The sequence below is a fragment of the Leptospira ilyithenensis genome (genome assembly GCF_004771005.1).
Taxonomy (GTDB): domain Bacteria; phylum Spirochaetota; class Leptospiria; order Leptospirales; family Leptospiraceae; genus Leptospira_A; species Leptospira_A ilyithenensis.
In genome coordinates, this window is sequence record NZ_RQHV01000029.1 from 1 (window position 1) to 57,671 (window position 57,671).

General features: G+C 40.0%; 52 protein-coding genes and 3 pseudogenes (1 of these 55 running past the window's edge). 28 read left to right on the forward strand and 27 right to left on the reverse strand.

Features of this window, described 5'->3' with window-relative positions:
* Positions 1–190: 190 nt before the first annotated feature.
* Genes EHS11_RS03680 through EHS11_RS03690 form a run of 3 tightly spaced genes read right to left on the reverse strand, consistent with a single transcriptional unit; the run spans position 191 to position 5,013 of the window.
* Positions 191–3,298 carry an efflux RND transporter permease subunit gene (locus tag EHS11_RS03680; protein WP_135763067.1) on the reverse strand — a complete coding sequence of 1,036 codons (3,108 nt, stop codon included), beginning with the start codon at positions 3,296–3,298 and terminating at the stop codon, positions 191–193.
* Entirely contained in the window at positions 3,264–4,580 is a 1,317-nt protein-coding gene (locus EHS11_RS03685) for a TolC family protein (protein ID WP_135763068.1), read from the reverse strand. The genes EHS11_RS03680 and EHS11_RS03685 overlap by 35 nt, the downstream gene beginning before the upstream one ends.
* Before the next feature lie 46 nt (positions 4,581–4,626).
* Positions 4,627–5,013 (reverse strand): hypothetical protein, encoded by a 387-nt coding sequence (locus tag EHS11_RS03690; protein WP_135763069.1) that lies wholly within the window; start codon positions 5,011–5,013, stop codon positions 4,627–4,629.
* Between the two features lie 121 nt (positions 5,014–5,134).
* Between EHS11_RS03690 and EHS11_RS03695 the strand changes: the two genes are divergently transcribed.
* The 3 genes from EHS11_RS03695 (at position 5,135) to EHS11_RS20075 (ending at position 7,809) form a co-directional block, all read left to right on the forward strand.
* Complete coding sequence (locus tag EHS11_RS03695) at positions 5,135–5,494, forward strand: DUF3703 domain-containing protein (RefSeq protein ID WP_135763070.1); 360 nt, start codon at positions 5,135–5,137, stop codon at positions 5,492–5,494.
* 8 nt (positions 5,495–5,502) lie between these two features.
* The gene (locus EHS11_RS03700; protein WP_135763071.1) at positions 5,503–5,862 is read left to right on the forward strand and encodes a DUF3147 family protein; all 360 of its coding nucleotides are present in this window, start codon (positions 5,503–5,505) and stop codon (positions 5,860–5,862) included.
* 111 nt (positions 5,863–5,973) lie between these two features.
* Complete coding sequence (locus EHS11_RS20075; RefSeq protein ID WP_135763072.1) at positions 5,974–7,809, forward strand: MFS transporter; 1,836 nt, start codon at positions 5,974–5,976, stop codon at positions 7,807–7,809.
* 55 nt (positions 7,810–7,864) lie between these two features.
* Here the strand turns inward: EHS11_RS20075 and EHS11_RS03710 are convergent, their stop codons facing one another.
* The 7 genes from EHS11_RS03710 to EHS11_RS03740 form a co-directional block, all read right to left on the reverse strand.
* Complete coding sequence (locus EHS11_RS03710; protein WP_167884339.1) at positions 7,865–9,325, reverse strand: glycosyltransferase family 39 protein; 1,461 nt, start codon at positions 9,323–9,325, stop codon at positions 7,865–7,867.
* A 35-nt stretch (positions 9,326–9,360) separates the two neighbouring features.
* A complete protein-coding gene (locus tag EHS11_RS03715; RefSeq protein ID WP_135763074.1) occupies positions 9,361–12,609 on the reverse strand; it encodes an efflux RND transporter permease subunit in 3,249 nt (1,082 codons plus the stop codon).
* A gap of 12 nt (positions 12,610–12,621) precedes the next feature.
* Entirely contained in the window at positions 12,622–13,671 is a 1,050-nt protein-coding gene (locus EHS11_RS03720; protein ID WP_246047577.1) for a heavy metal-binding domain-containing protein, read from the reverse strand.
* 70 nt (positions 13,672–13,741) lie between these two features.
* Positions 13,742–14,185, reverse strand: a complete 444-nt coding sequence (locus EHS11_RS03725; RefSeq protein WP_135763076.1) for an LIC13259/LIC11441 family protein — start codon at positions 14,183–14,185, stop codon at positions 13,742–13,744.
* A gap of 13 nt (positions 14,186–14,198) precedes the next feature.
* On the reverse strand, positions 14,199–15,566 hold the full coding sequence (locus tag EHS11_RS03730) for a TolC family protein (protein ID WP_135763077.1): 1,368 nt from the start codon (positions 15,564–15,566) through the stop codon (positions 14,199–14,201).
* Between the two features lie 39 nt (positions 15,567–15,605).
* Positions 15,606–16,037, reverse strand: a complete 432-nt coding sequence (locus EHS11_RS03735) for a hypothetical protein (protein WP_135763078.1) — start codon at positions 16,035–16,037, stop codon at positions 15,606–15,608.
* 66 nt (positions 16,038–16,103) lie between these two features.
* On the reverse strand, positions 16,104–16,415 hold the full coding sequence (locus EHS11_RS03740) for a hypothetical protein (RefSeq protein WP_135763079.1): 312 nt from the start codon (positions 16,413–16,415) through the stop codon (positions 16,104–16,106).
* A 468-nt stretch (positions 16,416–16,883) separates the two neighbouring features.
* Between EHS11_RS03740 and EHS11_RS03745 the strand changes: the two genes are divergently transcribed.
* The 5 genes and pseudogenes from EHS11_RS03745 to EHS11_RS03765 all read left to right on the forward strand — a co-directional run bounded on the left by EHS11_RS03745 (position 16,884) and on the right by EHS11_RS03765 (position 19,554).
* The gene (locus tag EHS11_RS03745; protein ID WP_135763080.1) at positions 16,884–17,243 is read left to right on the forward strand and encodes an ArsR/SmtB family transcription factor; all 360 of its coding nucleotides are present in this window, start codon (positions 16,884–16,886) and stop codon (positions 17,241–17,243) included.
* A gap of 30 nt (positions 17,244–17,273) precedes the next feature.
* Positions 17,274–17,765, forward strand: coding sequence for an SRPBCC family protein (locus EHS11_RS03750; RefSeq protein ID WP_167884340.1), 492 nt, complete (start codon positions 17,274–17,276; stop codon positions 17,763–17,765).
* Between the two features lie 35 nt (positions 17,766–17,800).
* Positions 17,801–18,250 (forward strand): annotated as a pseudogene (locus tag EHS11_RS03755) (VOC family protein); the annotation flags it as partial.
* 17 nt (positions 18,251–18,267) lie between these two features.
* Positions 18,268–18,998: pseudogene (locus EHS11_RS03760) on the forward strand (DNA alkylation repair protein).
* A 178-nt stretch (positions 18,999–19,176) separates the two neighbouring features.
* The gene (locus EHS11_RS03765; RefSeq protein ID WP_135763082.1) at positions 19,177–19,554 is read left to right on the forward strand and encodes a helix-turn-helix domain-containing protein; all 378 of its coding nucleotides are present in this window, start codon (positions 19,177–19,179) and stop codon (positions 19,552–19,554) included.
* A 103-nt stretch (positions 19,555–19,657) separates the two neighbouring features.
* Here the strand turns inward: EHS11_RS03765 and creD are convergent, their stop codons facing one another.
* The 3 genes from creD to EHS11_RS03780 form a co-directional block, all read right to left on the reverse strand.
* Positions 19,658–20,989: a cell envelope integrity protein CreD gene (gene creD / locus EHS11_RS03770; protein ID WP_135763083.1), complete on the reverse strand. Its 1,332-nt coding sequence runs from the start codon at positions 20,987–20,989 to the stop codon at positions 19,658–19,660.
* A gap of 97 nt (positions 20,990–21,086) precedes the next feature.
* Entirely contained in the window at positions 21,087–22,526 is a 1,440-nt protein-coding gene (gene creC / locus EHS11_RS03775; protein WP_135763084.1) for a two-component system sensor histidine kinase CreC, read from the reverse strand.
* Between the two features lie 4 nt (positions 22,527–22,530).
* Entirely contained in the window at positions 22,531–23,205 is a 675-nt protein-coding gene (locus EHS11_RS03780) for a response regulator (protein WP_135763085.1), read from the reverse strand.
* A gap of 106 nt (positions 23,206–23,311) precedes the next feature.
* Here EHS11_RS03780 and EHS11_RS03785 point away from each other — a divergent pair, with 106 nt between their 5' ends.
* From EHS11_RS03785 to EHS11_RS03805, 6 genes and pseudogenes are all read left to right on the forward strand, one after another.
* Complete coding sequence (locus EHS11_RS03785) at positions 23,312–27,382, forward strand: LamG domain-containing protein (RefSeq protein WP_135763086.1); 4,071 nt, start codon at positions 23,312–23,314, stop codon at positions 27,380–27,382.
* An 857-nt stretch (positions 27,383–28,239) separates the two neighbouring features.
* Positions 28,240–29,388 (forward strand): annotated as a pseudogene (locus tag EHS11_RS20460) (adenylate/guanylate cyclase domain-containing protein); the annotation flags it as partial.
* Positions 29,389–29,392: 4 nt separating this feature from the next.
* Positions 29,393–31,528, forward strand: a complete 2,136-nt coding sequence (locus EHS11_RS03795) for a FecR family protein (protein WP_167884341.1) — start codon at positions 29,393–29,395, stop codon at positions 31,526–31,528.
* Positions 31,518–32,675 carry a hypothetical protein gene (locus EHS11_RS03800; RefSeq protein WP_135763089.1) on the forward strand — a complete coding sequence of 386 codons (1,158 nt, stop codon included), beginning with the start codon at positions 31,518–31,520 and terminating at the stop codon, positions 32,673–32,675. Before EHS11_RS03795 ends, EHS11_RS03800 begins: the two co-directional genes overlap by 11 nt.
* A 55-nt stretch (positions 32,676–32,730) precedes the next feature.
* Complete coding sequence (locus tag EHS11_RS20285; protein WP_281282553.1) at positions 32,731–32,859, forward strand: hypothetical protein; 129 nt, start codon at positions 32,731–32,733, stop codon at positions 32,857–32,859.
* A 17-nt stretch (positions 32,860–32,876) separates the two neighbouring features.
* A complete protein-coding gene (locus EHS11_RS03805; RefSeq protein WP_135763090.1) occupies positions 32,877–33,626 on the forward strand; it encodes a Dph6-related ATP pyrophosphatase in 750 nt (249 codons plus the stop codon).
* On the opposite strand, the gene EHS11_RS03810 is transcribed toward EHS11_RS03805, so the two are convergent.
* Together EHS11_RS03810 and EHS11_RS19760 are read right to left on the reverse strand one after the other, a co-directional pair.
* Positions 33,586–35,610, reverse strand: a complete 2,025-nt coding sequence (locus EHS11_RS03810; protein WP_135763091.1) for a PP2C family protein-serine/threonine phosphatase — start codon at positions 35,608–35,610, stop codon at positions 33,586–33,588. The two genes, EHS11_RS03805 and EHS11_RS03810, sit on opposite strands and share 41 nt — an antisense overlap.
* Before the next feature lie 74 nt (positions 35,611–35,684).
* Entirely contained in the window at positions 35,685–35,861 is a 177-nt protein-coding gene (locus EHS11_RS19760; RefSeq protein WP_167884342.1) for a hypothetical protein, read from the reverse strand.
* A 59-nt stretch (positions 35,862–35,920) separates the two neighbouring features.
* Here EHS11_RS19760 and EHS11_RS03815 point away from each other — a divergent pair, with 59 nt between their 5' ends.
* The 3 genes from EHS11_RS03815 to ruvA all read left to right on the forward strand — a co-directional run bounded on the left by EHS11_RS03815 (position 35,921) and on the right by ruvA (position 37,919).
* A complete protein-coding gene (locus EHS11_RS03815; protein WP_135763092.1) occupies positions 35,921–36,406 on the forward strand; it encodes a MarR family winged helix-turn-helix transcriptional regulator in 486 nt (161 codons plus the stop codon).
* A gap of 2 nt (positions 36,407–36,408) precedes the next feature.
* On the forward strand, positions 36,409–37,242 hold the full coding sequence (locus EHS11_RS03820; RefSeq protein ID WP_167884343.1) for a DUF2225 domain-containing protein: 834 nt from the start codon (positions 36,409–36,411) through the stop codon (positions 37,240–37,242).
* A gap of 80 nt (positions 37,243–37,322) precedes the next feature.
* Complete coding sequence (gene ruvA, locus EHS11_RS03825) at positions 37,323–37,919, forward strand: Holliday junction branch migration protein RuvA (RefSeq protein ID WP_135763094.1); 597 nt, start codon at positions 37,323–37,325, stop codon at positions 37,917–37,919.
* Positions 37,920–37,968: 49 nt separating this feature from the next.
* On the opposite strand, the gene EHS11_RS03830 is transcribed toward ruvA, so the two are convergent.
* The 4 genes from EHS11_RS03830 to EHS11_RS03845 all read right to left on the reverse strand — a co-directional run bounded on the left by EHS11_RS03830 (position 37,969) and on the right by EHS11_RS03845 (position 41,575).
* Complete coding sequence (locus EHS11_RS03830; RefSeq protein ID WP_135763095.1) at positions 37,969–38,553, reverse strand: NAD(P)H-dependent oxidoreductase; 585 nt, start codon at positions 38,551–38,553, stop codon at positions 37,969–37,971.
* Between the two features lie 35 nt (positions 38,554–38,588).
* Entirely contained in the window at positions 38,589–39,311 is a 723-nt protein-coding gene (locus EHS11_RS03835) for a siderophore-interacting protein (protein ID WP_135763096.1), read from the reverse strand.
* A gap of 134 nt (positions 39,312–39,445) precedes the next feature.
* Positions 39,446–40,030 (reverse strand): hypothetical protein, encoded by a 585-nt coding sequence (locus EHS11_RS03840; RefSeq protein ID WP_135763097.1) that lies wholly within the window; start codon positions 40,028–40,030, stop codon positions 39,446–39,448.
* A complete protein-coding gene (locus EHS11_RS03845; RefSeq protein WP_135763098.1) occupies positions 40,031–41,575 on the reverse strand; it encodes a restriction endonuclease in 1,545 nt (514 codons plus the stop codon).
* A gap of 336 nt (positions 41,576–41,911) precedes the next feature.
* On the opposite strand from EHS11_RS03845, the gene EHS11_RS20080 reads away from it, so the two are divergent.
* Genes EHS11_RS20080 through EHS11_RS03870 form a run of 5 tightly spaced genes read left to right on the forward strand, consistent with a single transcriptional unit; the run spans position 41,912 to position 45,112 of the window.
* Positions 41,912–42,175 carry a hypothetical protein gene (locus tag EHS11_RS20080; protein WP_246047578.1) on the forward strand — a complete coding sequence of 88 codons (264 nt, stop codon included), beginning with the start codon at positions 41,912–41,914 and terminating at the stop codon, positions 42,173–42,175.
* On the forward strand, positions 42,175–42,846 hold the full coding sequence (locus EHS11_RS03855) for an ABC transporter ATP-binding protein (protein ID WP_135763100.1): 672 nt from the start codon (positions 42,175–42,177) through the stop codon (positions 42,844–42,846). The genes EHS11_RS20080 and EHS11_RS03855 overlap by 1 nt, the downstream gene beginning before the upstream one ends.
* Complete coding sequence (locus tag EHS11_RS03860) at positions 42,843–43,760, forward strand: ROK family protein (RefSeq protein ID WP_135763101.1); 918 nt, start codon at positions 42,843–42,845, stop codon at positions 43,758–43,760. Before EHS11_RS03855 ends, EHS11_RS03860 begins: the two co-directional genes overlap by 4 nt.
* Complete coding sequence (locus EHS11_RS03865) at positions 43,757–44,104, forward strand: histidine triad nucleotide-binding protein (RefSeq protein ID WP_135763102.1); 348 nt, start codon at positions 43,757–43,759, stop codon at positions 44,102–44,104. Before EHS11_RS03860 ends, EHS11_RS03865 begins: the two co-directional genes overlap by 4 nt.
* 42 nt (positions 44,105–44,146) lie before the next feature.
* Positions 44,147–45,112, forward strand: a complete 966-nt coding sequence (locus EHS11_RS03870; protein WP_135763103.1) for a lysylphosphatidylglycerol synthase transmembrane domain-containing protein — start codon at positions 44,147–44,149, stop codon at positions 45,110–45,112.
* Here the strand turns inward: EHS11_RS03870 and EHS11_RS03875 are convergent.
* The 3 genes from EHS11_RS03875 to EHS11_RS03885 all read right to left on the reverse strand — a co-directional run bounded on the left by EHS11_RS03875 (position 45,097) and on the right by EHS11_RS03885 (position 46,929).
* On the reverse strand, positions 45,097–45,558 hold the full coding sequence (locus EHS11_RS03875; RefSeq protein WP_135763104.1) for a VOC family protein: 462 nt from the start codon (positions 45,556–45,558) through the stop codon (positions 45,097–45,099). The genes EHS11_RS03870 and EHS11_RS03875 overlap by 16 nt on opposite strands.
* A 200-nt stretch (positions 45,559–45,758) precedes the next feature.
* Positions 45,759–46,130: a hypothetical protein gene (locus tag EHS11_RS03880; RefSeq protein WP_135763105.1), complete on the reverse strand. Its 372-nt coding sequence runs from the start codon at positions 46,128–46,130 to the stop codon at positions 45,759–45,761.
* Positions 46,131–46,134: 4 nt separating this feature from the next.
* Positions 46,135–46,929: a crotonase/enoyl-CoA hydratase family protein gene (locus EHS11_RS03885; protein ID WP_135763106.1), complete on the reverse strand. Its 795-nt coding sequence runs from the start codon at positions 46,927–46,929 to the stop codon at positions 46,135–46,137.
* A 636-nt stretch (positions 46,930–47,565) separates the two neighbouring features.
* Between EHS11_RS03885 and EHS11_RS03890 the strand changes: the two genes are divergently transcribed.
* The 4 genes from EHS11_RS03890 to EHS11_RS03905 all read left to right on the forward strand — a co-directional run bounded on the left by EHS11_RS03890 (position 47,566) and on the right by EHS11_RS03905 (position 49,791).
* Positions 47,566–48,027 carry a VOC family protein gene (locus EHS11_RS03890; RefSeq protein WP_135763107.1) on the forward strand — a complete coding sequence of 154 codons (462 nt, stop codon included), beginning with the start codon at positions 47,566–47,568 and terminating at the stop codon, positions 48,025–48,027.
* A 330-nt stretch (positions 48,028–48,357) separates the two neighbouring features.
* The gene (locus tag EHS11_RS03895; protein WP_135763108.1) at positions 48,358–48,927 is read left to right on the forward strand and encodes a hypothetical protein; all 570 of its coding nucleotides are present in this window, start codon (positions 48,358–48,360) and stop codon (positions 48,925–48,927) included.
* Between the two features lie 142 nt (positions 48,928–49,069).
* Positions 49,070–49,378, forward strand: coding sequence for a DUF1697 domain-containing protein (locus EHS11_RS03900; RefSeq protein ID WP_135763109.1), 309 nt, complete (start codon positions 49,070–49,072; stop codon positions 49,376–49,378).
* 11 nt (positions 49,379–49,389) lie between these two features.
* A complete protein-coding gene (locus EHS11_RS03905) occupies positions 49,390–49,791 on the forward strand; it encodes a RidA family protein (RefSeq protein ID WP_135763110.1) in 402 nt (133 codons plus the stop codon).
* A gap of 356 nt (positions 49,792–50,147) precedes the next feature.
* Here EHS11_RS03905 and EHS11_RS03910 read toward each other — a convergent pair whose 3' ends face one another.
* From EHS11_RS03910 to EHS11_RS03920, 3 genes are all read right to left on the reverse strand, one after another.
* Entirely contained in the window at positions 50,148–51,326 is a 1,179-nt protein-coding gene (locus tag EHS11_RS03910; protein ID WP_135763111.1) for an NAD(P)-dependent alcohol dehydrogenase, read from the reverse strand.
* A 226-nt stretch (positions 51,327–51,552) separates the two neighbouring features.
* A complete protein-coding gene (locus EHS11_RS03915; protein WP_135763112.1) occupies positions 51,553–52,491 on the reverse strand; it encodes an AraC family transcriptional regulator in 939 nt (312 codons plus the stop codon).
* A gap of 179 nt (positions 52,492–52,670) precedes the next feature.
* Positions 52,671–53,948: an NHL repeat-containing protein gene (locus tag EHS11_RS03920; RefSeq protein WP_246047579.1), complete on the reverse strand. Its 1,278-nt coding sequence runs from the start codon at positions 53,946–53,948 to the stop codon at positions 52,671–52,673.
* Between the two features lie 208 nt (positions 53,949–54,156).
* On the opposite strand from EHS11_RS03920, the gene EHS11_RS03925 reads away from it, so the two are divergent.
* Positions 54,157–54,969 (forward strand): class D beta-lactamase, encoded by an 813-nt coding sequence (locus EHS11_RS03925; RefSeq protein WP_135763113.1) that lies wholly within the window; start codon positions 54,157–54,159, stop codon positions 54,967–54,969.
* A 130-nt stretch (positions 54,970–55,099) separates the two neighbouring features.
* Here the strand turns inward: EHS11_RS03925 and EHS11_RS03930 are convergent, their stop codons facing one another.
* A complete protein-coding gene (locus tag EHS11_RS03930; protein WP_135763114.1) occupies positions 55,100–55,726 on the reverse strand; it encodes a response regulator in 627 nt (208 codons plus the stop codon).
* Between EHS11_RS03930 and EHS11_RS03935 the strand changes: the two genes are divergently transcribed.
* Positions 55,725–57,635, forward strand: a complete 1,911-nt coding sequence (locus EHS11_RS03935) for a sensor histidine kinase (RefSeq protein ID WP_135763115.1) — start codon at positions 55,725–55,727, stop codon at positions 57,633–57,635. The genes EHS11_RS03930 and EHS11_RS03935 overlap by 2 nt on opposite strands.
* On the opposite strand, the gene EHS11_RS03940 is transcribed toward EHS11_RS03935, so the two are convergent.
* A protein-coding gene (locus EHS11_RS03940) for a hypothetical protein (RefSeq protein ID WP_135763116.1) crosses the window boundary here: on the reverse strand, positions 57,632–57,671 show its 3' end. It continues 626 nt past the right edge of the window; 40 of the gene's 666 nt are visible here — the last part of the coding sequence; its start codon lies beyond the right edge, outside the window; the stop codon is at positions 57,632–57,634. The two genes, EHS11_RS03935 and EHS11_RS03940, sit on opposite strands and share 4 nt — an antisense overlap.

A 57,671-nucleotide genomic window follows, 5' to 3' on the forward strand; every position in this document is an offset into this window, starting at 1 on the left:
AAATCATTTTTCCGTTTACAGGATGTGTGACCACTGCTTCTTCGAAGCTGTCAGGTGAATACTATATCAATACAGAATGGGAATATTGAGTCCGGAGAAAGCATTTTGAAATATTTAAACAATATCAAATGCCATTTCGCTAGTAACTTCCCCGTCCAAGATATCTTAGCGATGATTGAAGTGAAGAGCCCTATCGTTCTTTCTCCAGCCAATAATAAAACGCAGGTAGAATAACAAGCGTTAAAATCGTAGACGAAATGATTCCTCCTATGACTACTGTAGCCAAAGGCTTTTGCACTTCGGAACCAAGTCCTGATCCGAACGCCATAGGTAAAAAACCGAATGAGGCAACAAGGGCTGTCATAATAACCGGCCTGATTCTGCTCGTGGCACCTTCCAAGGTCGCTTCCTTAACGGATATTTTTTTCTCATCACGGATTCTCTGAATGGTATCCAACTTAACGAGTCCGTTTAACACGGCAATGCCCGATAAAGCGATAAATCCTACAAATGCAGATACGCTTAAATCCATTCCTCTTAAGAAAAGGAACCAAATACCACCTGTTAAAGCAAATGGGACGCAGAAAAAAACAAGCAATGCCTGACGGAAGGACTGAAGTCCGATGTGCAATACTACAAAAATCATAAAAAGTGTGGAAGGAACGATGACTGATAATTTTTCTTTAGCTTTTGTTAGGTTCTCTATCTGTCCCCCCCAAAAAACGGAATAACCTTCAGGAATTTTCAGAGAGTTCACTTTTTCCTTCGCCTCTTCGTAAAATCCTTCCAAATCTCTTCCCCGAAGATTGACGGAGACTGCAACAAAACGCCTGGAACGATTTCTTGAAATCGTCATCACCTTTTCATTTCTCTCTATAGAGGACATGAGTCGTATAGGAATCATTCCTCCGTCATCGGTTCCTATATTGATATTGGCAATTTCCGATTCCTGATTGCGGAACTCTTCGGAAAGCCACATCTTTATAGGAAATCGGATTTCCTCTTCATAAAAACTTCCTACTTCAAAACCGCTCATTGCCGCTTCAACGGTAGTATTAAAGGAAGTTAGTGGGATATTATAATAGTTAAGCTTTGCTAAATCAGGTACCAAATCTATCACTTGGGCTTTTCTAAGAGCCATGATCGGATCAAGTTCAACTTCTTCCGCTCCTTCTATTTTCTCTAAAGTATTTTTTAAGGATTCTTGCAATTGGAATAAAGTGTTCAAGTCCTTGCCTAAAATTCTTACACTAATGTCCGCTCTGCTCCCTTCCAACAACTCGTTGAAACGTGCTTCCAAAGGTTGGCTGAGTGTAAGTTCCGAGTTAGGATATTTTTCCCGAACTGTGGAATGAATCTTATCCAAAAAAATTTCCCAGTTGTCCGTTTTCAATAATTCCGGGAGCGAATCTTTCTTCAGTATGATAAAAGTATCGGCATTGAACGGACCCATAGGATCGTTTGCAACAGAGCTAGTCCCGGTCCTTGAAAAAACACTTTCAATTTCCGGAAGTTTGGCTAGCATCCTTTCCACATCTCTTTGTTCAAGAATACTTTCCTCCAAGCCGATATCACCTTCCCGAACAATAACAAGCATTAAATCTCCTTCGGTAAGTTTAGGTAAAAATACGGTCCCAAGCCGGAAATAAACAATAGCTGTGAGAATAAAAAAGGCAATGGAACTGATAATTAGCGTTTTAGGTCTTTCTAATATCTTTGGTAAAAAAATTCGATACAATTCAATGAGTTTGCTCTCCTTTATCGAATGATTGGCTTTGTGATTCGGAGTGATAAAAAAATACAATAGAGGAGGAAGGAAAAATATTGCGAGAAAAAGACTGAATGTTAAAGCCAAAATAACAGTCTCCGCCATCGGTCGGAACATTTTACCTGGTATACCGTCCATACTCAAAATGGGAAGATATACCAATATAATTACGATTACTCCGAAAAATACCGGCTTTAAAACTTCTATAGAGGATTTTAAAATGATCTTCCTTTTTTCCTCTTTATTTGTATAAGTCTCTTTTTCAAATCGCGTCAAAACACTTTCGGTGATGACGATGGATGCATCGACCAAGAGGCCGAAGTCGATTGCTCCCAAACTCATTAGGTTTGCGGAAATTCCAAAGTAATTCATGCAAAGAGAAGCAAGTAACATGGAACCTGGAATGATGGATGCAACTATAAATGATGCCCTCCAATTCCAAAGAATAAAGAAGAGTGTGATAATGACTAGGATCGCTCCTTCCATTAAGTTTTTTAAAACAGTACGGATGGTAGAGTTAATCAAAAAAGACCGCTCTAAAAGTACTTTGACAGTTACATCTTTCGGAAGATTGAGCTTTGTGATCGCAGAGTTTAGTTCTTCATTTACCCTATAACTGTTTTCTCCTCTTAACATCAGTGCGGTTCCGAGGACGATTTCCTTTCCTCCTGATGATGCACCGCCTAACCTGAATCGACCATGCTCGTTTACATTTGCAATATCTGATATAGAAATGGATTTGCCGTAAGCAGTCCTTCGAACAGGAATCTTGGATATATCAGCTAAGTTCTTTTTTATACCATAAGTTCTTACAATGGCAGTCTTTCCATTTTCTTCAATGATTCCTCCTCCGAAATTTTCACCTAACGTAGCTATTGATCCAATCAGTTGATCAATAGTAATCCCTCTCTGATTCATTTTCGAAGGAATCAGATCAATATGTATTTCCTTCTCATAACCTCCGTTAGAATCAACTTCCACAATACCGGGAACCAATGCCTTCAATTGAGGACGAACGGTATAGTCCTGGATCGTCCGAAGATATAACAATCTATCTTTATCCTCAAGCTTGTCCAATGGGGAACCATGCTTTGCTTCGACCGAATAAAAGAAAATTTCACCAAGACCTGTGGTATTAGGAGTAATTTCAGGATAGATTCCCTTCGGCAATCTATCTTTTGCACTCGATAGTCTTTCCGATACCATAGCTCTGGCCTGATAGATATCAGTGCTCTCTTTAAAAATCAAAGATATATTGGAAAGACCGAATTTTGAAACGGAACGCACATCAATCAGATTAGGGAGTCCCAATAATTCGGTTTCAAGCGGAAATGTAACGATCTTTTCAACCTGCTCCGGGTCCAATGATCCGGTATTCGTAGTGACGATCACTTGAACGTTCGTTATATCAGGAACCGCATCAATGGAAATTTCCTTTAAATTAAAAAACGCATAAATAAAAAGAAATAAGATGATTCCTATATATAAAATGGAATTATTTAAAATTGTATTCAAAAGTCTGGCTAGCATTCTTTAATACTCCTAGGATTTCCTTTTCGTTGGTTATATACAGAAGGTTCAAGAAAGCTTCTATATGAGTCAATTGAGCATCTAAAATAGCGTGATGTGTTTCATGGAGCTGATTTTCAAGTTCCAAGTAGCTAATAAGTTGAATTCGTGCTTTAGTAAACTCCACGTCTGCAAAGTTAAGATCTCTTTCTATCTCATCTAACTTTAATAAGTTGAATAATTTGATATTCACTTTTGATTGTTCGTAATCCAAAAATGCCTGATTGAAAGTCATAACAATCAGATTTTCCTGATAGGTGAGTTTGTTTGCCTTGGCTTCCAAATTTGTCTCTGCTGAACTGACTTTGTTTTGATACTGATCCCAAACGGGGACTCTAAATTTCAATCCGAGGTCAAAGAACCGATTGGATACACCCGAGCGGTCTTCTCCTATCTGGCTCACTACCGAATAATCAGGATACTTTTCCAAGTTTGCTATTCGTAGTTCCGTTTTCGCTTTTTCCATTTCCCCTTTAGCCGCAAGAATCATAGGATTCTGATCCATTGATCTCTTTTGCAGTTCCGCATTATCGAACTTGATCCCGTCATTGAAAAACGGAAGGGAAAGAATCGGAGCAGATTCAATCCGTAAAAAGAAATTCATTGACTCATAATTTTTGGAAGCATCTAATTCCAGATCGTTAAAATGTTTTTTCAAACCCAACAATCTTCTTTCTATGATAAATAAATCCGTTTTGGCTTGAGGAGTGATGAAAGGTCTTGCCTTTATATATGTTTCCATTTTGGAAAGTCTTCGGATTCTTTCCTTTACATGGTTTCTTTTTTTATCTGCAATGAAATAACGATACGCAAACTTAACCGAATTCAAACGGATTGAATTGTTTGCTTCCAAATACTGCACTTCCTTTATCTTTGCATCGTTATCAACAAGCAGCTGTTTGAGTTCTTTCCGTCCAGGGTAATAGACCGGTTGCTCGAATTGAAGGGAATATTCGGCACCCGACTCGTTTGCAGCCTTCCTTTGTCCGTAGTCGATAGTAACGGAAGGATTTTGAGTCATTCCTTCCTGCTTCTTTTTATAATACAATGATTCCAAATCGGAATTCATGGACATAAGCAAAGGTGAATTTTTCTCTGCAATATTTATAATTTCATTGAGTCCCAGCTCTTTGCTTTTCGATTCGCTATAAACCGAAACATGAACTAACAAAAATATTGCGATAGTCGGGATAGAAGTTGTTTTTGGGAAAAGACGGTTTGGGCGTAAAAAAGATGAGTACATATAACTAACCTCCTCATTATTAAAGTATACACTCTAAAAACGAAGGTTAAATGATGATCCGTACGGAATTGATGTTTTGAATTGCATAGGAAGGTATGAAAAGAAACACTTTAAAGTAAATTGAATCGGACAAATCTGCCGAGAGGTCCGTCTTCCGGTCCGAAAATGGAATATAGTATTGAACCAAAGAAAAGAAAACACTAAAGTTTGTGAGTTTATCCTTGTCTGATACATCCAGTCTGCCGGAATCCCATTCACAACCGGCAGACTCATCCGTTTCTTGAGAATTATGACATGGCTCAACATCCAGTTGCAATGAAATGGCAACCTTATCCAGTTCATTCAGCTCACAGAATAAATTGCAATTAAAAGCCAATACAGTCGCAGATATTAATGAAAAAAACACCAGTATCTTTGCGCTTGCCGAACCCATACTTACATCTTCTATCAGACTATAATATGTAAAGTAAAAATTCGATTGAACAAGTTGACAATATAACAACTGCATGAAAGAGCTAATTAAACAGCATCAATGTTAAGGATGTAAATCTAAAATGAATCTAATTATCAAAGAAGCTTTCGAAAAAGAAATGAAAACCGCAAAGGAATTCTATTTTGCAAAAAAATGGAACGAAGCCTTCTTGCATTTGGAGAAAGCTCATGTGCTGGGACAAAGAGATGCTATTCCACATACTATCAATCATTGGTGGATGTTGAAAGTAGGAATCGGAAAAAAAGACGGAAAAGAAATTCTGGGCCAAGTAGCCCGACTCTTGGCTGCAGGAATCGGCTCCCTTCTGGGAAGAGCACCAATCGGAAATACAGGCGGTGCCAATATAGGAATTATGACTCCCTTGCCTATTTCCGATGATGTTGCTCAAATTTTTATAAAAGCAAATCTACCGATCCGGTAAATCCATAAATGAATTCTTATTTTTATCTTATCGTCAAGTATTTGATCACGGCGGTACTTGTTGTAATCATATCGGAAGTGGCGAAAAGAAGCGACCGTTTCGGTGCTTTGGTCGGTTCATTGCCGTTAATTACGTTATTAACACTCGTTTGGTTGTATATGGAAAAACAATCTCCTGAAAAAATATCAAATCACGCATTTTATACTTTCTGGTATGTGTTGCCTACTCTACCCATGTTCTTAGCTTTTCCAAAAATCTATCATAAATTTGGATTTATTATTGCGATGGTCTCTTCGATCTTGATAACGATACTTTGTTTTATAGTAACATCCCAATTATTGAAAAAATTCAATATCCATATGTATTGATTTTAATGAACATTTCAATCGGGAATTTTCACATTTTCTAGACCCTTCTAAGTAGATGAGCTGATAAGATTTGGTTGCATATATTTCTTGGTTATTTAAGCTAAAATTGAAATGAAAGATAAAATTTCCAAACTAGGCATTTTTTCCGTTACCCAGACTTTCTATCAGATCGGAACAGTTATGCTAATGGCCGTTAGCGTCCTTGCAGGTCAGACAATTTCTCCTAGCCCTGCCTCCGCGGCACTCCCACTCTCTTTTTCAGTCCTTGGCACATTCGCAGGACTTTTTCCTGCATCCATCTGTATGAAAAGTTTAGGGCGCCGAAACGGTTTGTTACTTGGAACTACTATTGGAATTTTAGGAGCATTGATTTCATCATACGGACTTTACTCTCACAACTTCTACCTATTCATTCTAGGACATCTTTTTTACGGATTTCATCAATCCTTTCTACAATATTTAAGATTTGCTGCAATGGAAAGCGTTCCAAACAAAGATAGATCAAGTGCATTGTCCTGGATTCTTTTAGCAGGCATTCCGGCCGCGTTTCTTGGACCACTTGCAGGACTTTTCGGAAGGAATCTTTTTGGACATACAGTATTTCTTGGTTGTTTTTTAATTCTAACAGCTGTTTTGTTTTTTCAACTCCTGCTTATAACCAGGTTACAAAAAATTACAAACTTAACAGAAGAAATAACGACCGATTTGGAAAAACTAAAGCCATCCAGACCGATTTCATTTCATCTTAAAAATCCCGGCCTATGGGCTTCTATTATTTCCAGCTCCTTTGGTTTCGGACTCATGGCTATGTTGATGTCGGCTGTTCCGATCGCGATGAAAGCACACGGTCATGAAATGCATTCCTCCACCATCGTATTACAATGGCATGTCTTAGGAATGTATATACCTTCCTTTTTTTCCGGATATTTAGTAAATAAATTCGGCTCACCCAAACTGATCATTGCAGGGATTTTTATTTTGGCTTTAGAAGTTTTTGCCGCACTCCAAGGAACCGGCTTCCTACCTTTTGCAGCTGCATTGGTTTTACTTGGTATTGGATGGAATTTTATGTATGTGGGAGGAACAAACCTACTGGTAGATCAATATCGCAACTCGGAAAAGAATTCAATCCAAGCAATCAATGATTCTTTTGTATATTTACTTGCAACAATATCAACCTACAGCTCCGCTTATCTGGAAACAAACATCGGTTGGTTCAATCTGAATCTGGTTGCATTACCTTTTCTCTTTCTGGCCTTATTACCAGTGATCGTATATATCAAATCAAAGTCGAAATCAATTGAAGGCGCCCTACCCAAGTTAGAAAAGGATCACTGGGAAAAGATATATTCAACAAAACAACCGGAAGAAGTTAGCTGGACACAAGAGATTCCTCAAACTTCTCTCAACTTTATCAATGATGCGAAATTACCAAAAACCGCAAAAATCATAGATATAGGCGGAGGAGATAGTAAGTTTGTAGATTATCTTATCGAAGAAGGTTTTGAAAACATAACCGTATTGGATATCAGCGAACATGCATTAAATCGTGCAAAGAACCGTTTGGGGGAAAAATCAAAGCAAGTAAAATGGGTTGTTAGCGATGTGACAGACTTCCAAGTCGATGAAACATATGACTTTTGGCATGATAGAGCAGCGTTTCATTTTCTAACAACGGAACCTCAGATTGTTAAATACATTTCCCTTGCAAGACTTGCAGTAAAAGAAAACGGATTTATTACAATCGGAACTTTCAGTGAGAACGGACCGATCAAATGCAGCGGTTTGGAGATAAAACAATACAGCGAAGAATCTTTGACATCCGAACTAAAGAAAGGTTTCCAAAAAATCAAATGCATTACGGAAGATCATATCACTCCGTTTATGACAAAGCAGAATTTTTTGTTTTGTAGTTTTAAAAAGTTAAGCACTATCTATGAATCATAAGTGGCAAACAAGGCCATGATATGATCATTCAATCCGGCCGAATTTCCTACATTGGCTAACGATAACTTTTTAATGAAGGTAACATTTTCGTTAAATCGGATTTACTCTTCTTCAAAAGATAAATGGGTATGTCTTTTTCAGTTGTATAGTTTCTTGAATACTTTCCGATCAAGCGTTTCTCTTCGAACAAATTTTCCAAAACCAAAATGGGTTCTTCACCGGTTACAATTAGATTTTTCGGAACTATTTTCAACTCATCCAACCAAAGAAAATAATTATTGTGACCGCTGATAACAGGAATTGGAATTTTATAAAACTCCAAACTCCCTGCCTGGCCGTAATAATTTCCCAGAACAACGGTTTCTTTTTTTTCCGAAAGATCTAACGAATCTATGGAAGATTGAATATGCAAATGGAACTCCTTCCAATCCAGCCTGTCTGCAAACCACTGGGGGAGTAACGTCCTATTGCCCGCCTCAATTTGTGGAACGATTCCTAGTGCATTTACATAATTAGAAAGTATGTGCAAAGGGAGAATAGGCAAACCGATAGGAGAAAGAAATAATCCGACAAGTAAAGTCAGTCCCAAAATTATCTTCTTCCATTGATCCGCCAAAAAAAACGCTCCTCCCCCTGCAAATAGAATCGGATAAAAAGCGGCGATCCTATCAGGTCGGGAGGATTTCGAATACAAAAAGAAACCGATTAACAGTAGATAAGCAAAGCCTATAAATCTGAGTTCTTTATTCTTTAAAAAGAAATAAATCCCGCATAACCACAATGGTAAAGTTGCCGGATTCTGTGATAGAATCTGATCAAAGATAATTTGGATCAGACCTAAATTGATATTCTTCATTGAATATGCATTTTTATAAAACTCCAAAGAAGGAAATGAATTCACATATTGCCAATAAAGGTTCGGAGAGATGATGATAATTGCGGTTAATACGCCAATATAAAATGTTTTTGTGCGAAGTATTGATTTAAAATTTAAAATAAAATACGGAACGAGAACTGCCAATACATAAACGGAAAAAGTATGTTTATTCATTATCCCAAGACCGATCACAACACCAATGCTGATCCATTGAATTGGATCTTCTTTTAATTTCAACACAAGGGTTACGAGAAGTATTACAAAAAAAATCTCGATCGCATTCATAGAATAAAACCCGAAAATAACTTGCAATACAGGGACTGTCATCGTAGCGATACATGCCAAAGAAACGGACAACCTGTTTCCATTGAATCTATCGGCAAGGTTCCCAACCAGAAACACGGAGAGACCAGCGAATGCGGCTGGAATGATTCTTAAAAAGAAAACGGATTCTCCGCTAATTTGAAATAAATTGAGTAAAAAAATTGACAAAGGAGGCTGATCCACATACCCCCATGCCAATCTTTTGGCGCATGCCAAATAGTAAAATTCATCAACAAATATTCCATAACCACCGGTATAGTTGATGATTGCCAGAAGAGAGAAATACAGTAGTCCGAAACATAAGGGTAATGACATTTCAAGAAAATGCATTTGCAGTTTTAAAAGTCATTTCATTTTTTAAACTTTTCCATTTCACTTTTTTTCCAAAGCAGATAGATAGGAGGATAAACGAGTAGCTCCAGAATAAAACTTGTGATAAGTCCTCCGACCATAGGAGCTGCGATTCTCTTCATCACATCGGCACCTGCGCTTTGCGACCACATAATAGGAAGTAATCCCATCATTGCCGCCATAACAGTCATTATCTTTGGTCTTACTCTGTGAACTGCTCCGTGAATGATGGCTTCGATCAGTTCCTCATGATTTCTAAGTCTGTCTTTCTTTTTCGCATCTTCGTAAGATAGATCCAAATACAGCAACATAAACACACCTGTTTCCGCATCCAAGCCCATAAGAGCAATCATCCCGACCCAAACCGCAATGGAAATCTGATAGTCAAGCAGATAGAGCAAACCGACTGCTCCGATCAATGAGAAGGGAACGGCAATCAGAACGATCAATGTTTTAACATAAGACTTGGTATTGAAGTATAGTAAAAGGAAAATGATAAAGATGGTGAGAGGAAGAATGTATTTCATCCTTTCTCTCACGCGAAGCATATTTTCATACTGTCCGCTCCAAACGATCGAATAACCTGTCGGAAGTTTGACAGACGCGGAAACAGTTTTTTTTACCCGATCTACAAATCCACCTATATCGGAAGTAGAAGGATCAACATATACATAGCCTGCTAAAAATCCGTTTTCATCCCTGATCATGGAAGGACCTGTCTTTGTACGTATCTCCGCAATTTCAGAAATGGGTATATGGCCGAATTCCTTGGTTGGCACAAGAATGGATCGGATTTTTTCAATAGAATCTCTCAACTCTCTCGGATAACGTATGTTTACCGAAAATCGTTCTCTTCCTTCAACGGTTTGCGTTACCGGCTCCCCTCCTATGGCAGCTACTACGATTTGCTGGGCGGCTTCCACGGAAATATTATACCTTGCCAATTTTTCCCGCTTCATCTCTATATCTAAAAAATATCCGCCCGCAGTTCTTTCGGCAAAAATACTTCTGATATCTTTATCCGTTTTTAATAAAGATTCGATCTCTATGCCGATGTGTTCGATTTCCTCCAGTGAGGTTCCCAATATTTTGATGCCGATAGGAGTCCTCATTCCTGTGCTTAACATATCTATTCTAGTTTTGATCGGCATGGTCCATGCATTTGTCGCGCCGGGAAATTGCATCGACTGGTTCATTTTTGCAACAAGCTCTTCTTTCGTTAGGTGGTCTGACAAAAAAGGAATAAAAGGAAATTGCAAAACACGAGGCCAATTCGAATAAAATCGCTCCGCCTTACTCCACTCTTCCTGAGGCTTCAAAAGAATCACAGTTTCCATCATGGAGAGAGGAGCGGAATCGGTTGCAGTATCGGAACGACCTGCTTTGCCAAACACTCTCTTCACTTCAGGGAAGGACTTCAATCGTTTGTCCATTGCAGTCATCAGCTTCTCCGCCTCTGAAACGGAAATTCCCGGCAAGGTTGTAGGCATATACAGAAAGGATTCTTCGTAAAGCTCTGGCATAAATTCCGATCCAAGATTGAAATAAACCGGTATGGTCAAAATCACGAGTACTAATGAAGAAACAATGACCTCCTTCGGTCTATGTAAAACGAAGCGGCATGCGGGTTCGTAGAACTTGAAAAGGACTTTGCTAACCGGATGTTTTTCCTCCGGATAATATTTTCCCACCAACAGAGTTGTCGCCACTTTGGAAAGAACCTTGTTTTTAAACCGAAAAGGATCCATCCTTGTGAAGAACATTCTGAAAGCCGGATCAAGAGTAATAGCAAGAAGCGCAGCAACTGTCATCGCAATATTTTTAGAATATGCTAATGGACGAAACAACCTACCTTCCTGATCGACAAGTGTAAAGATAGGAAAGAATGCGACTGCAATGACAAGCAATGAAAAGAATACGGATGGCCCGACTTCCAACAATGCCTCCAAACGGACTGCATGGTAATCTCCCACTCTACCGCCCGACTCCCATTCCTCTAATTTTTTATACGCGTTTTCCACTTCTACGATGGCGCCATCTACCAAAACTCCGATAGAGATCGCCATGCCTGCAAGCGACATGATGTTTGCATTAATGTCCAGAAGATTCATCGGAATAAATGAAATGATAACGGATATGGGAATGGTTAGGATGGGTATGATTGCCGATGGAAAATGCCAGAGAAAGATAAGAATTACGAAAGAAACAATCAGCATCTCTTCCATAAGTTTGAACTTTAAATTCGATATGGCGTGATCGATCAGTTCCGATCTGTCGTAAGTGGTGATCAATTCCGTTCCTTTCGGCAGACTGTTTTTTATTTCTTCCAGTTTACTTTTGACTCTCTCTATCACGGACAGCGCGTTCTCTCCATGCCGCATGACAATTGTTCCACCAACGACGTCTCCTTCTCCGTCCAAGTCGGCGATCCCTCTTCTGATATCAGGACCGTATCTAACGGAAGCAACATTTCTTAAGAGAACGGGAATTCCGTTCATATCCGTTGCAAGAGGAATATTTTCGATATCGGTAAGAGAGGTTAAGTACCCTCTCCCCCGAACCATATACTCCGCTCCTGAAAGTTCCACGAGCCTACCTCCGACTTCCTGATTGCTTTCCCGAATTTTTTGAACGATTGTTTCAAATCCTATATTATAGGAACGTAATGCACTTGGATTCACAGTAATTTGATATTGTCTTTTAAAGCCGCCGATTCCCGCCACTTCGGATACTCCCGGAACGGAGTTAAGAAGATAACGCAGATGAAAGTCCTGGTAGGTTCGTAAATCGGCGAGAGAGTTATTTCCTGTTTTATCCACCAACGCGTATTGAAATACCCAACCTACGGCGCTTGCATCCGGTCCCAGTTCCGTTCTGACTCCCGCAGGTAAAAGTGGCTGAATTTTCGATAAGTATTCGATCACTCTGGATCTTGCCCAATAGATATCCGTCCCGTCCTGAAAGATTACATACACGTAGGAAAATCCGAAATCCGAAAATCCCCTGACTACTTTGATTTTAGGAGCGCCTAATAAAGATGTTACGATTGGATAAGTAACCTGATCTTCTATGATATCGGGGCTACGATCCCAACGGGAATATATAATTACTTGCGTATCGGAAAGATCGGGAATCGCATCCAATGGGATTGTTTTCATCGCAACATAGGAAGCAACAAGTATTACCGATGTGATAATTAGTATTAAAAATTTATTATATGCGGAAAATCGTATAATTGAACGTATCATTTTTTCTGCCTTTTAATGATTATGAGCGTTATTACCAAAACGGATTTTTGCTTCGGAATCGACGAGAAAGGTAGATTCGGATACAACCGACTGCCCCTCCTCCAACCCGGAAAGAACTTCACTCCAGGTATCTACACTCTTTCCAATCTTTACGGTAACAGCTCGAAATGAATTCGGGTTTGTTTGAACATATACGATTTTACGAACTCCCGTATCCAAAATTGCAGATGTAGGAATCGTCAAAAGCCCAGGTAAAGAAATTTCAATCATCGTTTCTCCGAACATTTGGGGTTTCAAAAGATGTCCGGGATCCGAGACCTCGCTTCGTAATCTCAACGTTCTGCTGTTCTTATCTACAATGTTATCGATACTTTTTATTTTTCCCCCGAATTCCTTATCAGGATAAACATCCGTTTTGAATTGAATATTTAGTCCGGGCTTTGCAATCGAAAGCTCCGACTCATATACTTGAGAATAAATATGTGCCCGACCGTTCTTTCCACCCACGATCAATTCGGAGGGATCTCTTTGCCCGGAAGACCAAACACGAATCTGCTCTGTGGACAATCCCAACTGCCTAAGTCGCAATTGTAAATTTCCGATTCCAAGTGATGAGCTTGATTCGGGAAGTAGTCCGGAAGATTGAATCGCCTGCTTGTATTCCAATAAAGCGCTATAAAGTTCCGGATCATAGGCAACACTCGAATACAAACTCATTTTTTTTACAAGACTTCTTCGACTAACGAGTTCCGTTCGAATACCGATTGATTGTTGTTTTTCGGAAGAAAGAAAAAATTCAGATGAACGATCATTTGATGGTGATGCATGGTGGATTTCGGACTCCATACCGTTCTTACTTTCCATCTTACCATCCGCTTCCGTTCTTAGGAGTGTAGAAGGATCTTTTGAACGTTCCGAATGATCCTCTTTCTTAACAAGATCCATATTGCAGATAGGGCAAGTTCCAGGGCGATCTGAAGTATAAGAAGTATGCATCGGGCAATAATAGATCTCTTTTTTCTTCGCACAGGAAAAAGCAAATAGCACTAGTATTGCGGTCATCCGAAGAAAAAACATATTCCGTCGGGCGGTTCTTTTATACAGGTAACTAAAAGAACCGAAAAACATCCGTTCAATCATTGACGATTTGCCCGCAGTTCTTCATGTTAGCGAGATAGGGATTGCGAATTTCCTTGCCTTTGGCAATCCATTTCTTTTTAAGCATCGGACAATAAAAAACGGAGACTCCCGACTGATCGTGATGTCCTACGATAGATTCAAGTTCGGAAGAAAGACGGTAAAATAATTCCCTTTTTTGTACTTCGTTCGTAGCCTTACCCAGTTGTTCCGCAAAAGGCAGAGCCTGTTTAAAGGCGGATGTATCTTTTTTCCGATCCGCATCCGCTTTCAATAATTCCACTAATTTTTTAGTATCTATTGTTCCGGTCTTTCCTTCAAAAAGTTCCGTATGAATCCTTGCGACTTCTTCAAGAACAAAAGTTTCCTTGCCTGCGTGGGCGTATAAAGAACCGCACACTGCAATTGATATAAATAAAGTTGTTATTAAAGTTTTCATAATCATCTCCTGTTTAGTGATTCGTATGTGTTGGTAAAGAAGGCTCTTCATAGATCAGGCTGAGTAACCTGAGAGTATTCAGAATCATCTCCCCTTTTTTCTCTTTGATCTCTTCCAAGCGGATCTTTGTATTCAAAACTTCCGTTTGTGCGATCAGAGTATCCTGATAGTTAGTTTTTCCCGGCGCATATAAAGTCGAACTGGCACGTACTGCTTTTTCCATTTCAGGAAGTAGTTTTTTTTCGATGATCTGGATTTGGTTCGACAAACCTTGCAAAGATTCGATGCTTCGATTCAATTCGGAAGTGATTTCGGCGCGAATTTTATCTACCGAGTTTCTGCCTGCACTGGCCAAATGTTCCGTTTCTCCCGTGATGGAATCCCACTTTAACGCAGACCAGACGGGAACTCTCATATTCAATCCGAAACTGAAAAGATCTCCTCTATATTCCGTTACATCCATGGGAGCATAATCCAGAGGACCCTTATCCAATGCGAAAGTTTGAGAGCGTCGTTTCATATATGAAAAGAAAACTTCCGTTTGAGGAGCTATCGTGTATTTGGTGAGTTTAGCCTGTTCATTCAGTCTTTTTTCTTCTGCGACGGCGATTCGGAATTCCGGAGCATTTTCAACGGACGAATTGCGAAGAGAAACCAAACTCTCTATCTTCTTTTGGTTTTCCTCTAAAAACGAATCCAGATCAAGGCTGCTCAGTTCCGTTAAAGTGATTTTGTCCTGTATCTGAAAATACTCCAATTGGGCGATCAAATCCTTATAAGCAGTAGCGTATTCGGTTTCTCTTTCCAACGCTTCCGTCTTGGAAATCGACACCTTGATAACACCCGTTAGTGGAATATTTCCTGACGAATAATATCCTTCTGCAACCGCACCTTGTACATTCAGCAAACTAACGACTTTTGCATTGAATTGTTTTTTCCGTTCCAGGCGTTTGAAACGATTCAATTTAACAAGTAGGTCTCCTAACAAACGATTGACGCCCGCAAGATAGGAAAGTCCGGCTTCCCCTTCCATAATTCTGGAAATCTGTTTTTCCGTTCCCAGCTTGCCAGGGTATGGAAATTCCTGAGAAACGGAAAGTTCGACTCCCGTCATTGTAGGCGTATCCAAAGATCTATCATTCAAGGAATATCCGTTCCTAGTCGGATAGTTACGATAGGCAAACCCGATTTTCGGATCGGGAAGAATGCCCGATGCTTCCGAATGCGATTTATGCGCATGCGAAAGTCCTGCAAGTGATTTGGATTCAGGATGATCCTTTGCGAGTATCTCCAGAATTTCGCCCAATCTATGATTCTCACCGAACAAGGGTAAGGATATAAATATACAGATAAAAGTATATAATGCGTATAAACGTCTCATAAAATTCTCCTTAAAAAATAGGGGGAAAATGAGCCGGTTTTAAATTAGAAAAACTTGGAGTAAACTAAGGTGGTGAGAATGGAAATAAGGCGGTTTTGCTTTTAAATCGGCAGTAGAAAGTTGGGAAAAAACCAAAACATCATTAGGATGAAAATCAAATGAAAAAAGAGGAATCGGTTCTAACTGAGGTTTGACGACTACATTGTCTTTGAAAAAAGTATCAATAGATACAACGGATACTTCATTTTCCTCGCAGCAATTGCCTTCGGATCCGGCTTGATCGTTGTTTTCTTTGGAGGATTGATGACATGGGGAAAGTTCGGAGTCTACAGATTTTTCAACGGAGGCGGTCATCCCCATCGGACAGATTCCTGTGACATTGGAAAAAGAAGCACAGGTTACCAACACTATGAACCCAAGTGTTGTTGTAAATCCTACGGCTTTTTTCAATGAGAAGACCATCTTGATCATTTAGACTCTATTTTTCGAAAAATGTCAAGAAAAAATGGAGGATTGAATGATAAGTAGTCCTCATCTCTACCCTTGCCCCGCTAACAGTATAGATTGTATAACTACTTCTTTCGAAGGCAATCCTGTCAGACGTCCATACGGTGCATGATAAATCCGACAGGCATCTCCTCCTTGCGATCCGTCCGACACAGCATCTTTACCATCTATCAAGATAGTGGGAGAGGAAAGTTTTTTCGAATAATCGGGGGCGTCCGGATCATCTTTGTTTATTTCTATAATATTTAATTGTAATCCAAGTTCTGCCTCGATAACATTTAACAATTTTCTCGTGCCCTCTGCATTCGGACATGTCGTTTCGAATACAAGTTCAATTTTCATTGATTCTCCTTGCTGATATTTTCTCTATAGTAGACTATAGAGTCGAACCTGTTCGACAATTATTTATAAAAATCTAATCTCATTTCAAAATCTACTTTCCGGCTTCCCATTACGTGCAATTTTTATTTTACAACCGATTGAATCCCAGCCGACCAACCAGCTTTCGTGAATATCTGGGTTTATCCTGTTTCAAATGAAACAAAAAAAACATAACCAATGTTAGTTTACATTTTATTCTGATACCATAAACTAAATTTGTCAATTAAGAGAGTTTTGCCACTCGGGGCCAATCGATCTCTTTTTTTATTAAAATGAACCAAAATACGATTAGAAAAGGAGTTTCCTAACTAAACCTGTGTACACTGCCCACCAGTTGAGAGAGGTGCTCTCCCTTCTTTGGATTTTATTCCCCGAAGAGAAAAAAGTAATGGACTAAAACCAAAACATAACTATTTGGTTATATAACTCATGAATTATGCAATAACACCTTCAAACCGCTTGGATGCGACGTTTGCAGCACTTTCCGACCCAACTAGGCGAGCCATTCTAGTTCGTTTGGCAAAGGGAGAGGCATCTGTGATGGATTTGGCCAAACCTTTTTCTATGAGCCAGCCTGCTATTTCCAAACATCTGAGAGTTTTGGAAAGAGCCGGTTTGGTTTCCCGGGGTCGCAGCGCCCAAAGGAGACCGCGTCATATTGTGGCCGAACCTTTGGCGGAAGCAAGTGACTGGTTGGAAAATTATCGCAAAATCTGGGAAGGCAACTTTCAAGAGCTCGACCTGCTTTTGGAAGAACTGAAAATCAAAAGCCCGGACAAAGAAACGTAAGATGATAAAAAAACCATTAGGAGAAACAAGATGATGAATTCGGGAAAGTTGGAAATCACAACACCGACAGACAGAGAAATGGTGATGACCAGAGTCTTTAACGCGCCGAGTACCCTCGTATTCGAATGTTATACGAAACCGGAGTTACTGAAACGCTGGATGACAGGGCCTGACGGTTGGACTTTTGCGATTTGCGAGGTTGATCTGAAGGTGGATGGAAAATTCCGTTTCGTATGGCGCAACGTCCGGGGAAACGATATGGGTATGGGTGGTGTTTACAAGGAGATTGTCGCTCCGGAACGACTCGTCCATACGGAGTTATTCGACGAAGACTGGACCGGAGGAGAAACCTTAACGACACTCATACTCACAGACCAATCAGGCAAAACATTTATGAAAAGCACTACCATCTACTCTTCCAAAGAAGCAAGGGACGGAGCACTCGGAACCAATATGGAACAAGGTATGAATGCGAGTTTTGACAGATTGGAAAATCTGCTCGCAAGCCTTGGAAAAGACTAGATTAACAAAAAAACAATTTAAAGGAAAACAATATGGAAAAGATTACACCATTCTTGTGGTTTGATAATAATGTGGAGGAAGCTGTCAATTTTTACACTTCCGTTTTTAAAAATTCAAAGATAACAAATGTTTCCCGGCACGGAGGATCCATTATGTCCGCAACATTCGAGTTAGAAGGTCAAAAGTTTCTTGCAATGAACGGAGGACCTCAGTTCAAATTTACGGAGGCCGTTTCCTTTTTTGTAAACTGTGAAAACCAGGAAGAAATAGACGAATTCTGGGAAAAATTGTCTGCAGGCGGATCCAAACAAAGATGCGGTTGGTTGAAAGACCAGTTCGGCTTATCCTGGCAGATCATTCCTCCCATTTTAGGAGAATTGTTGCAAGACAAAGATCCTGCAAAATCGCAAAGAGTTTTGCAAGCTATGCTCCAAATGGACAAGATAGATATAAAAGCCTTGCAAAAGGCTTACGAACAAAACTAACATAACAAAGACAAACGATGAAAACTTCTTCCCTGGCTAAGACGATCACAGCAGAACAGTTTGTAAAAAAACTAAAAACCCATAAGTCAGAGGAAGAACTAAAAAAAATCCGACGTTATTTCAAGTCCGGAGAAGGCGACTACGGAGAAGGAGATGTTTTTTTAGGCGTTCGTATGGGGCAAGTGTTTGCGCTTGCCAAAGAGTCGATTGAAATGCATCCGGGAGAAATAGAAAAACTTTTGGAAAACGATTTCCATGAAGTAAGGGCCGGGGCCTTGAGCATTATGGATAAACAAGCACGTTCCAAGAAAACGGAAGAAAGCCGCAAAAAGGAACTCTTTGATCTATACATAAGGCAGACGGATAGAATCAATAACTGGGATTTGGTGGATGTTTCGGCTCCTTACGTAGTCGGAGGTTATCTCTTCGATAAGCCGAGAGGTATTTTGTATAAACTGGCCCGTTCCAAAAACATCTGGGAGCGGCGCACTTCCATCGTCAGCACCTATTATTTCATAAGACAGGGGGATTTGGAAGATACCTTTAAAATCGCAGAGATGTTGCTCGGCGACAAACAAGACCTGATCCATAAGGCGACGGGGGATGGTTGCGCGAAGCGGGTAAAAAAGACAAAAAAAGACTGATACATTTTTTGGAACAGCATTCCAAAACAATGCCCCGTACTATGCTACGTTATTCGATAGAACATTTCGATAAAAAAGAAAGGGACCGATTTTTAGGGAAGTAAATCCCAAAGTAGTGCTACAAAATGAATCACCGATATTTCGGCCGGTTGATTCTTGATGGATAATATAGACCGGCTGGTTAAATTTGTCCGATGCAATACTGCGATAAGATCCATTCCGCAATCGAATTCATCGAAAGAAATTTAACAAATAAAATTTCCGTATAGGACGTATCGGATCATGCCTTCAGTTCCCTATGGCATTTTCAAAGGATCTTCCGGTACATGGCGGGACACTCATTGTTATACTAGAAAACGACGTCTTTCCGAAGCGGGAAACGAACTTCTCCTCTCCAAAGATAAAATCATAGAAATCGCTTTAAAATACCAATACGAGTCTCCGGAAACTTTCTTAAGGGAATTTAAAAAGAATTACGGAACCACACCTTTCCAATATAGAAAATCCAGAGAACATCATATATTCGAAAGAATAGACATTCACAAGAACCAATACAAAAACGTTTTCGACGGAACCGGGATTGAACACAAACCCATGGTTCGAAATCAAATCGTATTCGTTGGTAAAAAATTCAAAACGACCCGAATCGGCACAGTTTGACATATATGTGGGCGTGAAATAGAAACGGATTTTAATAAAAAGTCTTCAGGACCCGAATAGCAAGTCCCGAAAACAAAGATCGGATGGAAATGTAAAAAACGATTTAGTCTTGTCTTTCCTTTCCGAAAGAATACCAATCTATCTTTCTTGTGAAGTGCATTACAATCGCAAGCAAAACGAATACTGCAATCGAACCGAGTAAAAGCGCCTGATCTTCGGAAGACAATACCACATAAAGAAAAGTATAAAGGCATATGTAGAAAAAGCCCGACAAAACTCCTTTCTTTTTGTTTTTCAACACCGAAGCCGCATAATATCCGATAAGTGATGATACTGCGAGAGATGCCAGCGAGTAAGACAAGACAAATCCCAAATGTTCCGAAAGAGATAGGTTCAAAATATAGAACACTACCATACAGGAACCGATAAGCAGATATTGAATGGGATGAAGTATGATTCCTCCGAATACTTCCAGTAGAAAAAACAAAGTAAAACTGGTTACTAATATGAGGAGTGCGTATTTTACAGATCTTTCCATTTTTTGATAATGATCCGCCGGGATGATGAGTTTCACTCCATTGGCTGATGCCAATATCAATTCTGCAGTATTTGCATCCATAGAACGGATGATCTGCGGGTAATTCCTTCCGAAATAAGACGATTCCCAAACAGCGTTAAACCCGGATTCGGTGATGGTCCTGTCTTTCGGGAGAAGGTTCCCTTCGAAGGAAGGATCGTTCCAATCGGAAGAAATTTGCACAGTATTTTCCTTTCCAACGGGAACTATGGAAAAAGATTCGGACCCCTTTAAGGAAATATGCATCTGAAATTTAACACTGCTTTCTCTTTCCGACAGATTCAAATCCGCATGGAAACCGCTTGGGAAATAAGGGCTTTCCGTTCCGGGTTGCAGATTTTTTTCTTTGCCCGACCAAACAAATCGGATTTCTTTTCCCAAACCTTTTCCGTCCGTTATGGAAGTAACCAGTCGAACATCGCTCCAATAGATATAACTTGTTTCGGAAGGAAAATCGGCCTCCACAGGTATTTTGAACTTTCCATCCACTTGGATTTCTCCGTTGTACAAAACTGCTTGGTAGATACTTCTTTTTCGAATCTCCGATTTTAAATCTCCCGTAATACGGATTTCTTCGGGTAAAAAATACGTGTAATGTGTCTCGTAATCCCACTCTATCTTTTTCGAGTTGTCATTCGAAGACTTGGGAATTCTAACATTATAGGGAACCACAAGGAATGGCCCCGCAATCACCTGGTTTCCTCCCCATTTGGAACTGATTTCTTCCACAGCTTCTTCCGAAGACCTGTGCCTGTCTCCGATCAAACTCCCTACAAGTCCCAAAGGAATCAAAAATCCTATTGCCATAAGTCCCAATATCACCAAACGAAAGTTTACCGAGTTTTGTATCTTAATCATAATCATTCTCCTGATAAGACCAGGATAAAAGAAAATGATGAGTTGCTTATGGGGGAAATGTGAGGATTTTGTGAGGATGGAATTTTTGTCGGATTTTTTACGAAAAACGGATCGAAGCTGAAACTCCCTTTCCCTCCCTGTTGCCTATGGAGAGTTTTGCATTATGAAGTAAGGCCACCTGTTTTACAAAAGCAAGTCCGAGGCCCGAACTCTTTTTGCCTGAATCGGGTCTTGGCAAAGAATAAAACCTATCATAGATTTTGGAAAGAGCGTAATCCGGAATTCCCATTCCCTCATCCAGTACTTCCAAAATACAACCACCTTCTTTTTCTTTCTTCAAATTGATTTGAATGTCATTACCCGATAGAGAAAAGTCCAAAGCATTCTGAATTAGATTTTGGACGGAGAGAGATAAAAAAAACCGATTCCCTTGAACTGTGATATTTTCAGTTTCAAAATATGTCCGAAGGGAAACTGATTTTTTTTCCGCTTCGGGCAAAAAACCCGGAATCAATGCTTCCACTAACCGGGACAAGTTGATACTTTCCTCCGTGTTGACTTCCTTATTTGCTTCCAAAGAAGACAGATCCAAAAGTCTCTCAATCAGATTCTGAATCCTTTTTCCTTCCGATTGGATATTCAAAATCAAACTTTCCCTTTTCTCCCTGTTTGTTTCGAGTAACTCTGCAGAGGCGAGAATGGAAGAGAGAGGACTTTTTATTTCATGCGTAAGAGTTTGCACGTAATTTTCGATATATTCCTTTCCTTCCAGAGAACGGACCAGCTCATCCATTTCTTTCCCCAGTTCCCGGATCTCCTTCAAATTGATTTTTGGGAAGCCTACTCTTTTTCCCGAACGAAGTGCACTTACATAACCGGATAGTTTTCGGATGGGAGAAAAAAGCAGATAAGCGAGAATTACAAATAACACCGCGATCAGAACTGCTACGACCAAGCTGATTTGCCAAAATTTTTTACGCGCCGTTTCTATAAAGGGAACCACACTGCTTTTCGGTTTTACAATCGTGATCACTCCCAAAATTTCTTTTCCCATTTGAATGGGTGCTGCAACGAAAAGAGCGCCTTCTCCGTTCGGATCAAGCAGCTTGCTCGATCTTACTCCGTATTTTTTCTGTAAGGTGAGAAATACGTCGTTGTATTTGGAATAATCCAGTCCTTTCCTATATCCTTCCGAATCAAATACTACGATTCCTTTTTCGTCCGTAACATAAATCTGCAAATCTACATTTGTTTTGGTAAGACTATAGATCTTTGCCGTGAACTTACGTCCTTTGGCATTTAAAAAAAGAGGAGAAAGGATTTTGTTTGCAGAATCGGCGATTTTTGCCTTCGGAGAATATTTCAGAAAGGATTTGTAATCTTCTTCCAAAGCGGCGGAAAACAGGTGGGCAGTGTCGTTTAACGACTCTTCCATGGTTTCCATATAACGCGGACGAATCGACTCTTCCGTTTTATTGATTAGATAATAAAACCCTAGTCCCAGGATAAAAAAAAAGCGATTACAATTCGAATCCAAAGATTCATAGATTTTCCTTTAAGCCGTAACCCTGTCCCCTTCTGGTTTCAATCGGGTCCAGATCGGATCGAACTTCTTTCAAACGGGATCGAATGTTTTTGATCACAGTATCCACAGCCCGATCGAAACTATCTTCAGGTTCCGTCCAAACAATGTCCATGATTTCTTCTCTGGTGAATATCCTGCCCGGATGGTTCAAAAACAAAACCAAGGTCTTGTATTCATAGGGAGAAAGAGGAAGGGACTTGTCCGAATAATAGATGATCTTTTTTTTCTCATCCGAACGAAACAGGGAATCCTCCGCCTTTCTCTTTTTCGGAAGAGACCTTCGCAAGACCGCACGAATCCTGGAAGTCAATTCCCTCGGACTAAAAGGTTTCACAACATAATCATCAGCACCTAACTCAAGACCTACGATCTTGTCGATTTCCGCATTTCTTGCGGTAAGTAAAATCACAGGGATATCGAATCGGATCCGAATCTCTTTCAGAACCTCGAAACCAGACTGATCGGGAAGACCGACATCCAAAAGAATCAAATCCGGATTTTGATTCAAAAGAGAAATTCCTTCTCTACCTGTCATTGAAGAAATACAAAAGAAACCTTCCGCTTCCAGAGCAATCCGAATGGTTTCCAAAATGCCCGGTTCATCTTCTATGATCAGAATGGTTTTTGACATTGGTTCTTTGGGAAAGCTCGGGGATAAGTAAAAAAGAGCAAGAAAATCTCCAGATTTTCTGATTGCCCAAGCGGATCTACATGAATTTACTAATAAAAACCCTGCTATGAAGAAGACACACCTTCTCGTTTTTCTAGCTTTTTGCACCCAAATCGGGTGTGCTTCCGCATTTAACTGGTCTGCGGCCAAGGATTTGGATTTTCTTGCCTCTCTTTTCGGATTTGGGAAATCCAAATCTTACCTGCTCGGGGGAAATGCTTCCGGACTTACAAACCTTACCGGACTAAAATTACAAAATGCGGATGAGATTCTGTCCATCGATGCAAATGGTACTTTCCAGTTCAAAAAACAATTCAAAGAAGGAGAGACCTACCAAGTAACCATAAACTCTTACCCTGTAGGTTCCGATGGCGGCCAAACTTGCGTCATTGCGGGAGACACAGGCACATTCGGAGCCGCAGATGCGATTACAATTTCAGTAACTTGTGCAGATGCAGCCCTGATTGAAGTCAGCGTATCCGGACTTTCGGGAACCGGGCTTAGTTTTTTAAACAATGGAGGTAACTCCCTTTCCGTAAGTGGAAATGGAACCGCTGCATTTTCAGTACCGCTTTCCAATGGCGCAAGTTACAATGTAACCGTAGGAAATCAACCCATCAGTGTTTGGCAAACATGTGTTGCAACAAGTGCGAACGGAGGAACCGTAGTACCGCCCCTTCCCGGCAAAATTACGATCAACTTCCAGTGTACAACTAACACCTATAATGTGAAAGCATACGTAACAGGACTAGCAGCACCTTATACTGGTACGGTGGATGTAAGGGAAAGTGCAAATTCGATTGTAGATATCACAGCCATAGGTAATTACGCCGCTGCCTCTGCCAGCGCGCTTTCCATCCTTGCCACTCTTCCCAGCGGATCCGCTTATACGGTAACCGTCTCGGCGGGCCCTACAATTCATACCTGCACTCCCGTAGGCGGAACAGGCACTGTAGGAGGAGGAGACGCGATCGTTCAAATCAACTGTGCTCCTTTTAATTATACTTTAACCGGAACGATCACAGGGTTACTGGGAAGCGGTTTGACTTTGACGGCAGGAGGATTGACCCAAAATATTCCCGCAGGAAGTACAAGTTATGCATTCAGCCTGCCGCATGGAACGAGTTATACGGTCTCTCCGAGTGTTCAGCCCTCAGGTCCCAGTGTTTGGCAGACATGCACTGTCAGTTCCGCAGCAGGGACAATCAGTGCTGCAAATGCAAGCGGGGTTGACATTACATGTACACCAAATATTTATAATGTGAATGTCCAAATATCCGGCTATGATCCGACGGACGTGGGCAACTTGGTTTTAGGGTTGAATTCCGCGACCCCTTCTCTCACGATCCCACCTGCAAATTCAGGACTAGTTCAGTCTGTGGGTACGGTTTCCAGTGGCAATAGTTACAATATATTCGTAATCAGCAACCCGAGCGTGACTGCACCTCCTGCAGGTCCGTCTAAATACTGTACGGCGGTTGCGGGCTCGGGAACGATTACAAACGGATCAGTGACTGTTACGGTCAATTGTATCAATTCCCCGAGTGTAATCCTTACCGTACAAGGATATGCATCCGGTTTTACAATCACGGATACCGTCCAAAACAATTCCAGAACGATTTCCGGAAACGGAGTATATTCTTTTCCGGTTCCTGCAGGCGGAAATTACAATTTAACCATCCCTACGCTTCCTACCAACCAGGCTTGCGTTTATACTTCCGGTTCCGCTTCGGGATCGGTCGCAAATATCGAAGTGGCAGCAACTCTTTCCTGCACACCTATCGTTACCTTTACCAGCCCGGGCGAATCAGCAACTAACACAGGATCACCAACAACGATCAGTGTACATTTCAACAAAAGCATTGCCAGCGGGCTCACCTTCAACGGAGGGACAAAAATCTGCCAGGGAAATTTCCAGGTTTCCATGAATGATTTTGTAAGTTGTGTTCCCATTACCACAGCAACAAACAGTGTTTTGACGACAAGAGTCGATTTGGATGTTTCCGGCACAACCTTATGGTATGGAACAGGTTATAAAATCAAAGTATTGAATGCTGTGACAGATACGAACGGACAATCCATGGCATACTCTACCGCAAGTTATCTTTCTTCCGCAGGTTTCAATACGGGAGGACTTCTTCGCAGATATGATTTTGGGTCGGGCTCCTTAACCGATTCTGGAAGTCAGGCGGTAAACCTGACCAACTCTGGAGGAGCAAGTTTCGTAACAGGGGCCGATGCGGATGCAAGCGGTGCCCCGAGACTTGACGGAACCAGCCAATACCTGACAGCAATGGATACCGGACTTCCTTCGGGTGCAACGGCAAGAACCTTATGTTCGTGGATCAGTCTGAACAAACAACCTGCCTCAACCGCCGACATTTATCCTGTAATTAGTTACGGGACGCAAAACACTGGGCAAGGAACGGAACTTGTTTACACACATAACGGAAGTAACACGATACTTTCCCTAACGACATTCGGAACACCTGCTCTCAGCCAAACAGTTACACTTCCTCTCAATACCTGGATCCATCTTTGTTCCCGGTTTTCAGGAACGACCGGAGATATTTTCGTAAACGGAACTTCCGTCGGATCGGGCACAATCGCAATCGCAAATACTACGCTAGGTGGTGAACTCAGAATCGGAAGAAGAATAGGAACAAGCGATTATTTTCCGGGAAAAATCGACGGAGTGAGAGTTTACAACGCATCTCTCGGCAATATCCAGATAGGATATCTTTCCGCACAGATTCCAACCGGACTTCGCGCAAGATACAATCTGAACGCTTCCGGATTGGACACCAGCGGATTTGATTTCGATATACAGGCATTCGGAACTACAGCAGCTGCAGTCGATCGTTTCGGGATCGCAAGCAGCGCTGACAGGTTTACTTCCGGCGGTCATTACTACAACCAAACCATTACAACTTTACCTACGACTCAGACAGCAACAGTGACCCTCACCGCATGGATCAAACCGACCACGATTAACTCCGAGAATGTGATCCTGAACAACGGACATTCCAGCATTACGGGATATACTCTCTTTTTAGGATCAACCGGGGAAGTCTGCGGAATCTTAGGCGGGATACAATTGGCATGCAGCACGGGGAAGGTTTCAAAAAACATATGGACTCATGTTGCCTTCAGAGGAAACAACGGAGATTGGGATATTTTCTGGAACGGAATCAAAGTCAAAGACAATGACTCACCGTCCCCTTCCGTGACCCCAAACGCACCTACCACTAGCAACAGTTATATTTCTATCGGCAACCAGCCGAATCCGATCGGTTCAGCACCTTTCACTGGGGAAATCGACGATGCCCGTATTTATGAAGTAGCACTTTCGGATGCGCAAATCCGACATCTGGCGGGATTTCATCCTTTTCAAGTGACAGGCGCCGTAGACATAGCAACAAATACGACACATACACTCTCCTTATATCTGCAAGCTGGTAGTTTAGGAGGAGACTCGGGACTTAGCGGAGGATCTTTCACTAGTACGATTTGGAACGACTCCGGTCCGAGAGGAGCCAATACAACTGCTTCCGCAGGAACATTGAATTACCTGACTTCCGGCATCGGAGGACAACCTTCCGTACAATTTGCAACAAGCGCATACTTTACAAGCAACGGAAATAACTTGACGGGAGGAGCCGATGCGAGTATCTTTTATCTGTTCCAAACGCCAAGCACAAACGCTGCGAGTGAAATAGCCAATTTTCATCCGGGCAATGCTGCTTGTGCCGGCGGACAAGAACTATACTACGATACTTCAAATCAGTTCTTTTTTTCAAATTGCGGTGTTGGTTCGATTGGCAGCAGCGGATTTACAACTAGCACAAATTATATAGGCGAAACGATAGTCACAGGATCTTTGTCAATTGCGAGTTTTTACAATCAAACTGGTTCATTTACAAGCGGCCTAGTCGGTTTGGCGGCATTTGCCGCACCGCAGTATTATACGATCGGGTACAACCAAAATAGCGGCAGCCCTCTATATTTTCCAAGCGGACAGATATCCGAAATCATTTATTACAACACATCCTTGAGCGTATCCGACCGGAATAAAATCCGTTGTTACCTATCCACCAAATATAGAATCCCAGTGCCATCTACAGTGAGCTGCGATTAAAGGAAGCAAAAGCACCCATGTCAGAAAATCAATTCAAACCTTCCGCTTGGACCATCCGATTAAAACTGATTTCAATGATTTCCATTATTATCATATTCGGATTGTCTTCCATGATTTTTTTGGCTTCCGGATTTTTCAAAGACGATTCGGAAAGAAGAATCCAGGAAAACAATCTTCAACTAGCAAGCATTATCGGACAAAAGGTGGAGAACGAATTCTATTCCATCGCTTATAAAATTCATAACATGGCGACGATCCTGGAACAGAATTTGAGCAAACCGCAAACAGGTGTTTTCGTTGATTTGTTTTTTAAAAACAACCAGGATTTTATCTATATGGCGGTTGCAGACATAGAAGGGGAAAGTCTAAAAATCAAAACCAAAATCTATAATGAAAAATATCTGAACGAAAACAATATCTCCCTGGAAACCATTGAGATTGTCAATTCCTCATTCGCCAAAGAATTTTTACGTGCAGGATCGGGGGCCACAGTCGTACAAAATGTAAGTTCCGGGTTTTTAAGTCCCATCCTCGGTATTAGTATTCCCTTTCAGACCAATAAGGGAAATTCACTTGTACTCGTCTATGTGGACGCGATCGAATTTATGAAGGCCTTCCAAACGGCAGGTATCACGACTACTTTCCTTATCAATGAAAAAGGGGATCTCCTGGCCCATCCCGATCGGGAGATGGTACTTGCTTCCAAAAACCTGATCGATTCTCCTATCGTCAAAAGTCTTATGGGAAGTAAGCTTGACAACGGACAGAACAAGTACACGGACAAAGACAATATTTCCTATCTCGGCTCTTTTAAAAAAATGGGACTTGCCGGCCTCGGGATCATATCCACAGCCAAAGAAAGCGACGCATTCGAACAGGTATATATTATCCAAAGAAGAAATATTTACATACTGCTTATCATTCTCAACCTTTCCGTAATCATAGTATTTTTCTTTTCCAAAACAATTAGCTCACCTATCATACGATTGGTGAGTGCCACAAAACAAATCGAAAGTGGAAACTTCCATGTGGAAATCAAACCTGCTACCAGAGACGAAGTGGGAATCCTTACCAGTTCATTTACGGGAATGGCGCACGGGCTGGAAGAAAGGGAAAAAGTAAAATCGATTTTAGGATCCATGATCGATCCGACGGTTGTTCAAGAAGCTATGATCGATATGGCTGCATTGAAACGGGGAAGTGAAAAAAACATAACCGCTTTCTTTTCCGATGTAGCCGGATTTTCCACAATCAGCGAACAATTGAAATCCGAAGATCTGGCAGCTTTACTCAATGAATATCTTTCCGCAATGACCATTATCCTCAAGGAGAACGACGGAGTTTTGGACAAATACATCGGGGATGCGATCGTCGGAATCTGGAACGCACCTGTGGATGTTTCGAATCACTCGAGTAAGGCGGCAAAAGCATCCATTGAAATGGTTCGTAAACTTGCCGATCTCAGAGATTATTGGACCAAAAACAATCTATACACTTCGGAAGCCCGCGAAATGGATGCACGAATAGGACTCAATACGGGACCGGCTAAGGTCGGTTTCATGGGAACCGACGCACTTGCCTCTTATACCATGATGGGCGACACGGTCAACCTGGCAGCCCGATTGGAAGCTGCCGGAAAAGACTACGGTGTCAATATACTTATCAGCGAAACGACAAAGACCCAAATCCAGGATGAATTTTTCACAAGAGAATTGGATCTGGTTCGTGTAAAAGGAAAAAACGAACCTGTAAAACTCTACGAATTGATCGCCTTTCAAAATGATGTAAAGGAATCAATCGCAGAAAGTGCAAAGGAATATGAGGCGGGGTTCAAACTCTATCTCAAAAAGGATTTCACCAAAGCGATCACCAAACTGAATAAGGCGATCAAAACCAAAGGAAAAAAAGACAAAGCGGCACTCATGCTCATCGAAAGATGCGAAGAGTATATGGCAAATCCTCCCGAAAAAGGATGGGATGGGGTTTTTACAAGAACTCATAAATAAGACTATGGCATACTCTCGTTTTGAAAAATGGATGATCGTCTTGCTAATAGGAATTTTATTCCTATTATCGGGATTATTATATTATGAAATGAACAAACGATTGGATGCAGGCAATGCAAAAATCATCGGTACGATTACATTCAAACAAAGAACCGTTCAGAGAAAGTATGCAAGTAGGGTCGTATGGGAAGACATGGAACAACATTTCCCTTTGCGTAACAAAGACTCCATCCGAACGGCCACTGCTGCCGATGCCGAAATCACTTTGAACGACGGCACCAAAATTCAGTTAAACGAAAACAGCATGATCCTTCTCAACTTGGATGAGGACAAAGCCAATATTGACTTTGCATACGGATCTCTTTCCGCACAAAATGCAGGTAACGGAGATTCAAAGATACAAATCAAAACCGGAGAAACATCCGTTTCCGTTGGAAACGGAGATGTGAAACTTTCCAAAGAAGAAGGCAAAAATCTTTCCGTATCAGTAGAAAAAGGAGAAGCTGAAATCGCTTCCCTTGGAAAAGAATCCCAAAAAATCGGTACGGATGAAAAAGCAACCCTGCAGGGTAACGATGGGAAACTGGAAATTAAAAAACAGGAGTTAAAACCGGTTTCTCCCAATGATTTAGCGCGCTTTTATACTCAGGAAAATCTTCAAACTGTAAATTTCGAATTTCAATCGAATCCGAATTATAAAAATGCCAGAATAGAAATCTCGCAAAACAACAGCTTTACGGGAAATATCGTTTCTGAGAAGATCCGAGGCTCCTATTTCAAAAAGTCACTAAAAGAGGGAGTTTATTATTGGAGATTGAAATCGGAAGATGAAATAAGTTCTGTTCGCAAATTCACTATTTACAAAACTAAATCCGTTGATTTAGTATCTCCTTCCAACGGACAAAAGATAGGAGCTACAGAAGAAACAGTCTATTTGAATCTGTTATGGACAAAAAGCGAACTATCTTCCAATTACAAATTGGAAATTTCAGATACAAAAGATTTTGGAAAATTAATCCAATCCACCACCACAATGGTAAATTCCATTTCCCTTCCTTTGGGAAAAGGTAAATACTTTTGGAGAGTCGTCTCAACAGATCCGTCAGGGACAACTCTTACTTCTTCCGTATTTTCTTTCAATATTTCGGAAGCGGACAAACCAAAACCCCCTACTCTCTTCAATCCCCAAGCAGGATCAAACATTGATTTGGTGTTAGCTGAAAGAAAAGGAATCAGATTCAATTGGTCCGCCACGTCTTCTTCCTCTGAATTTCTTTTATCCCAATCCCCTAAATTCGAATCGGTTCTTTTACAAAAACCGGTCGACGGGAATTTTTTAGACATAAAAGAAAAACTGCCGGCAGGAACTTATCATTGGAAGGTATCTTTAAAAAACACCGACGGATCCTCGGGAGAATCTTCCTCCGTTCGTTCTTTTGAAATCAAAACTTTGGGAGCCATCAAATTACATTCTCCGAAAGATGCAGTTTCCTTTTCGGTAAAGGATGTCTATTTTTCCGGAATCCCATTTAGCTGGGAAAAACTTTCTTATATAGGAAACTACCAGTTGCAAATTTCTGCAGACAGTAGTTTTTCCAAAATCCTAAAATCCTATTCCTCCGCTCAGAACAAACTTACCGTAAAAGATTTGGACGAAGGAGAATATGTATGGAGGGTCGTTTTATTAAATACGGACAACTCAGTACTCATCTCAAGCAATCCGCAGAAACTAACAGTGACTTCTCCTTTGATAAGTTCTAAAGGTTTAGACTCCGACGAATCCATGTCCGATGAAACAAAGGAAATCCCTGATCTGAAATTGATTTTTCCTTCCGAGGGACAAACACTGAACATGACCAAATCCAATTCGATTCGATTTCGTTGGAGTCCCGTTCCGGGAATCAAAGAATACAGATTCAGATTGTTCAATGGCAAAAAGGAAATTTACTCCGTTATTTCCAAAAACACTCAGTTTGATTTTAAAAAATTAGATCTGTTAGACGAAGGAGAGTTCCGGTGGACAATCACTTCCGCCGTTTCACAGAAGCCAGGAGAAAACGCATCCACATTCAAAGTAGAACTGGATGCCATATTGGAGGAAGTCGAGGTATTATCCCCCGACGTTCAGTATGAAGAATAATTTATCAAAATATCTATATCCGGTTTTGTTTTTTTCCCTACACGTCGGCTTACTCGGGGAAACGAATCATACCATCCAATGGAAACCGATTGAAAATGCATCCGGTTATAGCATCGAAGTCAAAGATACACAAGGGAAAGTTCTGACAAAAGAAACCACGGAACCTTCCGCTAGTTTTCTATTGGGAATAGGAACTTATACATACAGAATCGGAGTATTCAATAAATTCAAAAAAATCGCAAAGTTTTCTTCTTGGAAAGAATTGATCGTGCGTCAGGTCAGTTCACCTATCATTCGTTCGCAGTCGACGCTTGCAAAAAGAGAAGGCGGCAAAGACATACTCACAGTATCCGGTGATAATTTTTACGAGGGAACGAAAGCCTATATCATCCAAGATGGTAAAAAAATTCCGGTGGAATTGGAAACAACGTCCGACCACAAAACAAGCATAGTCAAAGTAGAATCTTCCAAGTTAAATAAAAACAAGGATTACAAATTGGTTTTGGAAAACCCGAAATCGACACCCGTGGAAATTCCGATTCAATCTTCTTCGATTGTCAATTCCGAGGAGGATACTTCGACAGACGAGACCTCTTCGAACCAAGACACAACAAACACGAAGGATAAAACATCAAAATCGGATTATACTCCGCCTACTATATGGTCTTTATTTTGGAGGCAAGCCCTTATCCCAGGTTGGGGACATTTGTACGCAAAAGATACAAAAACAGGATCCGCTTATTTATTCGCTTTTTTAGGTACATCCCTCGTTGCATTGGACCAGCAGGATCTTTATCAATCTTCCAGAGATCATTTTCGCATTCGATCAAACACAGTGACTGCATTTCGTTTGATGGACCCAGATGCAATCTATATACCCTATTATGCGGGGACACTCGTAAACACGCATAATGCGGAGGATGTAAGAGAAAGACAGTTCGCACTGCAAACATCGCTTACAATCGTAGGGACGGTTTATCTGGTTTCACTTGCGCATATTTTGATTACAGGATACCAGCGGAAAGACCCGGAGCAACATAAACCGGGAATGTCTATGGGAGTTAAGGCCGATGATCCCGGCTACATAACAAGAAGTCTGGATCCTCAGTATCTGAAGATGGATATACTTTACAGTATCTTTTTTTAGTTTTGTGATTGTAAGAAGTTATAAAAGGAACACTCTGACGTACCAGGAGAGAACTATGAAAAGAATATTCCTTTTATCCATTCTATTTCTTACGACCCAAATCTTTGCCATCTCCGAACTGGAAAAACTATTCCTAAAGGAAGCGGTGACTCTAGAAGCACGCAAAACACCAAACGGAAGCTGACAAACTATAATTTGCAAATGAAACCCAAAGCGATTTTCAATTGGAGCGGAGGAAAGGATTCCTCCCTCGCTCTTTATTATGTTTTAAAAAACAAAGAGTATGATATCGAAAGCCTACTTACTTCTATGAACCATTCCGTAGATAGAATCAGTATGCACGGAGTGAGAGGGTCCCTGCTTGAAGAACAGGCGACAAGTATAGGCATTCCCTTGGACCAAGTATTGCTACCGGAACATCCTAGCATGAGCGAATATGAATCCATTCTTGGTTCAAAGATTCAAGACTGGTCGGAGAAAGGGATTACTCACTCGATCTTCGGAGATATATTTTTAGAAGACTTAAAAAAATACAGGGAAGATCAATTGGCGACAATGGGCTGGAAAGCAGTATTCCCGATATGGAAACGGAATACCACCGAACTCATAAATGAATTCATAGATTTGGGGTTTAAAGCGGTATTGGTCTGTATTAACGATAGTTATCTGGATCCTTCCTTTGCAGGAAGGGAAATCGATCGTGACTTTTTAAAAGATCTTCCCGAAAACGTTGATCCTTGCGGAGAAAACGGAGAATATCATTCGTTTGTATACGACGGACCCATTTTCAAAACCCCGATTCGGTTTTCTTTGGGGGAATCGGTCTATAAAACCTATCCTGTAATCGGAACAACAGATAAGGACAATTGTTTCCAACCGCCTTCGGAAAAAAAGCCACCCGGATTTTATTTCAAGGATTTGATTCCAAAAGATCCAGTCCTAAAATCGTAATATCATCTAAGTTCTTTTGTCCGTCTCTGAATTTTTGTACTTCTTCCAAAATCTTTCCGATGATATCTTCCGAGTTTTTAAACGAATTTTTAGAAATTGTGTCTTTCAATCTGGATTCCCCGAAGATATCTCCTTCCTTATCAGATTCTTCATACAATCCGTCCGTAAATAAAAACACCTTGTCTGCATTTTTAATGGGCAAACTCGAATTGGAATACTCTTCCGATTCATGGTATCCGATCAATCTGCCTTTTGTTTTGAGGGAGATGATTTCGGAATCCCTCACCAAATACTGGATGGGATGGCCTGCGGAACTATAATGAATCAGTTGGTTGGTAAAATCGAAATCCAAAATAAAACATGTAAAAAACAAATTCAATTCATTGTATTTGTTTGTATAATTTTCATTGATACTCTTTAACACTTCGGAAGGCAATTGCAAGGAATTGATCCTTTTTTCACACTCACTGATGATCATCATGGTAATCAATGCGGCTTGCACTCCGTGACCTGTTGCATCAGCAATAAAGGTTCTAACATAACCGGGGGAAATCTCTCTTACAAAATATATATCTCCGCCTATTTCCGAAAAAGGAATACTAACCTCCGTGACCTTCAAACGATTCAATTTTAATTCTCTTTTTCTTAAAATAGCTTCTTGGATTTTTTTGGCCATATTCAAATCGGAACGGATCAATTCCAAACTCTGATTCAATTCGCTGGTTCGTTCCTGTACTTTCAGATCCAATTTTTCCGTAAGTTCTTCCGCAGTGGAAAGCGCCCGATCAAATTTAATGGAAAGAAAGTAAGCCTGGGAAATGATAAAAAACAAAAAGCCCAAATGACTTATGTAAATATTTCGAATGATATTGGTATAAGATAACAGATCCCAAACGACAGTTCCTATAAAAACAAGCCATCCGAGTAAAAAAACGCGTGACCCGATCCTTCCTGCATTCACACAACGCAAAAGAACATAAAACAAATACAAACCGATGACAAATGCTAACGCAAGATAAGTGATAAATATGAATTCCCATCTTGTAATCAGAAAAGACAAAGACAAAAATAAACAGGTAAAATATATGTAAGGAAGATATTTGCGATCCACTTCATTTCGGAAGAATGTGGAAAAGATCCCGATCAGAATGGGAGGCAGCACCAAAAAGGAACTTACATCCAAAATTTGTTCGAAAAAACCGTTCATCTCAGGAAACCATTGGTGCAAATAATGTTCTTCAGTGACTAAAATCCGGAAGCTCATAGTAAGGCAAAATATTCCGAAAAGTAAAACTCCCTTATCTTTTCTCCTCAGGAGAAACAAACCAAGATGATAGACTCCCATAACAGATAAAATTCCCAAACTGAATACATCCGTGAACAATTGGTAATTTTGAACTTTGCGAATATTCTTTTCCAAACCAAATAGGATCGGTCTTCTGGGTCCGGGGTGTTTGTCTTCGAAATTAATCGCCTCGATAATGATTTCCGTTTTGCCATTATCATTGGGAAACGACAAAAAAGGTCTGACAAGAGATCTTTGCCGATTCTCTTTGAAAATAGAATACTTTCCATTTTCGTATATCAATCTGCGATTGACGTACAATCTGTAACTTTCTGGAAACTCATAAAGTTTCAAAGCTAGGACGTTTGAGTCAGCCTTTGTAATCACATTCAACCGGTAGACAGCCTTCCCTTCTTTCGGATATCTTCCGCTTTCTATCCAAGAACCGGGAACAGGGATGAATGAATCAGAAAGGATTTTATTTTTATCTTTTATATCTTCAAAACCATCGTTCCAATAAAATTCCCAAGTCCCGTCTAACTGAAATACATTCGGATCATCTATTTTGTAGGAACTCAAATCCGAAAATCCGTCCTCTACATTCGCCTCTATTTGTTCTATCCCGGAACATCCGAAACAAAACAATAAAGATACAAACAGTCCCGGGAAGAACCTTTTTGCCAAATGCAGAGAACCCATGAAAGAAGGTTTCTCTTAAAGAGGGGGAAAGAAAAGGAGAATTTTACCAGTTTCCCTTTCTTTCCAATCTAAATCTAAAACATGGACTTAAAAAAATGGATACTTCCCAGAATGATTCCGAATAATCCCGCGAGAGACAGAGTGCAGGATACCATGGCGACAGAGAGTCCTATGGGTGAATCCCAAGAATACCATTTGCCAAATCCATCATGATAAAATTCGTTCTTGTCAGTTTCTGTCGTTGCATTCATCTGTAATTTCCTTGATTATAAATTATCTTAATAACAAAGATACTTAACCACAAAGATATATGCAAGAAAAAAAAACAGCAAAATCCAAAGAATTCGTGCTCGCGTCCTTTCTGAAGGAATCCAAAAATCTAAGCACGGAAACCATACTCTTTCACCAGAAAGTAGCCGAAAAACTAGGGCTCCACATAACAGATCATAAATGTTTGGATTTCCTGCTCACAAAAGGAGCGCACACCGCAGGAGAGTTATCCCGTTTAACAGGACTTAGCACTGGAGCCATCACTTCATTGATTGATCGTTTGGAAAAAAAAGGTTTAGCAGTAAGAAAGAATGATCCTGAAGATAGAAGAAAAGTACTAGTACATCCCGTAATAAATCCTAAATTCTTTTCATTGATCGGAGAGATCTTTGGAAATCTCGCCAACAGCACGGAAGCACTACTCTCTTCCTATAACGAAAAGGAGCAAAAATTAATCCTTGAATACACAATTCGATCCAGAGAAATGATGGAGAAAGAAAGAGATAGATTATCCAACGGAGGATAGAAGTGGTAGAGAAAGAAGAGACAAAACAAACTAGCCCCGTCATTCTTCAAGACATTCAATGTCCGGTTTGCAGTTATGAAGAAGTTAAAAACTACACGTTAAAGGCAAAAACTCTTCCCATTCATCATAATATTTTCGAAGTTCCCGTTTACGACGACAATCCTAAATACATCCGTCTTGATTTCAATGAATTGCAGTTTACCGTTTGCCCCATTTGTTTTTATACGGGTGCTTCCAAAACTGATTTTAATTTTCACGGAAGTCTTTCTCATACAGACAAACACACGGAAACGGACAAAAGGATTTTAGAATATTGGAAACAAAACACACAAAAAATCAAATCCGAGTTTAACGTCCCTTCGGTCAACGCGGAATCCTTTGTTAACCCTAGAACGCCCGAAGCTGCTCTATTGAGTGTGAATCTGGCAATACATAAGGCAAGCATAGAGTTAGGTGTTAAAATTCCATACTCTATGATCAAACGTGCTCACCGTTATGTGAGATTATTCTGTTTAAATTACAAATACACCAAAACGGAAGATTTGGAATTACTGAAAAAAGCGGTCACAGATTTGGAAGAAATATTTAGGCTTTCCGATTTTCCTGAAAAACCATACGAATTCGAAGTTTGTTATCTGATCGTAGTATGCTCAATTAAGTTAGGTGATGAATCGAAAGCGGCTTCCTTTATCAAGGTTTTGGATCAGACAAAAGCAGAGCTCGGTTTGGAATCGAAAACAAATCCAAAGGTTCCGTTACAAGAGATTACAAAATGGTCTACGCTTGCAAAGGAAGTTTGGCAAAATAGAACGGACGCTTCCATTTGGATCATTTAACGGTTCGCTATTTTTACCCCTTTTCATTTATATGCTTGCGGTAAGACAGTAAGATTTCAAACTAAAGAACACGTCCCGACATGATTGCAAGCTTAAGAGGAACCTTACTCAGACTCGATTTGGATTCTATTTTAATAGAAGTATCCGGTGTGGGATACGAAGTGATGATCCCTTTCCCTCTGCATTTGGAGCTAAGGGAATCCATTGGAAAAGAAATCTTCATCCACTGCTTTCATTCCATCTCCGATCGTGGACAAAAACTTTTCGGATTCCAAACCAATAAAGATCGGGAGCTCTTCAAACTGATCAAGTCCCTTCATGGGATCGGGGAGCTCACTGCCCTAAAGATACTTTCTTTCTTTCGCGCTGACGATCTCTATCAAATTGCGCAAGCAGACGATAGAAAAACTTTGGAAAGAATCCCCAAAGTCAAAGGCAAAACTTCGGAAAAGATATTATTCGAGATCAAACAAAACCTCAAAAAATTGGAATCTTTTTTACAAGACGACTCCGGAAAGGAATTCGGTCCCATTCATATCCAGGATGATCTTGCGATTCTTGCATTGATTCAGTTGGGCTATGATGAAAAGACCGCAAAACGGGAAGTAGATCTGATTCGTAAGGAATCTCCTGACCTGGAAGCCGGAGAGATTGTAAAAAAAGTCATAACAAAATAAGGCTCAAGCCGGAGAAATTCATCCTTTGTCCGGATATTTGCTCATTCCATCAGATTCCTTTTTTACCAAACGCTCCTACTTTTTCCAACCAATTCTCTCTGAATTTTTCCTTAGACATCCGAATCGGGCCGATGGAAGTTACCTGAACCGGTTTGATACCGCAAAACTCGAGTACGGTTCGCTTCATCATACGATTGCTAGGTTCTCCATAGACAAGCCAGAAATACCAGGCCGGTTGATCCATAGTGGAAATGATCCTCGAAGAACGTCCTGTTAGAAATTTGTCCCACCAAACGGAACCTTCCCTTCTTTTAAAAGCAAAACCTGGAATCAAAACCCGATCCAAAAATCCTTTCAAAAGCGCAGGAACGGATCCCCACCAAACAGGATATATCCAAACAATATGATCCGCCCAAAGGATTTTCTTCTGGGAATCCAATAGATCCGGCTCCAATTCCGTTCTCTTCCGATAACCGTATTCTAAAATAGGATTGAACTTTAGATCCCTAAGACGGATCTCTTCCACCGAATGTCCCGCGTTCTCAGCACCCTTTTTATAGGATTCTGCCAACGCAAAACCAAAACTTTCCTGATCAGGATGACCCTGTATGATTAAGATTTTTTTTTGAACCATAGATGATATTTTTATCTAACGCTGACAAATCAGCATTAATCCAATCCTTTTTTACCGACAGACCAGTAGGCCTTTACTTTGATATTGCGCGATGGAACGGATTCTTTTTTGATAAAAGGCAAAATCACTTGGATGGACTGGGCTTTGCCAGTAAGTATGAAATTTGAATTTTTATAATCAATTTGCTTATTTTGAAAGCCAAGAATGATTTTTTTCAAATGTGAATCTTCGGACTCCTTTTGAACCAAGCCAATATCACCTAACTTTAGTTTACCTATTACTACTTTCGCAGAACTTGGATTGGAGACTTCGAAGAAAAAATGAATATTGGCTTCCGGTTTTGCTTTTCTTAAATTAGATGCAACTCCAAAGGAAGTTTCATCGCCGAAAAAGTATATATTAGGAAAATTGCATTCGTTAAAAGCAAGCGATCCTCTGGGACCGAAGTATTGAAATTTGTCCCCTACCTTCAGAGATCGAATCCAAGTTCCTGCCAAAGAATCGGGGTTATGGAAATAGGCTAAAATTTCCATTTTGCCGGTCTTTTTGTCCAAAGAAACCGGAGTATAAGTACGAAATTGCAAACTTAATCCGATCTGAATCTTGTCTCCCGGCTTCCAATCCGTTTTCCTGAATCCGAGGCTCTCCCATTCCACCAAACGAAACTCATCGGATAAAACTTCGACTCGAGTCGCTTTCGCAGTAGAGAAATTCAAAACCTTTTCTACAACACCGATTACACCTTCTTTTAAACCCATATTCCTCTTTTAAAAAATCCATCTTTATTCTTATAGACTGATATATATGAATTTTGGCCCGATTTTGATTCAAATCATCAGTGATTTCACAATAAAACCGTTTTTACTAGTAGCGAATGAAAGCGGAAATGAAATCAAAACATCCGAAGCAACATCCATTTGCCTTCGAATTTTCCGAAAATGGGGTTGATCAGATAACGTACATTTTTCGGGTTTTCGGAAAATCGGAACTGGAGTTCCGATTCAAGTGCCGAATCAAAATGGAAATCGACAAAAATACCTCCCGAACTAACAAGTGCTTGCTGAATGGTAAGATTTCCCTTACTCCCTTTTTTTTCATCCAGTCGATCCGAGTCGAAAAAATAAACATTGAAGTATCCGTCTTTATTCTTTAGATCGGAAATCACTTCCTCCCGGGTCCAATGTGCCTTGGCATCGACAAACAAACCCATCTGAGGGTATATCATATCCGGCAAATCGTTCAAATTGCCAAGGCAGATGGAGTGAAGTAGTTTTGCGATTTCAATATAAATCCGTTTTGCTTCTTCCTTATCCGCATAACGTCCGTATAATTTTCCAATTTGCAGCGGGATAGGGCAATTCGAATACTCTTCTGAAGAGATTACCCTATTCTTTTGTGTTTTTTCAACTTCTTTTGCCGAAGTACACCGAACAAAAGAAAATCCGATCATCAATATGATAATATAAAAAAATTTCATTTACATCGTACGATCGAGTAATTCTTCAAACTTGTCGCCGGTAATAATTTCCATGGAATTGCCACTGGAAGCGATCATTTTTTTTCCACCCTCGGTAACTTCAAAGTTACCTATGATACATCCCTTGCTTGCACCTGCCTCTTCCATTTGTTGAATCATATCTCTGATGAATACATCGGATACTTTTGCATCTTTCCATTTTCTAACCCGAAACAAAGCTCTTTGGTTCACATCTTCTTTGGAAGAACAAAGCAAATTGACTCCGTCTCCTTCCGGATTGGCAAGCTCCTTGGTGACTCTGTACCCCATGCTCAGAATCATTCGAGTCACTTGGTTTTTAAATTGAGTACCTGTCATGGCGATAAACTTTTCGAATTTGTCTTTGCCCACCATGTCCAATTTACCAGCGAGTTTTTTCCCGCTTTCATCCACAAGACCCTTAAGATTAAAGGGTTTGGAAGATCTCATCCCGCTCAACTCAAAATAACGCGAGTTAGGAAAGAAACTAACAGAAAGAAGACTTAATTCCTTGGGAAGATCATATTCACTGGAAAGCGAATCCAGATTTCCTACTCCTCTTTCCAATTTGTATTTGAGATTGGCAAGTGCAATGACCTCCGGATCATCCATCCTTTCGCTTTCTGCTTCGATTAAAAATTCCGCAATCTCATCATAACGACCCATATAAACGGAAACCATGGAAAAATGAATACTGCTCTCTATTGTTTCACTCGTCCAACCATTCAACCTTGCCATCTCCATACATAGGCGCGCATATTTCAAAGCATCCGGAAAATTCTGTTGGAGGATTGCTTCCGTCATCAAAAATTGAAATATCGTATAACGGACATATTCGTCTTCGATCTGGTCCGCTATGGCAGTTCCGATTTTTACGGCCTCCTTGTGTTTGTTTTCCCGAGAAAGAGAAAGTGCGTATAAAAATCCGGACACCGGTGATTTTTCCAGATCATATGCTTTTTCAAAATACCCTCTTTCTTTCCCGGCTCCGGTCACACCGGAGATCACACCTTTTGCAATAAAATAGAGAGAGGAATTCATCTTTTCTTCGGGCAGTCTGGAGAAGAAATGATCCGCGATTTTGAATTCTTTTTGTCCGAGTGCCATAAATCCCAGACGCATACATGCGACCGGATTGGATCTATCCGATTGCAAAGTATCAAGATAGTGAAAAAAGGACTCTTCGAAATAGTCTTTATTATAATATATATCAGCGATTCGGTTCGAAACAGTAACCACATCGATTTCTTTCGTATAACGGTTATTTTTCTTTATGATTTCAAGATGTTTCGCTTCATTCAACGGATCGTTTTCCATGGAATAAATTTTTGCCATCACAAAATGGCCGTATGGGTTTTGATGGTCTTCTTCCAATCTTTCGCGCACCATTGCACGGGCGTCCAGATAGTTTCCGAGCGCAGCAAGACCGAGCGCCTTACTATAGCTGTCCCTTTTCTGTGTAATGATAAAACTAAGCAAAAATCCAAGTAGGATGACTGCCGTACCAACAAAGATAAAAAATGCCAAATTCGCCTACTTCCCTTGGTTCTATTTAATGTTGGAAAAAATCGCCAACAGGACAATTATGACTCTATCGTGACGCCACTTTCGTATTTTTCGTTTGCCTGGAGGATTCTCCTCCGAGACCGCCTCTACTCGATTGCCTACGGTAGCGTGGCATCGGTGCTGTTCCTTTTGTTTTTTATCTCCGTGCGTCTTCATTTCCATCTTTTTGGAAGTATCTCTCTATCTAGTATCGTTTCCTTTGAGCAAAGTCCGCAAATTCTTTTTTACACAAGTTTGAGTTCGATTGCTAGCCTCTTTTTCTTTCATACCCTCCATAGAATTGGGGATATCGGAGTTATGATGGCCGTTGGTGGAAACAGAATCGGCTGCATCTGGCTGCATACTTTGGCTCTTTTTTGTTTATTTCTACCGAGTGCGGTTTTAGGCGTGGTTTCCAGCTATTTTTTAATCGATTTGAATCCTACTCATTTGGGTAAGGAGGCTTTGGCATTTTTTTCAGGATTTGCCTTTCTCATCCTATTCGGTTTTCTGATTTCCATACCCACCGTCGGTCTTACTACTTTCACAGATCCTTATAAATCCATTCGGAGACAAAAATAATGTTACTCCGGGTCCACAATCTGGTAAAAAGATACACTGAAGATGCTGCCGTACAATCCGTATCCTTCGACGTAAACCAAGGGGATTATGTTGCCATCATCGGTCCTTCCGGTTCGGGAAAAACAACCCTTCTCTCTCTACTGACAGGAATGTTATCTCCTACGGAGGGAGACATACTCTACGACAACCGCCGACTCAGTTCTCTGAACCAAAGAGAGCTTGCGGAAATCAGAGCGCGTGATTTCGGTTTGGTTTTCCAGTTTTCAGAACTTGTGGGAAACCTTAACATTCGGGAAAATATACTTCTTCCGGGACTATTCACCCGCAAGTTCTCAAATGCCGAATACCAAAGAAAATGCGACTATCTCCTGGGTCATTTGAAACTGGAATCCATTCAACATATGATTCCCCGCGAGCTCTCAGGAGGCCAGATCCAAAAAACGGCAATCGCCCGTGCACTCATCAATGAGCCTTCGATTCTTTTGGCGGATGAACCGTCGGGAGATTTGGATCCTGAAAACAGTTATCTCGTACAACTTCTGCTAAACGAATTTAACAAAAAAAACCTATCCATCATTCTTGTAACTCATGATATGAAATTGGCCTTTGATGCACAGACGATCTATGAAATGAAGTCGGGAAAATTCGATCGGGTAATCAAAGGAAAATGAAAGAAGACCTGGCCGTCGGCGTGGATATTGGAGGCGGCTCTGTCAAAGCCGGCTTATTCAATCTGCTTGGTGAAGAATTGGACAAATCGGTTTTACAAACCAACGGAGAATTGTCCAATTCCCGATTTTTAGAAATCGTTCAAAATACGATCAGCCCACTTCTCAGTAAAAAAAATATTATCGGAATCGGGATAGGTTCACCCGGTCCTTTGGACTCTGAAACGGGACATTTGCTCTCCAGCGCCAATTTTCCCTTACTGAAAAACGTACCTATTTCCAAAACAATCCGGGACAGATTTTCCCTACCAGTTTATTACGAGAACGATGCCAACTGCGCGGCATTAGGTGAATCTTGCTTCGGTGAAGCAAAATCCTACAAATCATTGCTTGTACTTACCTTGGGAACCGGAATCGGCGGGGGTTTTGTGGAAAAAGGAAAACTGTTTTCAGGATACAAAGGAAACGGAATAGAAATCGGTCATATGACATCGGTTATAAACGGTGCAATCTGCGGTTGCGGACAAAAAGGCTGTGTGGAAAGTTATTTTTCCACTAGAGGATTTACCAATCGTTATGCGGAAAAAACAAATCTCCGCCTAACGAATGCCGCGGATTTTTTCGGGTTGGTAAAAGCGGGAGACAAAGACGCAAAAGAAATCTTGGACTTCGGCACTTTGTGCCTTGCTGAAACCGTTCGAAATGCCGTACACTTGCTCAACCCGGAAGGGGTAGTGTTTGTGGGGGGAATTACCGAATCCTGGGATCAATTCGGCGAAGACCTTTCCCGCAGGATCAGGGAAAAGATCTTTCCGGTTCTAAACGAAAGACTGAAAATAAAACAGGGAAAGAACTTGGCGGGCAGTCTTGGCGCAGCTAGTTTAGTTTTTTCCCATGCAACCGGAGGTTTTGAATGAGCGGTCGTTGTATTTTTTGTAAAATCGTAGACGGCCAAATTCCTGCAAAAATCGAATACCAGGATGATGATATTTTAGTATTTCATGATATTACACCGCAGGCACCTCTGCATCTGCTGATAATACCAAAGAAACATATAACAAACTTAAATGAAATAAGAGAAGATAATGCCGATATCATCACTAAAATCTTCACACATATTCCGAAACTCGCATTCCAATTCGGAATCAACGAAAAAGGTTACAGAATAGTAAACAACTGCGGAAGAGATGGCGGACAAACGGTATTTCATCTGCATTTTCATTTGTTAGGTGGCAGAAATTTGACCTGGCCGCCCGGATAAAAACAAGATTTGATTATTTAATATACAATAGGAAAAGGATTTATGAAAAAATGGATTTTAGGTGCGACTGTTTCTGGGATCGCAATTTTTTTTCTTCTTAAAAATTTCGATCTAAAGGAATTTGAAAGGATCAAAGGAAATATTCGATGGGAATACTTTGTGCTTCTTATATTTACCAATCTTTGGTCCTTTATTCCCTTTTCACTACGTTGGTATTTTCTCCTGGATAAAAAGATCAGTCTCGGAGCCGCTTATGTTTCTTCCATCACCGGTGTAGGACTCAATATGGTGCTACCTGCTCGCGGTGGTGATGTGGTAAGATTACTTATCAATAAAAAAGATTCCGGGTTACCTTTACCCAATTTGGTCTCCAAATTATTTTTAGAAAAGGTAATGGATTTGGGAACTGTTGTGATCATTGGAGCGGCAGCTCTTATCTTTTTAGGTCTGGGTGAATCGAAAAATCTAAGTCTGATTTTAATCTCGGGGTCCGTAATCGTAATTATGATATTGGCTCTCTTCGCATTACGTTTGTTTTTGGAGCCTATACGCAATCTTTTCAGAAAATTGTTTTCCTTAGTCAACAAACAGGATCTATACGAAACAAAACTGGACCACCATTTGGTAGAATTCAGTGATTTTTTAAGAGGAGACAAACTCATCAAACCTCTTTTGTTTTGTTTTCCTACCTGGATTTTAGGTTATGCTGTCAACTATTGGGTCATAGGAAAATTGATCGGAATCGATTTCACGACTTTAGAATGTCTTCTATTTATTTTCGTAGGCGCTATGGGTGTTGCGATTCCATCCGCTCCCTCAGGAATCGGAGTTTTCCATGCATCTATGATTTCGGGATTTATTCTATTAGGAAGAGATCCGGGCGAGGGCTTTGTCTATGCCACTGTGGCGCATTTAACACAGTTTGTACTACTTACCATACTCGCCCTAGTTCTTTATTTTGTTTGGACGTTTAATTCAAAAGATAACAAAAACTATCCCAAGGCTTGAATCACATCGGCGGGAGCTTGGACCAATTCCACAAGTACTCCTTCACTTGATAAGGGGAACTCTTCGTTTCCCTTAGGATGGATGAAACATACATCAAATCCGCTCGCACCTTTGCGGATCCCTCCGGGAGTAAAACGGACTCCTTGAGAGCTGAGCCATTCCACTGCTTTTGCAAGATCATCAATCCAAAGACCGATATGATTGAGTTTAGGATCATGAACCTTGGGGCTTTTGTTCGGGTCGATCGGTTGCATCAAGTCAATTTCAACTTTATAAGGACCCTTACCCATGGAAAGAATGTCTTCATTCACATTTTCTTTTTCACTTTGGTATTCCGAAACTTTGTTAAGTCCCATAATTTCTACCCAAAACTTGGAAAGTTTTTCTTTTGATTCCCCGCCGATTGCTATTTGTTGAATGCCCAACACTTTGAAAGGTCTGCTCACGTATTAATCCTGATGGTCCCGCTCAAGGGAGATTTGATTATCTTGCACTTTGTATTTTCCAAAATAATACTTTTTTCAATTTCAAAGAACCTCAGATTTTTTGCTACTGCAAATTCATTAATGTAAGAACGACCATATTCGAAATCAAACCATCCGTACGCCTTATAAGTAATATCGTGCTTACATGATATTACTTATAATCATTGTTCATCTAAATCCATTACAATTTTTTTTTCAAACCAAGATCCATTTCCGGTCTGATAAAAGATACCATCATCGCTTAGGCTTTCATTAGGATGTTCGTTTTTAATATCCTCAATTTCCTGCAATGCCAGTCCCATTATTTCAGAAATTGTACATATATGCAGATTGAACTCATATTCGTTTCTTGTTCTAACGCAAGTACGCAGAATCAATATTTCCCGGATTCGTGGCGGAATGACTTTTCTATCCATGAGTCCGGTTGGTTTTATAAAACCCATATCAATCATATCGATAAACAAAGATTCATTTCGGGCAACACTCCTATATAAGTTTGGAGCGGGAGTTCTTGGTTTATCATTTTTTACCATAGACTTATTTTCCTATATATACAGGTTTTCTTTTCTCAATGAAAGAATTTACTCCTTCTTTTCCATCTTCAGTTTGCATCAACCGGAGAGCGGTAGGAGTCAGGTCTTTTATAGCCTCCCGTTGCCCTTCTATGAAGTATTTTTGAGAATTTGCAATCACTGCTTGAACGGCAAGCGGAGCTTGAAGAGCAATTTTTCCTGCAAACTCTAGTGCACGGTTTAATAATTCTTTTTTTTGCACGACCTCTTGTATGATTCCCATTTTCAAAGCTTCTTCGGTTCCGAAATCATCTCCAGTTAAAAGATAACGCATGGAATTTCCCCATCCTGCCGTTCTTAAAAATCGAAAGGTTGCTCCGCCGAAAGGTAAAATCCCTCTAGTTACTTCCATTTGTGAAAATCTGGTTTTTTCAGCTGCGATAGCAATGTCGGATGCAAGTATGAGTTCGATTCCCAGTGTGAAACAAAATCCATGGACAGCGCATATTATAGGTTTTGTCCGAGTCCTTGATGAAAAACCCACTCCCAGCGGATCTACATTGTTTGCCGCAAAGCGCAAGCCCCCTTGTTCCACCAGGGCTTTACTAACGCTATGCAATTCCAAACCAAAAGTAAAGTGCATACCATTTGCATAAAGTACAGCGCATCTGGAAGTGGAATCATCTTCATACTCGGTAAAAGCATCGCTCAATTGATGAATCATCTCCATATTAACCGCATTCCGTTCTTCGGGCCTGTTCAAACATATTAGAAAGATATGATCTCTCTTTTCCGTTGTAATAAATCGGTTATTTGACATTTGACCTACTCCTTCCTTATACTAATTGCCTCTATCAGGTAGACCAATTGGTATACATTTTTTAAGACTAGGCAAAGTAGACCGATATGTCTACAAATTAAAAAAAATAGAAACATGAAAAATAAACAGAATTCATAATCTCCGCCAATGAGGAGAAGATATAACAGAACTGACCTATTTCTTTGTAATTACTTAATTAAAATGATGTTTCGTATAAACTCACTCGTTTCTATTATAATGATTTTAGGATTTTCCTTACGCGGTGTATGTTTGACAATTGGAATCATCTTCTTTATACATTTTCCTGAAACGTTATTTTTACTATCATTTCTACTTGCTTTTTGCTTCCATATTCGTCATTTTCTCCTACGATGCCACTGATATCCTGGCAGTGTCTATCAGGGAAATGTAAAACTGTGGAAGCTTATTAAAGATAATCGTCATATAGATTTTATAGAGAGAAAATTTAAAGAATTGTCCGAAACGTCGAGATTGGGAGTTAATTTTCTCCAAATGACGTATATTTTGAGTTATGCGGCAATTTGGTGCTTCGGAGGTGAATGGTAAAATTACGCCACTTAAAATCATTAGATTCAATTATTACGTATTAGAAAAAAAATTAAAAGGAGTCGACTCATGTCTAAAATTACACCCTTCCTCATGTTTAATGATCAACTTGAGACTGCAATAGAGTTCTATACTTCAACGTTCCCTGATTCAGAAATAAAAAACATTGCTCGCACTGGCAACGATGGTCCAATTACCTCAGCCGAATTCGTTATCGGCGGTCAATTTTTTATGGGATACAACGGCGGTTCATATTTCGAGTTTTCAAATGGTTTTTCGCTTTTTGTTGACTGTGGGAATCAAGAAGAGGTCGACGAATTTTGGAATAAGCTTATCAGCGCGGGTGCAAAACCACTCCAGTGTGGCTGGATTACTGATCAATTCGGTATAACTTGGCAAATCGTACCTAGACGTTTTATGGAACTTATTAACGATCCCAATCCGAAAAAAGTAAAAGCTGTAATGGATGCCATGATGGAAATGGTAAAACTTGAGGTTGCTACACTTGAAAAAGCTTATAATGAGGCTTAAGTAGTTTCGATAACTACAGCCCAGTCGATGAATCAGTGACCTATTATGAGTTTGGCCTGTGGCTTTGGATAATTTCAGAACCTAACTTTTCAAAAGACTTCCTCAAATCCGTCTCCGTTAGGGTAATAATGCGATGTAATTCAAAACACAGACCAAACTACAGCTAACCACTGCATGCAGGCTCAGCTACGACCAACGTCGGTAAGGCTAGTTCGTTAAGTGTCATGACACCAAAATATTATTAAAAACAATAGTAGGGATAAAATGATTCTGCTAAATTTTTTGTTAAAAAATTCCAATGTAAATATCTGAGTTAAAGAGATCAAACCTATGTACATTAAAATTTTCACAATGCTTTCGCTTATTTCAACATTCAGTTGTAGCTCCCTAAATCGAAGAACAATAACTGCTGCGGATTTATTAGGTGTTAATGATCCTATTAAATTCGATAATTCATTGTTTTTTCTTGTTTGGGCAGCCAAGCCCCAACCAAATTATACAAAGCAAGAATATCTGCCTAAGGGTGAAACTTTAGATAGATATTCCAGAATGATACTAATTGAAAATTTCAATGGGAAAATAACTCCAGAAAATGCCGTCGCTTCAAAAGTTAATGAACTACAACAAAGGAAATCATTTGATCCGACTGTAAATTTTGAAATAATTAAATCTGAATCTACAAGCGAATATGCAATAGATTTTATTATATGGTCTGAAAAACAAAATATTGTAGAATGGAATATATACAGGTATCGTCCTACAAAGAGTGGAATTGCTTTATTTGGACTAAGCTTGCGAGCTTACGATTATGATCAAAAAAAATTTCTTTCTAATCTGCGTTTTACGAGAATCAAATATATTGTAGAATTTTCTAAATCTGAGTTTCCAATTATTAATTAAAATTATTATGGAAAATAAGGAATGATAGTCTTTCAAACCGTGAATAAATTTGTTTTTTACTGTGGGGGTTATTAATAAGGTGTTTTCATCAATATCGTTCCGAAAGCGAAGTATTTATTATACTTAAGGAATTAAGTTAATTATGAAATACATCGCATTGCTCAGAGGAATAAATGTTGGAGGAAATCGAAAAGTCGAAATGAAAAAACTAAGGAACCTTTTTGAGTCCCTTGGATACATAAACGTTTCAACGTATATCAATTCAGGGAATGTTATTTTTGAATCAGAATATATTGATGTTCGTTATATCAAAGGTGCTATCTACTGGAATGTTAAAAGAGAAAATATTTACAAAAGCCATCTGGCCAAAGTAATTAGTCATAAATTTTACAAGTCCATGACTATAAGAAATGTTAATACTGCGAGATTCCTGGCAGGGAATAAAAAGTAAGAGGCGATCAAATGGAACTCAAACACATCAATCCCGGAAATATGGCAAAACCAAGAGGATACTCTCATGCCATCTCAGTTAAGGGAAATTACAAGACCATCTACATTGGTGGACAAAATGCAATTGACGGAAATGAAAATCTTATAGGTAAGAATAATTTTAAAGAACAGACTGAACAGGTTTTAATAAACATAGAGAAAATTTTGGAAAGCATTGACGCAAAATTTGAAAATATAATCAAGTTTAACATAAATATTCTTCAAGGGCAAAATCCACAAGAAGGCTTTCAAGTTTTTCAACAAAAATGGAAAGATAACGACAACTTTCCCGCCGTAACAGTTCTGTTTGTTGCAGGTCTTGGCAATCCTGATTGGTTAGTAGAAATAGACGCAATTGCAGTTATTTCAGAATAATTGTATTTGAAAAACGAAATTTATGAGCGATGAGTAAAGCCTATCATAAAGAATATGAACCGAAAAAATTTCAGTTTATTTTTTATCAGATAGGTTTTTGTATTCTTCGTCCGTAATCCGGTCCAACCGATTCACTACACCTTTTCAAATATTCAGCCTGACAACGATTTTCGTAAAACTATTGTCAGGCGTCGCTATGTTACCTTTTACAGAAGTTGTATTTTCTGTTTTCTGTATCTTCTTCTCCTTCGGTTCAGGACTATTGCACGAAAAACTCAGTAATATAACAACCGCTAACAATGCAATGTTTGTCTTTTTCATTTGATACTTAATGCGTAACTTTTTCGCCTGCCCTTTTAAATCGTTGACGTATCAATTACGAAGCGGTATCTAGCTTCTTTATTAACAACCTTTTCCCATGCTTGATTGATTTCATTTGCAGTAATCAATTCTATTTGAGGATAAATTTTATTTTTTGCACAGAAATCGACAATTTCCTGAGTTTGGGGAATACCTCCTATCAGCGAGCCGTTATAATTCACCCTGTTAAAGATAAACGCAAAATTATTAAGAGTCAACTCACCTCCAACGGGAACACCTACTTGTGTAAATGAACCGTATGGTTTCACCAAAGATGCGTATGCTCCCAAATTATAATTATACGGAATAGTCGAAATCATATAATCCAATGTTTTATTGTATGCCTTAAGTTTCTCTAAAGAGTCCACATAGATCGCTTCCTTAGCACCGAAGGAAAGGATATCTTCAACCTTACTTTTAGTGGTTGTAAAAGCGTAAACCTCCACCCCCTTCGCAACCGCTAACTTGATCGCGATATGACCAAGTCCTCCGATTCCTGCAATTCCCACCTTGTCTCCTTTTTTTAAGTTCGATTTTACAAGTGGTGAGTAGGTAGTAATACCAGCACATAACAAGGGAGCTGCGTCCTGCAACCGCATAGATTTTGGTATTCTTATAACGAAATGTTCCTTAACTACGATATTACTTGAATATCCCCCTTGAGTGATTCCGGATGGGGAAGTTTTATCCGGATAACCGTAAGTAAAGAGTGTTGCGTTATTATCGCAATGTTGTTCTTCTCCTGCCTTGCAACTTTCGCAGGTTCCGCAACTATCAACCATACAGCCGACTCCTGCGTGATCTCCCGTTTTAAACTTGGTAACATTCTTTCCTACGGAGATAACCACTCCTGCAATTTCATGACCGGGAACTTGCGGATACTGTTGAGGTCCCCAATGTCCTCTCATTTGATGGATATCCGAATGACAGATACCGGAGAATTTGATATCGATAAGAACATCATCGTCTCCAAGTTCTCTTCGTTCAAAGGACCATTTGGATAACTTCCCTGATTTATTTTTTGCGGCGTACCCCTTGGAAAGGACATATTTTCCCGCTTTTTTGCTGCTCTGCGCAAAAGCTTTTCCAGCTTTCCCTAAAATAACAACCGAACCGAGAACAGTTGCCGCTCCATTAATAAACGTTTCTCTCGATAATTTTTTTTCTTCAGACATTGCTAAATCTCCCTATGATTCCTTTTCTCAGGATTTGCCATTTTCATTCAAGAGTAGTCTATGAGTTCGATTTAATCAATGCCGGATCTTTTTTTTTCATGCCTAATTTTACAAAAGGATGATTTTGGAGCTTTTACTCGGGATGAAAGAGATCTAGGTGTTTGCGGTTGGTCGTATAATGGAATGAGAAACATTCGTTATACGACTGCAAACGAAGGATAATGTTCTACGTATAGATTGAGCTGTTTCTATCCGCAGAATATGATACCGCCGCCCCTCCCATACTTGTAGAATCTTTTCCAGGTGTGATTCCAAAGAGGCGTTTGTATTCGCGACTAAATTGAGAAGGACTTTCGTATCCAACCTTTAGTGCTGCGTTATAAACATTCATTCCTTGTTGGGTAATGAGAATTCGCGCCTTATGGAGTTTCATGTTTTTTACATATTGGATCGGTGGAGTATTCGTTATGGCTTTAAAACAAGAATGAAAGGAAGAAACACTCATCCCGGCATCCAAAGCTAGAGACTTTAAATCCATGCCAGCATCACTAGATTCATGGATCTTGTTAAGTGCTCGTGCTACTTTAAAAAAGTTACGATTTCGATACGCTAGTGCTCTTAAACCTCCATGATGATCTTCACAAAGTATTCTATAGATCAGTTCCCTTAGAATCATCGGTCCAAGAATGCAACAGTCATTTGGTGATGATAATATTTCCAAAAGTCTGTGGACTGTCCCGGCAAGGGAATCCGAAAGCGGGGCCGAATAAATACCTTTGGGAAGATCATTTTCCTTTAATGTCATCTCTTTCACTTGCATTAAAATCTCAGTGACGATAATCGGATCGATCATGACATTTAAACCAAGGATCGGCTCATCCTGACTTCCAAACGTTTCGCATTCAATCGGTAAGGGTATGGACAAAACCAAGTAGTTCAATGGATCGTATGTATAAGTTTCGCCTCCGAGAAATACACGTTTCTTTCCTTGAACGAGAATGATAATGCCAGGTTCGTATGCTTTCGGTTCGCGAGGGGAAGAGTCTTCGAATCGGAACAGTTGGATTCCTTTGATTGCAGATGATATAACTCCGACTTCAGGAACGAGAGGATCTAGGAGTTCTGCCAATCGCAAACGATTATTTTCATACTGGTTCAGGGGCATTTTGCTACTTTCTTCTGATTCTTAGTCCTCAAATTCATGCAGGTTACCATAATTATTTTAAGAATTTGAAAAAATTGGCAAGAATAAATAAGATGAGGCGTTCTTAATTGTTAAGCAAAGTGATTGTAGTTGCACAGTTTTGAAGATAGGCAGGATATCGGATACTCCCGCCCGTACGTTCAATAACGGTTGTAATAACCGCTTAACAATATGGAATCACAAAGTGTACCTTTTGCAGCTGTGTCAATCAGAAGAAAGTTGTCATTCGTATGAGGCATTGTAAATATTTTTCCCGAAGAAGTCAAAATTCCGTCCCCCCATTTGTTTCCGAAAGAGGGCCCGGCAGTAATGCTTGAGCTAACATATGTTTCAGGATCAAATATTAAAACCTCTGACGCATCGGCAGGCATTGTATAGATTCTTCCATCGGGAGATAAAACTCCCCCACGCCATTTGGCGGATCCGGAGATCGGTGAACTCAAAGAATAAGAAGAGTTAGCCGAAGGATCAATAACGAGAAATGAATTTTCAGTGGAAGGCATTCCGAAAATCAAACCGTTGGAAGTAAGGACTCCTTGCCTCCATTTCCCCAGACCTGTTTTCGGGGAAGGAATGCTAGTGGCGGTATCACTTGTAGGATCAATGATTAAAATCTGATCCGTATCAAGGGGAATGCCGTAAATTTTTCCGTTCGGTGCAAGAGCACCCCCTTCCCATTTATTTGTTCCTGACACGGGAGATGCAAAACTAGCGGCTGTGTTTGTAGAAGGATCAATCACCAATATGGAATTTTCATTTACTGGCAAACCATATATCTTTCCGTTAGGTGCAAGAATACCTCCCCTCCATTTGCTAGTTCCTGTCACGGGAGTGGGAAATGTGGTTATCGTATCGGTCGTCGGATCAATCACCAATATGGAATCTGCATTTCTCGGAATCGCATAAATTTTTCCGTTCTGAGCAAGAACTCCTCCTTCCCATTTGCCGGTTCCGGTAATCTGTGAAGGAATTAATTTCGTAGAGTATGTCAGCGGATCAAATACCAAAATATTACTCTCATTATAAGGAATACCGTAAATCTTTCCATTGGGTGCAAGAACTCCTCCCAACCATTTGGCAAGCCCGGTTACGGGAGAAGTCACCAAACCAGTAGAAGGTGGTCCAGCTCCCAGAACCGCCTGCCGTTTTAGTTCACTTTGAATCAAATACCAGTATTTAGGTTGAACCGCTTGCAAAATAGAAAGTTCACAAACTTTCTTTTCGGGTATTTTGATACAAGGGCTGAGATCGGTTTCAAAGTAAGTCCCCATGGCAAGTAAATCACGATATTTGGCGGAAGTAGGATCACATTCATTTTCCAAATTGGGAGATTGGCAAAATAGGAACAAAACAGAAGCCAGAAAATTTGTCAATAGGATATAAACGGAGGGTATTGCCGCTTTGATGCTTCTGTTCATATTTCGCAGATACCAATTTATTATCCACTCGATCCAAAATCCAGAATGATTTATTTTCCGAAGGAGCATAATCCGTTTTTTTGGCTCTATTTCCAAATGATTTTATACCACTAGGCATATGCAGAAATACCACAGTGTATTAGTTAAACATAATATTCTTTTCGTTATTTAAAAATCCCTTTTCGCAAGAAAGATAAGTCTAAAAAAAATGATAAGACTATTTATAATTTTTGCAGTATCCATTGCTTTTTTTTCCAAACAAAGTTTCGGTAATACAAATACTATATTTTCCGAAAAAAACGGATGTTTTCTCTTGTACAATTTAACAACAAACAAATACCAGGCAATCGTCGGTGAAAAGCACTGTTCGGAAAGATATTCACCTTGTTCTACATTCAAAGTTCCGTTAGCTGTGATGGCTTTTGATTCGGAAGTATTGAAAAACGAAAATCAAGTTCTTAAGTGGGACGGAAGTAAATACTGGATGGAAGTATGGCAACAGGACCATGATGCGGTTACATGGCTAAAAAATTCCGTCGTATGGTTTTCACAAAGACTGACGGTAGGTTTAGGGCAAAAAACCATTGATCGGTATTTGGAGAAATTCAAATACGGTAATAAAGATTTTTCAGGCGCAATTACACGAGCTTGGTTAGTCGCACCGGATTCGAAATTACCTGCATTAAAAATTTCTGCGTTTGAACAAGCTGAGTTTATGAAAGCGCTTTGGACCAACAGTTTGCCTGTAAACGAACGCGCGATGAATATAACAAAGCAAATCACATTCCTTGAAACATCCCCGAACGGATTTAAACTTAGCGGAAAAACGGGATCTAATAATTACGACAGCAACATAAAAAAAAGATTGGGTTGGTTCGTTGGTCATCTGGAGAAAAACAATCAAAAATATATTGTTGTAACCAACTTTAACGACCTAGTGCCGACTGATGATGAAATGTCCGCCGGGCCGAGAGCGAAAGAAATGACAAAGGAGATTTTAAAGGAAAAAGATCTTTGGTAATCGATTGATCTTTTCTTCGGCCAGGGATACGGCGGGCTTGGTCGTTAACGACCGAGCGGGAATCCGCGAGCCCAGAGTAGCCCTGCCACGAATCCAAAGGATTCGTGGGGCCGCATGAATCGTTCGTATTTTAGCCGAATACCTTGGCAGCAAATCTTACCAAACTCTGAGCGGAGTTTAAATTTAATTTTTCAATTAAATTGGATCGATGACCTTCCACAGTACGGATACTGATGCCTAGTTTTTCGGCAATTTCCCGATTCAAATTTCCTTTGGCAATCCACTCCAGTATTTCTTTTTCTCTTTTGGAAAGTTCCTGGAGTTTGGACCTGGTATCTTCCCATTCGGATCCTAAAGGCAAAACGGAAATCATGCCCTCTGGAAAAATTTTTTTTCCGGCAATGATACTCTTAATTGATATTTCAATATATTCTGTATCGCTATCCTTGAGAATATAACCATCGGCTCCAAGCAAATATGCTTTTTTCACCATATCCCAATCTTTCATCATTGTCAAAAAAACAACTTTGACATGTGGCTGAAGCGCTTTGATCTTTTCAAAAATCACGAGGCCATTTTGCCCGGGTAAAATCATATCCGAAATCAAGACGTCTATTTTTTTAAATGAAAAATCGGCAATTGCCTCTTCCGCCGTAGAAGCTTCTCCCACTAAACTGTGTTCGGGAATATTTTGAATCATTGACTGAATCCCTTTGCGAATTGCAGGATGGTCATCTATCAGATAAAAACGGATCATGACTTTCTTTTTTGAGAGAACAAGACAATTTTACATTTTTCTGTTTCTATTAATAGCAACAAATTGTTCATCGGAATCTTTTTTTTCCGAGAGGGCGAAATCGGGTTATTCGGATCTTTCCGCATGGAACCCGGAAATCAAAGAACAGATTGAACTCTCGGGAGATTGGGAATTTTATTGGACGGAATGGCTGGACCCCGGACAAGAAAAAAAAGAAAAATCATACCTACCCATGCCTTCTTATTGGAATGGGTCAACTAATGAGAGTTATGGATATGCCACCTATCGTTTAAATATTCAGCTTCCGGCAACGCTTCCGGAAAATTCGAAACTCGCTCTCAAGTTCAGCGAAGCGGATACGGCTTACAGAGTTTACGTAAACGGTGAATTCCTGGTTCAGTCCGGCAATCCGTCCCGATCGAAAGCAAATTCAATTCCCAAATGGGAAAAAAAGACAGTCATCCTGCCTGAAATCTCAGGACAAAATATGGAACTGCTCATTCATGCTTCCAACTTTGAACATACTATCGGAGGTATCTGGAAACCACCTACCTTAGGTTTGGCGAAATCGATACAAAAATCCGTATGGATCCGTTTGAGTTACGATTTATTTTTATTCGGAGCATTATTCATTACAGGTATTTTACACTTGTTATTTTACTTGATAAGAAGGGAAGAAAAAAGTCTTTTATACTTCGGATTGACCGCACTCGTTTCCAGCATCCGCCCCCTAGTTAGCGACGAAAGAATCATCCTCCATCTATTTCCCGAAACTCCGTGGGGCGTCATAGTAAAGTTAGACTACTTAAGTTTTTATCTCGCATGTCCCTTATTCTATCGTTATATGTATTTGATATTCCCCGAAGTCATCTCGGAACAACTCACGAATGCGGCGGCCCTACTTTGTTTATGTTTTGCGGCAATTGTTATCATATTTCCGGTATCAGTATTTTCAAAAACGCTGGCAGTGTTCGATCTGATTTATCTTGTTTTTTCCATTTACCATTATATTGCATGCGGTAGAGCAATCATAAGAAAGAAAGCGGAAGGAGTGAAACTATTAGTGATTGGAATGAGTTTTATTTTTATTTTTGCCATCAATGATATTTTATACTATATGCACTTGCTTAACACGACCAATACCATCTCTTTCGGAATGTTCGTATTTGTATTCATACAGGCATTTTATTTGGCAAGGGAATCAAGCAAAACCTATAGATTCAGTCTGAGAAGCAAAGAAAAAATGAGGTTCTTATTAAAGGAATCAATCAAAAGAAAACAAAAAGACAAACTCGCAGTGATCGGCCATTTTACTTCGGAAATCGTACATGATATCCAAAGCAGGCTTGTGGGTTTGAAATTTTCCAATCCGAATGCAGACTCCAGTCTAAAAAGAGAATTGGAGGAAATCAGAAATATAACAGAGAATATACTTGATTTTGCCAAAAATCAATTTCATTTAAAAAAATCGGAAATCCAGATCGAACCCTACCTCAATTCATTACGACCGGATATTTTAAATTTATTTCAAAACAAAAAAATCGAACTTATCTATGATCTGAATTATAAGGAAAATCTCTCTATAGATCCTTTTAAAATCAAATCTGCAATCTTAAATCTTGCGCGTAATTCTTTCGATGCAATTGCCCATTCCGGCTGGTTTAAAATTCGATCTGAAAAGGAGAACGGGCTTCTTTATATTATCTTCAGCGATAATGGAGAAGGTATAGGTAAAGAGATTTTGGATAAAATCTCTTTGGAAAAACTATCAACTACAAAACAAAACGGACATGGATTCGGATTGTCTTCCGTAAAAAGAATTGTAGAAGCACATAATGCACAATTTTTAATTGATTCCCGTCCCCAGGAAGGAACGAGAATCACTTTTATATTTACCTTATCAAACTAATTGCAAATACTTAAGGAACCTTCCGTCGTTATATTT

Excerpts from the sequence above, each read along its gene's own strand:
- EHS11_RS03680 (WP_135763067.1), bottom strand. The coding sequence starts at position 3,298 with ATGCTAGCCAGACTTTTGAATACAATTTTAAATAATTCCATTTTATAT.
- EHS11_RS03685 (WP_135763068.1), bottom strand. The coding sequence starts at position 4,580 with ATGTACTCATCTTTTTTACGCCCAAACCGTCTTTTCCCAAAAACAACT.
- EHS11_RS03690 (WP_135763069.1), bottom strand. The coding sequence starts at position 5,013 with ATGGGTTCGGCAAGCGCAAAGATACTGGTGTTTTTTTCATTAATATCT.
- EHS11_RS03695 (WP_135763070.1), top strand. The coding sequence starts at position 5,135 with ATGAATCTAATTATCAAAGAAGCTTTCGAAAAAGAAATGAAAACCGCA.
- EHS11_RS03700 (WP_135763071.1), top strand. The coding sequence starts at position 5,503 with ATGAATTCTTATTTTTATCTTATCGTCAAGTATTTGATCACGGCGGTA.
- EHS11_RS20075 (WP_135763072.1), top strand. The coding sequence starts at position 5,974 with ATGAAAGATAAAATTTCCAAACTAGGCATTTTTTCCGTTACCCAGACT.
- EHS11_RS03710 (WP_167884339.1), bottom strand. The coding sequence starts at position 9,325 with ATGTCATTACCCTTATGTTTCGGACTACTGTATTTCTCTCTTCTGGCA.
- EHS11_RS03715 (WP_135763074.1), bottom strand. The coding sequence starts at position 12,609 with ATGATACGTTCAATTATACGATTTTCCGCATATAATAAATTTTTAATA.
- EHS11_RS03720 (WP_246047577.1), bottom strand. The coding sequence starts at position 13,671 with ATGACCGCAATACTAGTGCTATTTGCTTTTTCCTGTGCGAAGAAAAAA.
- EHS11_RS03725 (WP_135763076.1), bottom strand. The coding sequence starts at position 14,185 with ATGAAAACTTTAATAACAACTTTATTTATATCAATTGCAGTGTGCGGT.
- EHS11_RS03730 (WP_135763077.1), bottom strand. The coding sequence starts at position 15,566 with ATGAGACGTTTATACGCATTATATACTTTTATCTGTATATTTATATCC.
- EHS11_RS03735 (WP_135763078.1), bottom strand. The coding sequence starts at position 16,037 with ATGATCAAGATGGTCTTCTCATTGAAAAAAGCCGTAGGATTTACAACA.
- EHS11_RS03740 (WP_135763079.1), bottom strand. The coding sequence starts at position 16,415 with ATGAAAATTGAACTTGTATTCGAAACGACATGTCCGAATGCAGAGGGC.
- EHS11_RS03745 (WP_135763080.1), top strand. The coding sequence starts at position 16,884 with ATGAATTATGCAATAACACCTTCAAACCGCTTGGATGCGACGTTTGCA.
- EHS11_RS03750 (WP_167884340.1), top strand. The coding sequence starts at position 17,274 with ATGATGAATTCGGGAAAGTTGGAAATCACAACACCGACAGACAGAGAA.
- EHS11_RS03765 (WP_135763082.1), top strand. The coding sequence starts at position 19,177 with ATGCCTTCAGTTCCCTATGGCATTTTCAAAGGATCTTCCGGTACATGG.
- creD (WP_135763083.1), bottom strand. The coding sequence starts at position 20,989 with ATGATTAAGATACAAAACTCGGTAAACTTTCGTTTGGTGATATTGGGA.
- EHS11_RS03780 (WP_135763085.1), bottom strand. The coding sequence starts at position 23,205 with ATGTCAAAAACCATTCTGATCATAGAAGATGAACCGGGCATTTTGGAA.
- EHS11_RS03785 (WP_135763086.1), top strand. The coding sequence starts at position 23,312 with ATGAAGAAGACACACCTTCTCGTTTTTCTAGCTTTTTGCACCCAAATC.
- EHS11_RS03795 (WP_167884341.1), top strand. The coding sequence starts at position 29,393 with ATGGCATACTCTCGTTTTGAAAAATGGATGATCGTCTTGCTAATAGGA.
- EHS11_RS03800 (WP_135763089.1), top strand. The coding sequence starts at position 31,518 with ATGAAGAATAATTTATCAAAATATCTATATCCGGTTTTGTTTTTTTCC.
- EHS11_RS20285 (WP_281282553.1), top strand. The coding sequence starts at position 32,731 with ATGAAAAGAATATTCCTTTTATCCATTCTATTTCTTACGACCCAAATC.
- EHS11_RS03805 (WP_135763090.1), top strand. The coding sequence starts at position 32,877 with ATGAAACCCAAAGCGATTTTCAATTGGAGCGGAGGAAAGGATTCCTCC.
- EHS11_RS03810 (WP_135763091.1), bottom strand. The coding sequence starts at position 35,610 with ATGGGTTCTCTGCATTTGGCAAAAAGGTTCTTCCCGGGACTGTTTGTA.
- EHS11_RS19760 (WP_167884342.1), bottom strand. The coding sequence starts at position 35,861 with ATGAATGCAACGACAGAAACTGACAAGAACGAATTTTATCATGATGGA.
- EHS11_RS03815 (WP_135763092.1), top strand. The coding sequence starts at position 35,921 with ATGCAAGAAAAAAAAACAGCAAAATCCAAAGAATTCGTGCTCGCGTCC.
- ruvA (WP_135763094.1), top strand. The coding sequence starts at position 37,323 with ATGATTGCAAGCTTAAGAGGAACCTTACTCAGACTCGATTTGGATTCT.
- EHS11_RS03830 (WP_135763095.1), bottom strand. The coding sequence starts at position 38,553 with ATGGTTCAAAAAAAAATCTTAATCATACAGGGTCATCCTGATCAGGAA.
- EHS11_RS03835 (WP_135763096.1), bottom strand. The coding sequence starts at position 39,311 with ATGGGTTTAAAAGAAGGTGTAATCGGTGTTGTAGAAAAGGTTTTGAAT.
- EHS11_RS03840 (WP_135763097.1), bottom strand. The coding sequence starts at position 40,030 with ATGAAATTTTTTTATATTATCATATTGATGATCGGATTTTCTTTTGTT.
- EHS11_RS20080 (WP_246047578.1), top strand. The coding sequence starts at position 41,912 with ATGATGGCCGTTGGTGGAAACAGAATCGGCTGCATCTGGCTGCATACT.
- EHS11_RS03855 (WP_135763100.1), top strand. The coding sequence starts at position 42,175 with ATGTTACTCCGGGTCCACAATCTGGTAAAAAGATACACTGAAGATGCT.
- EHS11_RS03860 (WP_135763101.1), top strand. The coding sequence starts at position 42,843 with ATGAAAGAAGACCTGGCCGTCGGCGTGGATATTGGAGGCGGCTCTGTC.
- EHS11_RS03865 (WP_135763102.1), top strand. The coding sequence starts at position 43,757 with ATGAGCGGTCGTTGTATTTTTTGTAAAATCGTAGACGGCCAAATTCCT.
- EHS11_RS03870 (WP_135763103.1), top strand. The coding sequence starts at position 44,147 with ATGAAAAAATGGATTTTAGGTGCGACTGTTTCTGGGATCGCAATTTTT.
- EHS11_RS03880 (WP_135763105.1), bottom strand. The coding sequence starts at position 46,130 with ATGGTAAAAAATGATAAACCAAGAACTCCCGCTCCAAACTTATATAGG.
- EHS11_RS03885 (WP_135763106.1), bottom strand. The coding sequence starts at position 46,929 with ATGTCAAATAACCGATTTATTACAACGGAAAAGAGAGATCATATCTTT.
- EHS11_RS03890 (WP_135763107.1), top strand. The coding sequence starts at position 47,566 with ATGTCTAAAATTACACCCTTCCTCATGTTTAATGATCAACTTGAGACT.
- EHS11_RS03895 (WP_135763108.1), top strand. The coding sequence starts at position 48,358 with ATGTACATTAAAATTTTCACAATGCTTTCGCTTATTTCAACATTCAGT.
- EHS11_RS03900 (WP_135763109.1), top strand. The coding sequence starts at position 49,070 with ATGAAATACATCGCATTGCTCAGAGGAATAAATGTTGGAGGAAATCGA.
- EHS11_RS03905 (WP_135763110.1), top strand. The coding sequence starts at position 49,390 with ATGGAACTCAAACACATCAATCCCGGAAATATGGCAAAACCAAGAGGA.
- EHS11_RS03910 (WP_135763111.1), bottom strand. The coding sequence starts at position 51,326 with ATGTCTGAAGAAAAAAAATTATCGAGAGAAACGTTTATTAATGGAGCG.
- EHS11_RS03915 (WP_135763112.1), bottom strand. The coding sequence starts at position 52,491 with ATGCCCCTGAACCAGTATGAAAATAATCGTTTGCGATTGGCAGAACTC.
- EHS11_RS03920 (WP_246047579.1), bottom strand. The coding sequence starts at position 53,948 with ATGAACAGAAGCATCAAAGCGGCAATACCCTCCGTTTATATCCTATTG.
- EHS11_RS03925 (WP_135763113.1), top strand. The coding sequence starts at position 54,157 with ATGATAAGACTATTTATAATTTTTGCAGTATCCATTGCTTTTTTTTCC.
- EHS11_RS03935 (WP_135763115.1), top strand. The coding sequence starts at position 55,725 with ATGACTTTCTTTTTTGAGAGAACAAGACAATTTTACATTTTTCTGTTT.
- EHS11_RS03930 (WP_135763114.1), bottom strand. The coding sequence starts at position 55,726 with ATGATCCGTTTTTATCTGATAGATGACCATCCTGCAATTCGCAAAGGG.